Source organism: Pseudomonas sp. LBUM1676 (genome assembly GCF_059695605.1).
In genome coordinates this window covers 6,654,982-6,710,669 of sequence record NZ_CP166777.1, presented here as the reverse complement: position 1 = coordinate 6,710,669, position 55,688 = coordinate 6,654,982, and the positions used below count along the sequence as shown (strand labels likewise).

The window sequence follows — 55,688 nt, the reverse complement described above, 5'->3', positions numbered from 1 at the left end:
CGTCTGGGAATACGGACATTGCACGATCCCGCGGCACCTGCGGGACATTGTGGTGACCGAGTACGGCATTGCCGATTTGCGCGGCAAGACTGATGCGGCGGTGATCGAGGCTTTATTGAACATCAGCGACTCACGCTTCCAGCCGGGACTGATCGAGCAGGCGCAGAACGTTGGTAAATTGCCGAAGAACTTCTGCCTCGATCCGCGGTTTGCGGATAACCATCCTGAGCGTTTGCAGGCGATTCAGGCGCGGCATCCGAATCTGTTTCCGGAGTATCCATTGGGGTGTGATTTCACCGCCGAGGAGCGGGATCTGCTGCGGGCGCTGAACTGGTTGAAGAGCAAGTTCAAGCTCACCGAGGTTCTGGAGTTGGGCAAGGCTGCGCTGGATGCGCCAGAGCCGTCGGCGTTTCCCGGGCATCTGGAGCGGATGCAACTGACGAAGCCGGAAGGGCTGAAAGAGGATTTGTTTCAGCGACTATTGCTCACTGGCCTGAAGGCCACCGCGCAGTAATGCCCAACGCAAAACCAACTGTGGGAGCCAGCCTGCTGGCGATGGCTGTCTGTCAGTCATGAAGATTTTAACTGACACGACGCCATCGCCAGCAGGCTGGCTCCCACAGGGGAAATGCGGTGCTGCTGGTTATTCGATGAAAGTGACCACGCCATCCTTCAGCGACTGCACGCGAGCCAGCGACTCAACCCGATAACCCTGCGCATCCAGCTCCGCACGACCGCCCTGGAACGACTTCTCGATCACGATCCCCAGACCCGCCACGGTGGCACCCGCCTGTTTGATGATCGAAATCAGCGCCTGGGACGCCTTACCGTTGGCCAAGAAGTCATCGATGATCAGCACGCGATCGCTGCTGGTCAGATGGCGCGGGGAGATCGCCACGGTGCTTTCGGTCTGCTTGGTAAACGAGTAGACAGTCGCCGACAGCAGATTTTCAGTGAGGGTCAGGGACTGGTGCTTGCGGGCGAAAATCACCGGCACGCCGAGGTTCAGGCCGGTCATGATCGCAGGGGCGATGCCCGAGGCTTCGATGGTGACGATCTTGGTGATGCCCGCGTCCTTGAACAGCGTGGCGAATTCGTCGCCGATCAGCTTCATCAATGCCGGGTCGATCTGGTGGTTCAGAAAGGCGTCGACTTTCAGGACCTGGTCGGAAAGCACGATGCCTTCTTCGCGGATTTTCTTGTGCAGTGCTTCCACAACAGCTTCCTCAGTTGGCGCAACGGGCGCCTGGCTCGTAAAAAGTGCTTGGTTAAAAAGCAATCAATTCTAGCGCTTTAACATCGCGCGTATATCCGCCAATGCGGTGTTGCCACGAACGGCTTTGACTTCAACGGGTGTATCGTCGGTGCCTTCCCAGGCCAGGTCGTCCGGCGGCAGCTCATCAAGGAAGCGGCTCGGCGCGCAGTCGATGATCTCGCCGTATTGCTTGCGCTTGGCGGCGAAGGTGAAGGCCAGCGTCTGACGTGCACGGGTAATCCCGACGTAGGCCAGGCGGCGTTCTTCCTCGATGGTGTCGGCTTCGATGCTGGAGCGGTGCGGGAGGATTTCCTCTTCCATGCCCATGATGAACACGTAGGGAAATTCCAGGCCCTTGGAGGCGTGCAAGGTCATCATCTGCACACCTTCGGCGCCGTCTTCCTCTTCCTGCTGACGTTCCAGCATGTCGCGCAGGACGAGTTTGCCGATGGCGTCTTCGACGGTCATCTCGCCTTCTTCGTCTTTCTCCAGCGTGTTCTTAAGTGCCTCGATCAGAAACCACACGTTGCCCATGCGGTAATCGGCGGCCTTGTCGCTGGAGCTGTTGGTGCGCAGCCAGTTCTCGTAGTCGATGTCCATGACCATGCTACGCAGCGCCGAGATCGGGTCTTCGCCGGCACACTGCTCGCGAACCTTGTCCATGAAGCGCTTGAAGCGCGACAGGCGATCGGTGAAGCGCGCATCCAGGTGTTCGCCCAGGCCGATTTCGTCGGTGGCGGCGTACATCGAAATTTTTCGCCCGGTGGCGTAGTTGCCCAGCTTTTCCAGGGTAGTCGAACCGATTTCCCGGCGTGGGACGTTGATCACCCGCAGGAAGGCGTTGTCGTCGTCCGGGTTCACGATCAAGCGGAAGTAGGCCATCAGGTCTTTCACTTCCTGACGTCCGAAAAAGCTGTTGCCACCCGAAAGTCGATACGGGATCTGGTGGTGCTGCAGCTTCAGCTCGATCAGCTTTGCCTGATAGTTACCGCGGTACAGAATCGCGAAATCGCTGTACGGCCGATCCGTGCGCAGGTGCAGGGTCAGCAGCTCCACGGCCACGCGCTCGGCTTCGGCGTCTTCGTTGCGGCAGCGGATCACGCGGATCTCGTCGCCGTGGCCCATCTCACTCCACAGCTGCTTTTCGAATTCATGCGGGTTGTTCGAGATCAGCACGTTGGCGCAACGCAGGATGCGGCTGGTGGAGCGATAGTTTTGCTCGAGCATCACCACTTTCAGGGACGGGTAATCGTCCTTGAGCAGCATCAGGTTTTCCGGCCGCGCGCCGCGCCAGGCGTAGATCGACTGGTCGTCGTCGCCCACTACGGTGAACTGGTTGCGCGTGCCGATCAGCAACTTCACCAGCAAATACTGGCTGGCGTTGGTGTCCTGGTATTCGTCCACCAGCAAATAGCGGACTTTGTTCTGCCATTTTTCGAGGATGTCGGCGTGTTCCTGGAACAGCTTCACCGGCAGCAGGATCAGGTCGTCGAAGTCCACCGCGTTGAACGCCTTGAGCGTGCGCTGATAGTGGGTGTAGACGATGGCGGCGGTCTGTTCCTTGGGGTTGCGCGCGTTTTCCAGGGCTTCGGGCGGCAGGATCAGGTCGTTCTTCCACGAGCCGATCATGTTCTTGATCTCGTCGACGCCGTCGTCGCCCGAGTATTCCTTCTGCATGATGTCGGTCATCAAGGCTTTGACGTCGGTCTCGTCAAAGATCGAGAAGCCCGGCTTGTAGCCCAGCCGCACATGTTCCTTGCGGATGATGTTCAGGCCCAGGTTGTGGAAAGTGCACACCGTCAGGCCGCGGCCTTCGCCACCCTTGAGCAGGGTACCGACCCGTTCCTTCATCTCGCGCGCGGCCTTGTTGGTAAAGGTCATGGCGACGATGTACTGGGCGCGGATGCCGCAGTTCTGGATCAAGTGGGCAATTTTGCGGGTGATCACGCTGGTCTTGCCGGAGCCTGCGCCGGCGAGCACCAAAAGAGGGCCGCCGACGTAGCTCACGGCTTCTTGCTGCCGGGGATTGAGTCGGGACATACGAAATCAGGGAGTCGTTTGCGAAATGGGCCGGCATTTTAACAGGCTCAGCGAATTGTGCTGCTCTCTCCGACTTGTGACGTAGCGCGCGTTCTCCAATTGCCGGTTTGTTTACTTTCACGCAGGATGCGCAACGAGTTTGCGACTAATGTTCGAAATTCGAGTTCAAGGCCACGTTTGATAACCGATGTCATTTGGTCATTGGGGACCGGCGCTGCATAATGCCCGCCGCCTACATTTTTGCAGAGTCTAGGAGCTAGCTTGTCTACGCCTGTCGAACCCTTGCGTTTGCTGCTACTGGCCGAAGAGCCGGCGTGGACAGCGTTGTTGCGCGAGTGTCTGGCTCCGATGGGGAGCTCGGCCGTGCTGATCAGTGCGCCGAGCTGGGAGTCGGTCAGCAGCCTGTTCGATGACAACCGCAGCGCGGTGTTGTTGACGATCCCGGCGCTTCAGCCTCTGCCTGGTCGTTGCAAGCTGCCGACAGTGTTGCTGCTCGAACATGAGCCGCTGTCGCCGCCCGACGGTGTGAGCGACTGGCTGGTGCGCGATCTGCTCGATCCGGGCATGTTGCGCCGTTGCCTGCGGCATGTGCGTGAGCGCGGCGTGCTGGAAAACACGCTGCAGCGCCTGGCTGAGCAGGATCCGCTGACCGGCATCGCCAACCGCCAGGGGTTCCAGACCCTGCTGGCGGCAAGGTTGGCGGAAAGCGACGGCCGCGGCCTGGCCCTTGGTCATCTCGATCTCGACAACTTCCGTCACGCCAACGACTCCCTCGGCCATCAGGCCGGTGACCGATTGATCCTGCAAGTGGTCGCGCGGCTCAAAAGCCAGCTCGAAGCCGGCGATCAGCTGGCGCGGTTGGGCAGCGATGAGTTCGCCTTGCTGATCGACACCCGTCGCGCGCCCCAACGGGCCGAGTGGATGGCCGAACGCATCACCGAAGCGCTGGCGGAGCCCTATTGGGTCGACGGCGAAAGCCTGCTGATCGGTTCCAGTCTCGGTATTGCCCACGCCCGGGCCCAGGCCGGTGCTGACCCGCTGATGTGGCACGCGCACATCGCCATGCAGCAGGCCAAGAGTACCCAGGGCTGCACCTTTCATATTTTCAACGAACGCATCAATCGCAATGCCCGCAGCATGGCTGACCTCGAAAGTGAGCTGCGCCGGGCCTTGCGTCGCGATGAGCTGGAGCTGCATTACCAGCCGCGGCTCAACCTCGAGGACGGGCAAATCGTCGGTCTCGAAGCCTTGGTACGCTGGCGTCATGCCGAGCGCGGCTTGCTGCCACCGAGCGAATTCGTGCCGCTGGCCGAGCAAAGCGGTTTGATCGTGCCCTTGGGTTACTGGGTGATTTCCCGCGCCCTGCGGGACATGCAGGCGCTGCGCGAACGGGGCTTGCCGGCGTTGCACATGGCAATCAACCTGTCGTTCCGGCAGTTCCAGGACAGCCAATTGCTGTCGACCCTGAGCCGGCTGATTGCCGAGCGCGGCGTCGAAGCGCAGTGGCTGGAGTTCGAACTGACCGAAACCGCGGTCATGCGCCGCAGCGATCTGGTGAAACAGACCATGGATGCCCTCGGGCGCCTGGGCGTGCGTTTTTCCCTGGACGACTTTGGTACCGGGTTTTCGTCCTTCGTGCACCTCAACAGCCTGCCGATCACCTTGCTGAAAATCGACAAGAGCTTTGTCGGCGGCATGGAGCAACGAGAAGAAAATCGCAAGCTGGTGCACGCGATGATCAACCTGGCCCACAACCTCAACCTTGAAGTGGTCGCCGAAGGGGTGGAGACGCCGGAGCAGCTGCATCTCTTGCGCGGGTTTGGTTGTGATCAGGTGCAGGGGTACCTGATCAGCAAGCCGTTGCCGTTGGTGGAGTTGGTGGAATATCTGGGCTTTGGCAGCGGTCAGCAGCCAGCACTGGAAGGCGTGGTTTAAACACGGACAAAATGTGGGAGCGAGCCTGCTCGCGAAAGCGGTGTGACAGTCGACATCAATGTTGACTGACACGGCCTCTTCGCCGGCAAGCCGGTCTCGCTCCCACAGGGACATCATTCTGTCTGAACGGCTTCGAAACTCTGCGCCGCCGGCTCCCGCCGAATCATCCGCTTCATTTTCCATTCAAACGCCAGCGTCAGGCTCACCGCCGCGCACGCCAGCCCCAGCGCCAATCCCCACCAGACGCCCGTCGGCCCCCAGTTCAAATGGAAGGCCATCCACCAGGCAGCCGGCGCACCAATCAGCCAGTAGCAACCCAGCCCGACCAGGAATGTGGTCTTGGCATCCTTGAGCCCGCGAATACAGCCCATGGCAATGGTTTGCGTGCCGTCGAACAGCTCGAACCACGCCGCTACCGCCAGCAGGCTCACGGCCAGGTTGATGACCTCGCGGAAGGCCGGGTCGTCATGGTCCAGGAACAAACCGATCAACTGGTTTGGCAGCAGCCAGAAGACCATCGCGAAGCCGAGCATGGCCGCCGCACCGAAGGCGATCCCGACCCGTCCGGCCAGCCGCGCCCCCAACAGTTGCCCGGCACCGTAGTGCTGGCCGATGCGCATGGTGATGGCGTAAGAAAGCCCCGCCGGAATCATGAACGCTACGGAGACGATCTGCAGGGCAATCTGATGCGCCGCCAGTTGCGTACTGCCCATGGTGCCCATGCACAGCGCCGCGAAGGCGAACAGTCCGACTTCCACCGCGTAGGTGCCGCCAATTGGCAGGCCGAGGCGCCACAGTTCCTTAAGGTACTGACGGTTGGGCCGTGACAGGCCTTGGCGCAATGGATAAGCGTCATAGGCCCGGTGCCGCCGAATGTGCAGGGCCAATGCCAGCGCCATGAGATTGGCAACGATCGCCGTGACCAGGCCGATGCCCACCAGGCCCATTTTCGGCAGGCCGAACATTCCGGTGATCAATGCATAGTTGAGCAGGAAGTTGGCCACCGTGCCGCCAAGGCTGATGACCATCACCGGCGTCGCCCGGCCGATGGCGCTGGTAAAACCGCGCAGCGCCATGAAGCTCAAGTAACCAGGCAGGGCAAACGGCAGGATCAACAGAAATTGCCCCGCAGCCTGGACGTTGGTTTCGGTTTGGCCGAACAGCAGCAATAGCGGTTTGAGGTTCCACAGCAGCAAGCCCGCCACCAGTGCCATCAGCCATGCCAGCCATAGGCCGGCCTGGGTCAGCCGCGCGGCACCCACGATGTCGCCCGCGCCCTGACGGATCGCCACCAGGGTGCCGACCGCCGCAATCACGCCAATGCAGAAGATCGACACGAACGAATAACTGGCCGCGCCCAGGCCGCCACCGGCCAACGCCTCGGGGCTCAGGCGCGCCATCATCAAGGTATCGGTGAGGACCATCAGCATGTGCGCCAACTGCGAGGCAATCAACGGCCCCGCCAGCCGCAGGATGGCCCGGAGTTCAATACGCGCTGGATGCTGCATGATCATCACGCTCGAAGGTCAAAGTCATCAGGAAAGCGTCGATTCTCGGCGCTCTGCGGGGTTTGCACAAAGGGATAAAAAGGATGGGTTGCATGATTAAAACTCATGCTAGGAAGTTTCTGTTAAGTTGATCTCATTCCGCTGTAGGAGCTTTCCTGATGTCCCGTCGTCTTCCTCCCTTGTATGCCCTTCGCGCATTCGAAGCAGCGGCGCGGCATAGCTCGTTTACCCGCGCCGCCGAAGAGTTGTCGATCACTCAGAGTGCAGTCAGCCGGCACATTCGTACGCTCGAAGAGCACTTCGCCTGTCGGCTGTTCCATCGCAGTGGGCGCAATCTGCAATTGACCGAGTCCGCGCGGCTGATCCTGCCTGGCATCCGCGAAGGTTTCGCGGCACTGGAGCGCGCCTGCCACACCCTGCGTGCCGAAGATGACATCCTGCGCATGAAAGCTCCCTCCACCCTGACCATGCGCTGGTTGCTGGCGCGGCTCAGCCGTTTCCGGCACCTGCAACCAGGCAACGAGGTGCAACTGACCAGCGCCTGGATGGACGTCGACTCGGTGGACTTCAACCATGAACCGTTCGACTGCGCCGTCATCCTCAGTAACGGGAATTTTCCTCCGGACTGGGAGGCCAGCTTCCTGTTTCCGGAAGAGCTGATTCCAGTCGGCGCGCCGAATCTTCTGAACGATCAACCCTGGGACGTCGCGCGCCTGGCCAATGCCGAACTGCTGCACCCGACCCCTGATCGCCGTGACTGGCGCAATTGGCTGGAGCGCATGGGCCTGACCGATCAGGTGTCGCTCAAGGGCGGGCAGGTGTTCGACACGCTGGAACTGGGCATGATTGCCGCCGCCCGGGGGTATGGCGTATCCATGGGGGATCTGCTGATGGTGGCGGAGGACGTGGCCCAGGGACGTCTGAGCCTGCCGTGGCCGACGGCCGTCGCCAGCGGTGAGAAATATTACCTGGTCTGGCCGAAAACCCGTCCTGGTGGCGAGCGTATGCGTCGGCTCAGCGATTTCCTGCAGGGCGAAGTGCGGGCCATGGAGTTGCCGGAGGTCGAGCGTCTGGGCTGAATTGAACTAGCCGGCCCCTGATTCGATGTGGGAGCGAGCCTGCTCGCGAAGGGATCGCTGCAATATCCATGTCTGCCCAAAGCTCCGAATCGAAGATCTCTTGAGTGATCTTTGTTTTTAAGCTTGATGAATCGTTTCAGCAAGTCTATAAAAATGGCACAACTCCAAGAAAGGCTACTGCCATGACCCCGCTCAAACTCTTCGTCAGCCTCGGTGCGCTGACCGCCGCCTCCCACGCCATGGCCTGGGACTACGTCTTGCTCGACACCGACAAGGCCGCGCAAAACTGGCAGATCACCAGCCAGCAACTCGGTGTGAAAACCGACAAACCCTTCTCCGTTACCCTGCGCACCCTGCACGGTGGTCGGCAGGAGGGTGTCAGCATCGTCGACATCGATAACGGCACGATGAAACTCTCGGTGGTGCCGACACGAGGGATGAACGTCTTGCAGGCGACGGTAGGCAGTGTGCGCATGGGATGGGATTCGCCGGTCAAGGAGGTCGTCAATCCGTCCTTCATCGAACTCAACGGTCGTGGAGGGCTGGGCTGGCTGGAAGGCTTCAACGAACTGGTCACCCGCTGCGGCTATGAATGGGTCGGCCACCCCGGCATGGACAATGGCGAATTGCTGACCCTGCACGGTCGCGCCGCCAACATCCCGGCCAACAAAGTTACCCTGCACATCGACGAAAAACCGCCTTACGCCATCAGCCTGCGCGGCGAGTTGAAAGAGCAGGCGTTCAAGAAAGTCGACTTTTCCGTCGCGACCGAACTCGTCACTGAACCTGGCAGTGTGAGCTTCAGCCTCAACGACACCCTGACCAATAACGGCGACTATCCGAAGGAATACCAGGCGCTGTACCACAGCAACTTCAGCACCCCGTTTCTGGAGCAGGGGGCCCGTTTCGCCGCGCCGGTGAAGCAGGTATCACCGTTCAACGACAAAGCCAAAGGCGATCTGCCGGACTGGCAGACCTATCGCGCACCGACCAAGGACTACGACGAGACGGTTTACAACGTGGTGCCCTATGCCGACGCCAAGGGCGATACGCTGACTGTGCTGCATAACAAGGCCGGCAGCTTGGGTGTCTCGGTCGGCTTCAACACTCAAACACTGCCCGTGTTCTCCCTGTGGAAAAACACCGATACCCAAGGGCAGGGTTATGTCACGGGTCTTGAGCCGGGAACGAGTTTTTCCTACAACCGCCGGTATCAGCGGCCACTGGGTCTGGTGCCGACGATTGCAGCGAAGGAGCAGAAGCAGTTCCTGATCAGTTACAGCTTGCTGGCGGATAAAACCGCTGTGGATAAGGCCTTGAAACAGGTGAGCGATATTCAGGGCGGGCGGGAAACCGAAGTGCGGCAGACGCCATTGGTAGATCTCTCCAAGCAATAAAGCCATCAGTTAGTGCTTGGCCGGTACTGCAGCGCCTCAGCCAGATGCTCACGGGTGATGCCATCGACTTGCTCAAGGTCCGCCAAAGTGCGCGCCACCTTGAGCAATCGGTGGGCCGCTCGCAACGACAGCGTCAACCGTTCGCAGGCGGTTTCCAGCCAGTTTTCATCCACTGTGGATAAAGTGCAGTGCCGGCGCAGGCCTGGCAAGTCGAGGAAGGCATTGGCGCAGCCTTGGCGTTTATGTTGTCGCTCCCTGGCCTCGGCAACCAGCACGGCGGCAGTGGCCGTGTCATCGCCGGGCATCGACGAGGGGTTCAGCGCCGTGGCTTCCCGTGCGACGGTCAGGTGCAGGTCGATGCGATCCAGCAGCGGCCCCGACAGTTTGTTGCGATAGCGCTGAACCATGTCCGGCGTACAGGAGCATCGACCGCTCGGCTCACCAAGATATCCACAGGGGCAGGGATTCATCGCTGCGACTAGTTGAAAGCGCGCCGGAAAGCGTACGCGGTCCCTGGCGCGGGAAATCACGATGTGTCCGGATTCCAGTGGCTCCCTTAAAACTTCCAGCACCTTGCGATCAAATTCCGGCAGCTCATCCAGGAAGAGCACGCCGTGGTGGGCGAGGGTGATTTCGCCGGGTTGAGGTTTTGAACCGCCCCCCACCAGCGCCGGGCCGGAAGCGGAGTGATGGGGCTGGCGAAACGGTCGCTGCGGCCAATGGCTCAAGGGCACGCAACTGGCCACCGATTGAATGGCCGCCACTTCCAGCGCCTCGCTTTCTGCCAGCGGCGGCAACAGCCCCGGCAGACGACTCGCCAACAGTGTTTTGCCCGTCCCCGGTGGCCCGCTGAACAGCAGGTTATGCGCGCCCGCCGCTGCAATCAGCAACGCACGCTTGGCCGCGAGTTGGCCCTGCACTTCGTTCAAGTCGGGATAAGGTTTGCTGGCATGCATCAAGCCATCCGAAATGTAAGGCTCGATGGGCGTATGACCATTGAAATGCGCAACGGCTTCCAACAGATGATCCACCGCAATCACCTTCAACCCCGACGCCAGGCACGCCTCTTCGGCATTGGCCCGCGGCACCACCAATGTCCGTCCGGCCTTGCGCGCTGCCAGTGCCGCCGGCAATACACCGCGAACGGCCCGCACTGCACCGGATAGCGCCAATTCTCCAAGGCATTCCACATCGTCCAGCGTCAACGTCGGCACCTGGACACTGGCCGACAAGATCCCCAAGGCAATCGCCAGATCGAACCGCCCGCCGTCCTTTGGCAAATCGGCGGGGGCGAGATTCAACGTAATGCGCCGCGCCGGAAATTGCAGACCCGAATTGATGATCGCGCTGCGCACGCGGTCCTTGCTCTCCCTCACGGCTGTTTCGGGCAATCCGACCATCGTCAGCGAAGGCAAACCGTTGGCCAAATGGACTTCCACGGTGACGGCGGGTGCATCCACGCCAATCTGGGCGCGGCTGTGGACGATGGAGAGGGACATGGTCGTTCCTTGAGCTGACGGAGAACCGCTTCCTGCGGTTTTTGAAGGGTAGTCGAGCTGGAATGCAGTGCTCAAGTAGAGGTTTACAAGACGTATCAATGACTTCTTTGCAGTCCGCCGATTGGCAGTATTTAGTCAATGAATTAGTCAGCTATTCGTTGAATAGGCCCTCTGCAATTGCTAGAATTTAGTCCAGGGCTCTTACAGAGCAGGGGTGTTGAGGTTCACTACGATATTGCCTCAATACTGTGGATGTGCAGGATTCGTGGATCCTGTGGTAGCGGCAACCGGCAACAAATGGTTGGCTTTCGACCCCTTTCGAGAGAGGTTTCTCGGACGTGCTAAGCGAGCGCTGCGACTACCAGCCCTGAATACATTGCAAAAAGGCGCCTATGGCGCCTTTTTTGCTTTCAGAGTGCCCACATTCATTGCACCCCGATTGCGATGGTTCTTGTACGCGGTCACGACGGAATAGAAATCGACACCCTCCGCATTCCGCTGCGGTGACAAAATCGCACACCCTCGCGCCCCCCTAACAATCGTCAGCCGGTATCCATCACGCGTTTGATAACCCTCACACAGCACTTGGGCGCCTTGGGTCAAAATTGCGGCAACAAAAGCCGGAATTTCATCAATCGACTTGCAGCCCCATCCAGGCAGCTCATGATGATGACCTTCCCAAATGTGATTAACCCCAAAGCCCTTGCCAAATCCTAAGTGCCTGCCGACTCGTAAATAAACTTCACCTCCTATCACAGACAAGTTCCGACTCTTGTACGCGGTGACATACGCATAGCTCAGTTCTCCTGATACGGGGTGAGGCACACCGTGATCTTTATCCAGGGTTGCAAAATCGATGACAGACAAAACAGGTAGTGTCGGTGCTGTAAAAAGCGAGTCGTCCATAATCGTCACACAGTAGGGACCAAGACGGATGGGCTCCGGCAATCGGGTTGGCAAATTTCACTGGATGTTGCGGGTACTGAGCCGGCCAATGATGAGGCGCAAAAAATAGCCACTCAGACGGTTTCTTTCATGAAAGGGAATTCAGTTCCGTCAACCGGCCAGTAAACCCCTTGGCTCAAATTCTTTGCCGTGCGCGGCGGCGACTTCAAAAAAGCGGCGTTGATTGGCCGATATATTTCCGGCCAGCCGAAGTGCTTCGGCGTGAAACGCTGCAATTTGTAGCAGTTTTGCCTTTCGTTTTTTTTGGCTCATACGCACCTCGTGCTAGATCTGACCACAGAAGGTAACGGAGAGAGACGGGATTTCGAAATCAGGTGAGAGCGACAGTTTTTGTAGGACTGTTCCGAAATGTATGAAGGCCAATGCCTGAATAGCGGGGGCGCTCTTGTGTGCTCGAGGGGGCTGCTTATGATCACAGCAGATCAAGCCACCCGGAGAAGGGAATATGAACACTAATGGAATGCGCTCGATTCATCCCGGAGAAATCCTTGAGCAGGAGTTTCTTGAGCCATTGGGCGCCACGGTGGCTGATCTTGCTTGCCAGTTTCCTGATTTCGAGATTGAACTGACAAAACTTGTAGCGCAGAGCACAGGAGTCAGTCCGGACCTTGCCAGGAAGCTGGCCACTCACTTCAATACCACGCCCGATTTTTGGTTGAATCTGCAATCGACCTACGAAGTGCGCAGTGACGATATCGAGCGTGGTTAGGTTGTCTATAACGACTGGAATACTCGCGACGCTTTTTTCCACCACGGCACATTGACCGCGTGTTGTGCCGGTTCTTCATTCGGCAGCAGATGCGGCACATCCTGCAGCCGAATCCACGGCTGGTTATTCCAGTGCAGCAAACTCAGCGACATCTCGGGCCAGTTCAGACGGCTCAGGAGCGGGCGTTCGGTTGAGGTGGGTTGTTCTGCGTCTCTTAGGGCTGGCACCACATCGTGGGTCAACCATTCGCGTAAGGCTCGGTATTCCGGGCAGTAGTGGTAGACCAATAATGCGTAAACGCCGGATTCGCTGATCAGCAGCGTGTTTTTGATGCTGCCGTGGCTGAGTATTTTTGCGGTTTGGCGTTGGTCGGGGTCGAGTTTTCGGAGGGTGCGTTCGTCGAGGAAGAGGCGCAGCAGTCGGCCGAGGTCGCGGGCGCTGAACCAGGGTTGGTTTTGCAGGAGAAGGGCGTGGAGGTGGAGTTTGTGGCGGGTGAAGATGTGGGGGACTAGGTAGTTTTCGTCCATCGTGCAGTTCTCGGATTCGAATGAAGAAAACTGCCTCTGATCGTCGCCAAACGAAAAGGGTGGCAGCTATGCGCGGGTTGGCGAACCGGTGAACCCCGAAAAACCGGCAGACCCGAAGGTCTCCCACGCAAAGCCGCCATAATTCGAGATGGGAATAATTCCCTGATTCGAACGTGGTCACGGTGCGTCGGGGCTTTCCAGGTCGCCAAACCCAGTGCTGAACATTCAGCATTGGGTGAGCTTAGGAACCTGGGCTTTGCGGCGCAATCGGACGGCGGTGGTGATGTTTGTAGGACGTTGCTGAGATGTGTGCGGGACTCAAAAGATCGTCCGAACGCGGCCCGAGCCCTCGGCAGCTCCTACAGGGGTGGTCGAGCCAGTGTGGGGTGGCTTGGAAGACCGAGGCGACCCTATTCGCGAGCAGCCTCGCTCCCACAGGGGGCCGCGTTGTCATTTGGGTTATTCGGTTGGTGGGTTGAGCTTCGCTTCCAGCTCGGCGACTTTCGCCTCGAGGCTTTCCAGCCGTGCCCGGGTTCGTGCCAGCACGACCATCTGGCTGTCGAATTCTTCACGGCTCACCAGATCCAGCTTGCTGAAGCCGCTCTGCAACAAAGCCTTGAACTGGCTTTCGATTTCGCTTTTCGGCAGTGGGTTGTCGCCGCTGAAGAGGCGGGAGGCGGTGCCGCTCAGGGCGTCGAGGAAGTCTTTGGGCGCGAGCATGGGAAATGGTCCTGGAAACAATGGCGAGCAGTGTATCACGCAGTGTCTATAGTCAATCCCGACCGCAGGGATGCACGCTTTTCGCGCATGCGCACAGACGGCGGCGCACTGTTGTTGTGCGTAATCCCCGGGCCATTCTGGCGCAGGGGCCGCTGGTTGCGATCAAGTCGTTGAATTCAGTGGTTTTAGTGGAGATGGCAAGCTTTCTGCTTAGTCGGTAGTGACCCATGCACTGATGCAGTCGCTGTGACGAATGCAGTGCGCCAAGCGGAACGGGGAAGTTTCGTGCGGAGTGGTTAGCTGGCGTCGGACGGGCAGGTAAGGCCGACGATGCGTTACAAAGCCAGGCACTGCGCTTAGACTTGAGTCGGGTTTGTTTTCCTGGGGCAAGTCCACCAATTCGGGAGAGAGTTTTCATGAAGCTAGTCACTGCCATCATCAAGCCGTTCAAACTGGACGACGTGCGCGAGTCGCTGTCCGAGATCGGCGTGCAGGGCATTACCGTTACTGAAGTCAAAGGCTTCGGTCGGCAGAAGGGTCACACCGAGCTGTATCGCGGCGCGGAGTACGTGGTCGATTTTCTGCCCAAGGTGAAAATCGATGTCGCTATTGACGACAAGGATCTGGATCGGGTTATCGAGGCGATAACCAAGGCGGCCAACACCGGCAAGATCGGTGACGGCAAGATCTTCGTGGTCAATCTGGAACAGGCGATTCGCATCCGTACCGGCGAAACCGATACCGACGCAATCTAAGCCGCCACAAACCCAACGCCCCAGGAGAAAACAATATGACTCTGCGTAAATTCGCAGGGCTAGGAGCCCTGTTGTCCCTCGTAATGCCCGGCCTGGTCATGGCGGCAGACGAAGTGGCGGCCCCAGTCCTCAATTCGGGTGACACTGCCTGGATGCTGACCTCGACAGCCCTCGTGCTGTTCATGACTATTCCCGGCCTTGCGCTCTTCTACGGCGGCATGGTTCGCTCCAAAAACATTCTTTCCGTGATGATGCAGTGCTTCGCCATTACCGGTCTGATCAGCATTCTGTGGGTCATTTATGGCTACAGCATCGCGTTCGACACCACCGGCATGGAGCAGGGCGTCGTCAACTTCAACTCGTTCTTCGGCGGCATGGGCAAGGCGTTCCTTGCCGGTGTCACGCCATCGAGCCTGACGGGTCCCGCGGCGCTGTTTCCTGAGGCGGTGTTCATCACCTTCCAGATGACCTTCGCCATCATCACCCCGGCGCTGATCGTCGGTGCCTTCGCCGAGCGGATGAAGTTCTCCGCCATGCTGATCTTCATGGGCATCTGGTTCACCCTGGTGTATGCACCGATCGCGCACATGGTCTGGTCCGGCAACGGCGGCCTGATGTGGGACTGGGGCGTGCTCGACTTCGCCGGCGGCACCGTGGTGCACATCAACGCCGGTGTGGCCGGTCTGGTCTGCTGCCTGGTACTGGGCAAGCGCAAAGGCTTCCCGACCACCCCGATGGCTCCGCACAACCTCGGCTACACGCTGATGGGCGCTGCAATGCTGTGGGTCGGCTGGTTCGGTTTCAACGCCGGTTCCGCCGCGGCGGCCAACGGTACTGCCGGTATGGCGATGCTGGTGACCCAGATCGCAACCGCCGCCGCTGCCCTGGGCTGGATGTTCGCCGAGTGGGTCACCCACGGCAAACCAAGCGCACTGGGTATCGCTTCGGGTGTTGTGGCCGGTCTGGTCGCCATCACTCCGGCCGCTGGCACCGTGGGCCCGATGGGCGCGCTGGTGATCGGTCTGGCCGCGGGCGTGGTGTGCTTCTTCTGCGCCACCACCCTGAAACGCAAACTGGGCTATGACGACTCCCTGGACGCCTTCGGCGTGCACGGTATCGGCGGTATCCTCGGCGCGATCCTGACCGGCGTCTTCGCCGCCCCGGCTCTGGGTGGTTTCGGCGCGGTCACCGATATCGGTGCACAGGTATGGATCCAGCTCAAAGGCGTGGGCTTCACGGTGATCTACACCGCGATCGTCACCTACATCATTCTCAAGGTGCTGGACGTGGTCATGGGTCTGCGTATCACCGAAGAAGAAGAGGCTGTCGGCATCGACCTGGCACTTCACAACGAGCGCGGCTACAACTTGTAAGAACGCGCATGAAAATTTGCCCGGCTTGCCGGGCATTTTTTTGTCTGGAGTTTGTCAGTGAAGGAACAGCTGAAAGGTTTTTTCGCACACGTTCAGTGGCATTTACCCGAGGTGTTTTTGTGCGGCCAATGGCTTACATGATTGAAGGAATATTAGGGCCTTTGTTTTTTCCCAGAGCGCGCTAGAATGCGCCCCGAACGTGCGGAGAACTGTATGTGGCAACAGACTCTGATTACCCTGCGGGCGAGGCCCCGGGGCTTTCATCTGGTAACGGACGAGTTACTCGCCGGTCTGCCTGAAATCAAGGCATGTCGGGTCGGTCTGTTGCATTTGTGGCTGCAGCATACCTCGGCGTCGTTGACCATCAACGAGAACGCCGATCCGGCGGTACGTCGCGACTTCGAACGATTTTTCAATCGTCTGATCCCACAAGGAACAGACGGCTATGAGCATAACGACGAAGGCCTGGACGACCTCCCGGCGCACTTCAAGGCCAGTGTGCTTGGCTGTCAGCTCAGTTTGCCGATCAAGGCGGGCCGACTGGCGCTGGGGACCTGGCAGGGCGTTTATCTGGGCGAGCACCGTGATCATGGCGGTGCCCGTAAAGTCCTCGCCACCGTGCATGGTGAAGAGGCATAAGCCGTTGGTCATCAACGGCGGTTGAATTTTTTCCGGCAGCCGTCGACAGACGGCGAAGCTGGGCTATAACTAATCTGCTTTTCGCAAGTCATGAGGTAGAACATGAGCGACGATGATCTGGAAAACGACGACCTCGAAGTAGGCGACGACGACGAAACCGAAGAAGGTCTGGAAGCAGCGACGGACGACGTCGTTGAAGACGACGGCGGTGAAGCGCCCGTTCCGACCGCCAAAGGCAAGGCCAAGGCAGCGGTATCGGTCGATGAGCTGCCGAGCGTCGAAGCCAAGAACAAGGAACGCGACGCCCTGGCCAAGGCCATGGAAGAGTTTCTTGCGCGCGGTGGCAAGGTGCAGGAAGTGGAGGCCAATGTGGTCGCCGATCCTCCCAAGAAGCCTGACAACAAGTATGGCAGCCGGCCTATCTGAGCCTTTGCCTTGCTTGCTGGAAAAGCCCGCCGTCGCTGCGGGCTTTTTCATGGGTCAGACAAAAATCCGGAGCCTTGCGGTGATCCCTTGTGGGAGCGAGCCTGCTCGCGAAGAGGCCGTCACATTCAAAATTGATGTCGGCTGACCCACCGCGTTCGCGAGCAGGCTCGCTCCCACAGGGGTTAAGTGTGAATTCAAGGTCAGTGTTGGGCGTTCCAGCGGGCCAGCAATTCCGGCAGCTCGGTCAGGCTGTTAATCTCCGCATCCGGCGCCTTCTCGGCCTCCCACACCTTGCCCGCCGGGTTGAACCAGATCGCCCGCAACCCTGCCTGCTGGGCGCCCGCAATGTCATCACCCGGATGATCGCCGATATGCACTGCTGTCTCAGCGGTAGCGTCACCGCGTTGCAACGCCTCATGAAACAGTCGCGCATCGGGTTTGGCGATGCCGATGTCTTCAGCGCACAGCGCAAACTTGAAGTAATCCGCCAGCCCTAACCGACGCACATCGGCGTTGCCATTGGTCACCACGCCCAGGGAATAGTGCTTGGCCAAGGTCTCCAGCGTCGGTTCGACTTCAGGGAAAACTTCGATCTGATGCCGCGCATGCAAAAACACTTCAAAGCTCTTGTCGGCCATGTCCGACGCCTGATCATGGTCGTATCCGGCTTCTTCCAGCGCATGGAACAGCACTCGCCGGCGCAGGGCGCTGATGCGGTGCTTGAGGCTCGGCTCGTTGCTCAGAATCCGCTCGCGAATCGTCCACAAATGCTCCACCGGCAGCGCGCCCAGATTGGGTGCATGCTCGGCCAGCCATTCGCGCAATATGGCTTCGGCGCTGACGATCACCGGGGCGGTGTCCCACAGGGTGTCGTCGAGGTCGAAGGTAATCAATTTGATGGTCATGAATCATCGCCTTTAATGCGTTTGGCCCGTGGATGGGCGCTGTCGTAAACCGTGGCCAGGTGCTGGAAATCCAGGTGGGTGTAGATCTGAGTGGTCTTGATGTCCGAATGGCCAAGCAGTTCCTGTACCGCGCGCAAATCCTGCGATGATTCGAGCAGGTGGCTGGCGAAAGAGTGTCGCAACATGTGCGGGTGCAGGTTCTGTCCCAGCTCGCGCTCGCCAGCGGCCTTGACCCGCACCTGGATCGCCCGCGGGCCCAGGCGGCGGCCTTGCTGGCTGACAAACACCGCGTCGTCCGCCGGGTTGGCCATGGCCCGCAAGGGCAGCCACTGCTCCAGCGCTTCGCGCGCTTTCTTGCCGACGGGCAGTAATCGCGTCTTGCTGCCCTTGCCGAGCACTTGGACCATGCCATCGGCCAGGTCCAGCTGATCGAGATTGAGCCCGGTCAGCTCCGAAAGACGCAAGCCCGAGGAATAGAACAACTCCAGGATCGCCTGGTCCCGACGCGCCAGGAAGTCATCTTCCACCGCGCCTTCAAGCAATTGCAGGGCGCGGTCGGTGTCGAGGGTTTTCGGCAGGCGGCGTTCGCCCTTCGGGGGCGCCAGGCCATTGGCCGGATCGTGGTCGCAGAGGCCTTCGCGGTTCAGATAATGATAGAGCCCGCGTACGGCCGACAGCAGCCGCGCCAGGCTGCGCGAAGATTGACCCTGGGAGTGCAGGCGCGCAATCAGGCTGCGCAGGCGCTGGATATCCAGCGCGGCCCAGGTGTCGATGTTCTGTTTGACGCACCAGCCGAGCACTTTGTCGAGGTCGCGGCGGTAGGCATACAGGGTATGAGGCGACACCTGTCGCTCACTGCGCAGGTGTTCGCAGTAAGCGTCCAGTTGCCGTTCCACGATCAGCGTACCGTGCGCAGGGAGCTGTTGACCCGTGGCAGCACTCGGCCCATGACTTCGGCGATGTAGCTCAGGAACAGCGTGCCCACCGAGCTCTTGTAGTGTTGTGGATCGCGGCTGGCGATGGCCAGGACGCCGTGAATGCCTTGATAGCTGATGGCGACGACCGCAGTGGAACCGATCTGCTTGCGCTGTTCTTCACCGAACAGGAAGTCCAGTTCGTGTTCACGCAGGCTGCCGCTGACGCTTTTGTCTTCCGAGAGCAAGCCGCCAATGGCCGTTTGCGCGTCGGCATGGGTTACCCAGCGGCCGACCGGCATCGGGTTGTCGCCCAGCAGGATCAGGCTGACAAAGGGCACCTGGAAGTCCTGGCGCAGGCTGTCTTCGACACTGATCACCACGTCTTCCAGGCTGGTGGCATCCATCAGCGCGAGAATCAGGCGGCGAGTCTTGTCAAAGAGTCGGTCGTTGTCGCGGGCCACGTCCATCAAATGCGAGAGGCGATGACGCAACTCGATATTGCGGTCGCGCAGGATGGTCATCTGGCGTTCCACCAGGGACACGGTGTCGCCGCGCTGGTGGGGAATGCGCAAGGCCGGGAGCAGTTCTTCGTGTTCGACGAAGAAATCCGGATGAGCCTCCAGGTACGCGGCAATCGCCGCCGCCTCAAGGCTTTCGGAAGGGGATTCGTCGGGCTGTAGGGCGGGAACCTGGGGCTTATCGTTCATGGATTCGACTCTCTCAAAGACGCACTTGTCCTTCATAAACGCGAACTGCCGGACCGGTCATCATCACCGGTTGGCCTGGGCCTGCCCATTCAATGGACAGACGCCCGCCGGGCAGGTCGATCAATAGCGGCGAATCCATCCACCCCTGGCTGATCGCGGCCACTGCGGCAGCACAGGCGCCGGTTCCGCAAGCCTGGGTTTCCCCGGCACCGCGTTCCCAGACGCGCAGCTGCGCACGATTGCGGTCGATGACCTGGAGAAAACCGACATTGACCCGCGAAGGAAAGCGCGGATGGTGTTCGATTTTCGGCCCCAGTTCATGCACCGGCGCGTTGTTGATATCGCTGACCCGCAGCACGGCATGGGGGTTGCCCATGGACACGGCGGCCAATTCGATTGCCGTACCGTCTACGTCAACCCGATAGCTCAGGGCCTGTTCCGGCGCGTCGAACGGAATGTCGGCCGGCACCAGGCGCGGTGCGCCCATGTTGACCCCAATCTGGCCGTCGCTGCGGATATCCAGTTCGATGATGCCACTTTTGGTTTCGACGCGGATCTGCCGTTTCGCAGTCAAACGCTTGTCGAGCACGAAGCGGGCGAAACAGCGCGCACCGTTGCCGCACTGTTCCACTTCGGAGCCGTCGGCATTGAAGATCCGATAACGGAAATCCACATCCGGATTGCTCGGCGCTTCAACGATCAACAGCTGGTCGAACCCGATACCGGTGTGCCGATCGCCCCATTGCTTGGCGTGCTTGGGCAAAATATGCGCGTGCTGGCTGACCAGGTCGAGGACCATGAAGTCATTGCCCAGGCCGTGCATCTTGGTAAAACGCAGCAGCATGGTTTTACTCCGGCAGCAGGCTTTCGCCAGCAAACAACTCGGCTACCGTTTCACGGCGACGCACTTCAAATGCCTGATCACCGTCCACCAACACTTCGGCAGCGCGGCCACGGGTGTTGTAGTTGGAACTCATGACAAACCCATAGGCACCGGCCGAATGCACGGCCAGCAGGTCGCCTTCTTCCAGGGCCAGCTGACGATCCTTGGCCAGGAAGTCGCCGGTCTCGCAGATCGGTCCGACGATGTCATAGGCGCGGGCCGCCGTATCGCGAGGGCGCACGGCGGTAACGTCCATCCAGGCCTGGTACAGCGCCGGGCGGATTAGATCGTTCATGGCCGCGTCGACGATGGCGAAGTCCTTGTGTTCGGTGTGCTTGAGGTACTCGACCTGGGTCAGCAACACACCGGCGTTGGCAACGACGAAACGGCCCGGCTCGAACACCAGCGCCAGATCCCGACCGTCGAGACGCTCGCGCACGGCTTTGATGTAGTCGGCAGCCAAGGGCGGCTCTTCATCGCGATAACGCACGCCCAGACCACCACCAAGATCGATGTGGCGCAGGTAGATGCCGCACTCGCCAAGGCGGTCGACCAGGCCCAACAGGCGGTCGAGGGCGTCGATGAAGGGGGGCAGGGTGGTCAGTTGCGAACCGATGTGGCAATCGACACCGACCACTTCCAGGTTGGGCAGCTGCGCGGCGCGGATGTACACGTCTTCGGCGTCGGCGATGGCGATGCCGAACTTGTTCTCTTTGAGACCGGTGGAAATGTACGGATGCGTGCCGGCATCGACGTCCGGGTTCACGCGCAGCGAGATCGGCGCGCGAACGCCCAGTTCGGCGGCGACCACTTGCAGACGTTCCAACTCATCGGTGGATTCGACGTTGAAGCAGTGCACGCCGACTTCCAGGGCACGACGCATGTCGTCACGAGTCTTGCCGACGCCGGAGAACACGATCTTGTCGGCGCTGCCGCCAGCGGCCAATACACGCTCAAGCTCGCCACGGGAGACGATGTCGAAACCGGCGCCAAGGCGCGCCAGGACATTCAGTACGCCCAGGTTGGAGTTGGCCTTGACCGCAAAGCAGACCAGGTGCGGCATGCCGGCCAGCGCATCGGCAAACGCCAGGTACTGGGCTTCGATGTGTGCGCGGGAGTAGACGTAAGTCGGTGTGCCAAAGCGCTCGGCGATGGCGGACAGGGCAACACCTTCCGCGAACAGCTCACCGTCACGGTAGTTAAAAGCGTCCATGATGTTCCCTTATTGGTAGACGTCGTGCTTGTGTGCTTTAGACGCAGGCTGTTGTTGCGACGACTTGGCCTGCTCGACAGGATCCTGGCTGTCATCAGGCAGGTACAACGGGCCTTTTTGACCACAGGCCGACACAAGGCAGGCGACCGCGGCGAGCGCAGCTAGGGAAGAGATCAGGCGCTTCATGGCGAAATCCTTGAAAATACATTAATTGCGCCGGAGTATACCGGCCACCCGGCAGCTTGCCTATGCAACGGGGCTCCCGTCCGGCGGGCCTTCGCCCGAGGCCTGCCAGCCAGATGCAATCCCTGTGGGAGCGAGCCTGCTCGCGAAGGCGGTGTGTCAGCCAGCAACGATGTCGAATGTGCCAGCCTCTTCGCGAGCAGGCTCGCTCCCACAGGTACAGCGCTTGAGGTATCGATATCGGCGCTTGATCGTTATCCTTTGCAATCACCGGGGCTCGCCCGTATCTTGCGGCGCTTGAGCGTGAGTAGACACTTTTTGAGGTTGCCGCAATGAGTTTGACTGAAGCCCGTTTCCACGATCTCGTCGATGCCACCCAGCAATCGCTGGAGGATATTTTTGACGAGAGTGGCCTGGATCTCGATCTCGAAAGTTCGGCCGGTGTGCTGACCGTCAAGTTCGAAAACGGTACCGCGCTGATCTTCAGCCGTCAGGAACCCTTGCGTCAGCTGTGGCTGGCGGCGGTGTCCGGTGGCTTTCACTTCGACTATGACGAAGAAAGCGAGCGCTGGATGTGCGACAAGAGCGAAGAGCAGCTGGGCGAAATGCTCGAGCGCATCGTCAAGCAGCAAGCTGATGTCGAACTCGATTTCGAAGGTCTGTGAGACGGTGACCCAGCCTGCGCCCGTTCGTCCGCCCAAGCCGCTCTACAGCAATGTCAGCCCGGCGGTGCCTTCGCCGTGCAGCGGTGTGTGTCGGCTGGATGAGCAGAAGGTCTGCTTGGGGTGTTTTCGCCATGTCGAAGACATCCGCGAATGGCGTTCGGCCGATGATCAGCGTCGGCGGGTGATTTGCGCCCAGGCCGCTCAACGCAAAACCAGCGCCTGACGCGCCACCTGTGGGAGCGAGCCTGCTTGCGAATGCGGTGGACCAGTCGACATCTGACTGACTGACATATCGCTTTCGCGAGCAGGCTCGCTCCCGCAAGGTCTGCTCCGTGCCAACTTGCAATTTCCCCCTGTCGGGCCCGTGGTCGCGCCTCACTTGTATATTTATTGAGCTGTGATAGTGTCCGGGTACGCCTCAACTCATCGAGGTTCGTGAAAACCCCGCCTTTTTCTGGCGGGGTTTTGCTTTTTTCGTGCAGAAGAAAGGAGTCTGCCCTGATCATGACCGCACCTTCCATCACCCTTACCCGACTGGACGTACAACGTCTGGAGCGCCTGATCGACAGCCTGGATGACACGCTGCCGGGCGTTATCGCGCTGCAAACCGAACTGGATCGCGCCGATACCTTGGTCGGTCACGATGAAGTGCCCGCCGATGTCGTGACCATGAATTCCCGTGTGCATTGCCGTGAAGAAATCAGCGGCAAGGACTATCACCTGACCCTGGTTTACCCCAAGGATGCCAATTCCGACGAAGGCAAGATTTCCATTCTGGCGCCAGTAGGCAGTGCACTGCTCGGCCTCAAGGTCGGTCAGCATATCGACTGGCCGGCTCCGGGCGGCAAGACCCTCAAGCTGACCCTGCTGGAAGTCGAATCGCAGCCTGCCCATGGCGGCGACTTCCCGGAATGACGTCCCCTCAGACCTGCTCGAGCGCCTGGTTCAATGCGCGTTCCAGGTCGGCCTTGTAACGCAAGTACAGATTGCTTGAGTGCTGCCCATCACCGAACAGGCCGGACAGGTCCAGGTCGGTGATGTAACAGCGATAGCGCTCGGTCTCTCGACGCTGACCGACGATTTCCCTGGCGACCACGCTGTACAGCTGGTCGCCATGTTCCAGCTCTGAAAACTCCCGCTGATTGCAATACAACGTCACCTGCACCTGCCCCGGTGCGGCCTTGCCGACGATCGCCTGCACGTCGTAGAACCGCTGGTTGACCGGGGTTTGCGGCGCCGCCCGGGCTTCGACCCGACGCGCCCGCACGGGGCCCGATGGCAGCAGCTGGAAATACAGGGTTTCCAGGCTCAGGGGATGGGCGGTGTCCAACGGCAGCAAGGCGTCTCGCCGGTACTGGATCGATTGCAGGAACCTCTGCAGCGGCACCAGCAGGCTTTGCTCGTCGTGGTAGGGCAAACGCTGATGCCACAGCGCGTTGAATTCATCCAGTACGTACAGATCGGCGTGCAATGCGCTGATCCGATAGAACACCTGAACGCATTCGGGCTGTCCCATGGGCAATACCAGCGCCAGATCCTGGTCTTCAAGCGCCATCGGGTCCAGGTGCAACGGGCTGTAGCTGGCCAGTTCCTGGCCCAGGTATTCGACCAGCGCCGGCAGCGTGGCGAGGGCGACGTGTTTGACATTGCCGGGCACCAGCTCCAGCACGTGGTAATGCTGCTGGACCTGGATCAGGTAGCGCTGATTGAGTTGGCTCAGCAGCAGGTTCTGCGCGGTGTCGAGAATGTCTTCGACCCGTCGGGCGATGAATTGCGCGCGGTTGTGGCAAAAGCAATGCACCCGCAGCCTGGGTTGCTGCAGCCCCTTAGGCAGGTTATTGAGGTAATCACGTACGCAGGTGAGCAACGCATGGGGGCCATCAAAACGGCTGACCAGTACTTCGTTCCAACTGTTGAGCATAACCTGGTCAAGGGTCAGCACCAGATTTTCCCGAACCCCGGCGTAACTCAGGGAGTCGGTGCGCTCGGTTGTCATCAGGATATTCAGGTCGCGGTGATGCTTGAGCGGATCGATGCCGACGTTCACCAGTATCAGCACTTCGCTGGGCACACTCGCGCGCAACAGCGGCTCTTCGGCGACGGTTGTCAGGGGCAGGGCGATGCTCTGTTGCAGACTACCGAGCAGGTTGAACAATTCAGACTCGCTCAGGTCGCTGCTGCCGGGATGCAAGGCCAGGCGCGTGCCGCCGTCGATGACGCCGTTGCGGTGACACCAGGTCAGCAGTTCCAGTAACTGGCGGCTGCGCTTGATTGGCGCAAAATGCTCCCACTCATGGGCGGTCAGGCTGCCGTTATACAAACCCCATTGAGTTTGCCTGGGCTCTTTCTTGTTTGGCACCTGCACCAGCGTCAGGGTGTCTTCGGCCAAATCCGGAGCGATGCCCGGATTGATGAATTCGATTTTGTTCGCCTTGCGCTCGAAAGCCGCATACAGCCGTCGACCCAGCACATTGAGGTCGCGCTTGTTAATCAGGCTGACGGTTTGTTCGTTGCGGGCGAACTGGGTGAGGAAGCGGTAACTGTAATTGAGTTCGTTAACCAAGGCCCGGCGCTCAGAGCCGACCTGACGGACTTTCCACTGGCTGCGGCTATCGAGCAGGGCCAACTGCCGCTGATCCCAATGCCATTCGTGGGCCAGGCGCTCAAGCAGCGAACGTTGCCAGCTCTGGGCACGACTGCTGCTGCCGGTGAGTTTGCGGTTCACCTTCAAATACAGTGCGCGCCGTACCAGCTCCAGCCGCTCCGGCTCGTGACGGGCGTTGAGGTATTCCTCGATGCGTCGGTAGACCACGACATAGGGATCCAGCTCGTCGAGGTCGAGCTGGTTGGCGAATACGGCGTGTTTGAAGCGCAGGCTGAGGCAATGGACTTTGGGGTGTTCGCTGGCGTAGACCTCGATCAGCAGCAGCTTGAGCACCGACTTGTACGGCGACTCGATGCCCTTGAATAACTGCCATAGCCCGGCACCGATGAATTCGCCGGGCGGAATATAGGCCAGATGCCCGAGGTCGAGGGTTTCGTCGGCACGGATGAAGCGCTTGGTCAGCAAGGCGTGGGTATAGCGTTCGTAAGCGGCCTCTTCGTAAACCGGCACCAGCCACCAGATCGGCGTGCGTCCGGCCAGCCAGATCGCCGTGCGGTAGAACTCGTCCAGCAGCAAATAATGCTGGGTGGTGCCGCAGTCTTCGCCGCTCAGTTGATTGTCGCGCTCGCCGAGCACGAAGCGGGCCGGGTCGATCAGGAAAAAATGCGCCTCGGCGCCTTGGCTGGCCGCCCAGGTTTCGAGCAGGTGGCACTTTTTACCCAGCTCGGCCAGTTCGCTTTCACTCAAGTCCGGTGCATGGCAGACCCAGACGTCCATGTCGCTGTTGTCGGCCTGGGCCAGGGTGCCAAGGCTGCCCATCAGGAACAGGCCGTGGATCGGCCGGGGCGGATTGCTGCCGTGGCGCGGTTTGTAGGAAAACGAGCGGGTCAGGCGCTGGGCTTCGACGAGAGCGCTGGCATCCGGCTCGTAGTTCGACAATCCGGCCGGTGTACTGCCCGAAACGTAACCCGGCAGCAGTGGATGATTGACGTGAAAAAACAGCGGCAGCAGGGTCAGTACGCCTTGCTGGCGGGGTGATAGCCCCTCCATGGCGCGCGCCAAGCGGCCCTCGTTGAGCTTCAGAAACCGTGCGCGCAGTTGGCTCAGAACCTTGCGGTCGATGCCTTCTTCCAGGTCGGGGCGGATTTCATGGGGGTGGGTCATGTCAGCTCAAACCGGCGCGATTGGCTCGGACGTGGAAGGCCTCAGGATGAGGGGCAGTTTAGCGCCTCGGCCCCGGGTCTTTTAAGCTGATTTTGTTTTTCTGGCGTCAGATTTCCATCGCGCAGAAACAGGATGCCCGCGGAAATCCCGTAGCAGGGGTTTCCGTGGGCGACGCAGTGAGACTCAGGCTGTTTCCTGGACGCTCAGAATGGTCAGAACAGTTTGTATATTTTGCGCGGCGTCACGGCCCAGGCTGGTCAGGTAACCGCCATCGGGCTGGTCGATCAGTTCTTTCTCGTACAAGCGTTGGGCGGCGGCAATGGCTTTCGGGGCAGCGGTCTGATGAATTTTCAAACCTTCCTGGGAACTGTCCAGGTTGAAGAGTGCGAGGATTTCCAGTTCGGCAACCAACTCAGGGGTAAGCGACATAAGGACTCCAGACTTTCTAGGAATTGGACGACAGCGCCCCTAAGGTGAGCCCAGTTGTGCGGCATGTCCAGTGCCCGCGACAGGGTTTTTTCGCGTTGCGGGCGTCTATTTCTTTTCCGGCGGCAGCTGCGGAAGAGCGCGCAGCGCCGTTTCGTACCATTCGGTGTTGAACGCGCGGTCTTCTTCGAGGATCGCGTCGATTTCCACCGCCAGGACGTGGGCCATCAAATTGAGGATTTCTTCACGCTCGTAACCCACCAGGGTCAGCTTGTTGAAGGTCGCCTTGGCCGCTGGCGGGTTGTCGCTCTCGATCTGGTTTTCGATGGCTTCGATCAGGGTGTTTTCGGCGAACTCTTCTTCGTCGATGTCGATATCTGTTGGCTCGCTCATGGCAGGCTCCTCAAGGAAAGGCGGCCAGTTTACCTGCATTCAGCGCTGTGATGCTGCTGGCGAGAAACGCCCGGGCGTTCTATAACTGGCGCTGCCAACCCCTTGCACAGCCTGGAGGCTATGTAATGCTCAAGCTTTACGGATTTTGCGTCAGCAACTACTACAACATGGTCAAGCTGGCGCTGCTGGAGAAAGGGCTGCCGTTTGAAGAAGTGGCGTTTTATGCCGGTCAAAGCCCTGAAGCGCTGGCCATCAGCCCGCGCGGCAAGGTGCCGGTGTTGGGCGTCGAACAAGGATTCGTCAACGAGACGGCGGTGATTCTCGAGTACATCGAGCAGAGCCAGAAAGGCACGCCATTGCTGCCGAGCGATCCTTTTGAGCGAGCGCAGATACTGGCGTTGGCCAAGGAGATCGAGCTGTACATCGAGCTGCCGGGTCGCGCCTGTTATCCCGAGGCCTTTTTCGGCATGTCAGTGCCGGACGCGATCAAGGACAAGACCAAAGCTGAACTGCTGCTGGGGTTTGCGTCCCTGGGCAGGCACGGCAAGTTTGCCCCGTACGTGGCCGGTGACAGTCTGAGCATTGCGGATTTGTATTTCCTGTACAGCGTGCCGCTGGCCTGTGCGGTGGCGAAGAAGCTGTTTGACCTGGATCTGTTGGCTGATATGCCGGCGGCCAAGGCGTTGCTGGAAAGGCTGGAGCAGAACCCGCATGTGCAGCGGATCGCAAAGGACAGGGAGGCGGCGATGCCAGCGTTTATGGCGATGGTCGCGTCCAAGAGGTAGTTTTGTAGCGTCTTCAAGGCAGCCTTCGCGAGCAGGCTCGCTCCCACTTTAGATTGATGGTGAACACAAAACCTGTGAACACCAAAGATCCAATGTGGGAGCGAGCCGGCTCCGGGCGGCGTTCCGACGAAGCTTTTAGTGGTTAGCGGCTGGCGAGCAGTGCCTGCCCGCGAATAACAGCCTTCTTGACCTGCGCCGGCGCAGTCCCGCCAATATGGTCACGGGCATTCACCGAGCCTTCCAGGGTCAGCACGGCGAACACGTCCTGATCGATCTGGTCGCTGAACTTGCGCAGTTCTTCCAGGCTCATTTCCGCCAGGTCCTTGCCGCTTTCCACGCCGTACTTCACCGCATGGCCTACGATTTCGTGGCAGTCACGGAACGGCAGGCCACGGCGCACCAGGTAGTCGGCCAGGTCGGTGGCGGTGGAGAAACCGCGCAGGGCCGCTTCGCGCATCATCGCGTGCTTGGGTTTGATCGCCGGGATCATGTCGGCAAAGGCCCGCAGCGAATCGCGCAACGTGTCGGCAGCGTCGAACAGCGGCTCCTTGTCTTCCTGGTTGTCCTTGTTGTAGGCAAGGGGCTGGCCTTTCATCAGGGTCAGCAGGCCCATCAGCGCGCCGAATACACGGCCGGTCTTGCCACGCACCAGCTCGGGAACGTCCGGGTTTTTCTTTTGCGGCATGATCGAGCTGCCGGTGCAGAAACGGTCCGGCAGATCGATGAACTGGAACTGAGCGCTGGTCCACAGCACCAGCTCTTCAGAGAAGCGCGACAAGTGCATCATCGCGATGCTCGCCGCCGAGCAGAATTCGATGGCGAAGTCGCGATCGGAAACGTTGTCCAGCGAGTTGCCACCCACTGCGTCGAAGCCCAGCAGCTGAGCCGTGTATTCACGGTCGATCGGGTAAGTCGTGCCGGCCAGCGCAGCGCTGCCCAATGGCATGCGGTTGGTGCGCTTGCGGCAGTCCACCAGGCGCTCATAATCACGGCTGAGCATTTCGAACCAGGCCAGCATATGGTGCCCGAAGGTCACCGGCTGCGCGGTTTGCAGGTGAGTGAAACCCGGCATGATGCTGTCGGCTTCGCGCTCGGCCTGCTCCAGCAAGCCTTTTTGCAGGCGGGTGATTTCACCGAGGATCAGGTCGATCTCGTCACGCAGCCACAAGCGGATATCGGTGGCGACCTGGTCGTTACGGCTGCGGCCGGTGTGCAGCTTTTTACCGGTCACGCCGATGCGGTCGGTCAGTCGCGCCTCGATGTTCATGTGCACGTCTTCGAGGTCGATGCGCCAGTCGAACTGACCGGCCTCGATTTCACCCTGGATGGTCTTCAGGCCATCGATGATGCTGTCGCGCTCGGCATCGGTCAGCACGCCGACCTTCGCCAGCATGGTGGCGTGGGCGATCGAGCCCATGATGTCGTGGCGATACAGGCGCTGGTCGAAAGTGACGGAGGCGGTGAAGCGGGCGACGAAGGCGTCGACGGGTTCACTGAAGCGGCCGCCCCAGGACTGATTGGTCTTGTCAGTGCTCATGAATTCGCTCGTATCGGCTGAAGAAAGATGGCGTTGAAAGCTGTCGCGGATAATAACAGGGTTGCCAATCCTGTCGCTGACACTGGTCGACAGGTTTTTTCCTGAATATGTCGACCCATGCCGGAGCAAGCCACACGGAAAATGCACAACGATATTTTTCAATTGAGCAATATCGTCCCGGCAACCGTCTACAGTTGGACAGTAGGATCAGTGCACTTCTCGGTGCCTTGGCTGACTATAAGAAGAGGGGGTGTTCATATTGTGTATCAGCAAACCCTGTGGCGACGCCTCGCCAGCGCGGGCCCGGGCCGCCAAACGCACGAAAGATGAAAATTTAGCCGTCGGACCGGCGGCACTTTTTGGCCCTCGCGCTAGTCTTAGCGTGGATCGCGGTGACGGACGTCACTTCACCTGTCTACGCTATCCTTGTGCGAGACTCACGCAGGAATACAGCGCAATATGAATGTCCTGATCGTTGATGACGAACCCCTGACCCGCGAGCGCCTGAGCCGAATGGTCGGCGAACTCGAGGGATACAGTGTCCTGGAGCCCAGCGCCACGAACGGCGAAGAGGCGTTGGCACTGATCGACAGCCACAAGCCGGATATCGTGCTGCTCGATATCCGCATGCCTGGCCTTGATGGCTTGCAAGTGGCTGCACGATTGTGCGAACGCGAGACCCCGCCAGCCGTGGTGTTTTGCACAGGGCCCGATGAATTTGCCGTGGAAGCCTTGCAGGCAAGCGCCGTGGGCTATCTGGTGAAACCTGTGCGTACAGAACAGTTACATGAAGCGTTAAAAAAAGCCGAGCGTCCCAACCGTGTCCAGCTCGCCGCCCTGACCCGCCCGGCTGCCGAAACCGGCAGCGGCCCGCGCAGTCATATCAGCGCCCGTACCCGCAAGGGTATCGAACTGATCCCGTTGGGCCAGGTGGTCTACTTTATTGCCGATCACAAATACGTGACCCTGCGCCATGAAGGTGGCGAGGTGCTGCTGGATGAGCCGCTCAAGGCTCTCGAAGATGAATTCGGCGATCGTTTCGTGCGCATCCACCGCAATGCGCTGGTCGCCCGTGAGCGCATCGAGCGCCTGCAGCGCACGCCTCTGGGGCATTTTCAGCTGTTCCTGAAAGGCTTGAACGGTGACGCACTGATCGTCAGCCGCCGCCATGTCGCTGGCGTTCGCAAAATGATGCAACAGCTTTAATTTGCCGGTTCCAGGCGAATTGCACACCCGATTGCCGGATATCCGGGGCCAGGGAGGCCTGGCGTTACCTGATACAAGTCAAAGTGGATCTGGCTGAGCTGTTATTATCCGCCGTATCTATTCAGTACGGATTGATCCATGTCCTCTCGCGAAATCCGCATCGCCACCCGCAAAAGTGCTCTCGCCCTGTGGCAGGCCGAATACGTCAAGACTCGTCTGGAGCAAGCGCATCCCGGACTGCTGGTGACGTTGGTACCCATGGTCAGTCGTGGCGATAAGCTGCTCGACTCACCCCTGTCGAAAATCGGCGGTAAGGGCCTGTTCGTCAAAGAACTGGAAACCGCGTTGCTGGAGAACGAAGCCGACATCGCCGTGCACTCCATGAAAGACGTGCCGATGGACTTTCCCGAAGGCCTCGGTCTGTTCTGCATCTGCGAGCGCGAAGACCCGCGTGATGCATTCGTCTCCAATACCTACGCCAGTCTGGATGAGTTGCCACAAGGCAGCATCGTCGGCACCTCCAGCCTGCGCCGCCAGGCCCAGCTGTTGACCCACCGCCCGGATCTGGAAATCCGCTTCCTGCGTGGCAACGTCAATACCCGACTGGCCAAGCTCGATGCCGGCGAATACGACGCCATCATCCTGGCTGCGGCCGGCCTGATTCGTCTCGGCTTTGAAGATCGCATCACCTCGGCCATCAGCGTCGAGGACAGTCTGCCAGCGGGTGGTCAGGGCGCGGTGGGGATAGAATGCCGCAGCGCGGATAGCGACATCCACGCCTTGCTGGCGCCGCTGCACCACCAGGACACCGCCACCCGCGTCACCGCCGAACGTGCCCTCAACAAACACCTGAATGGCGGCTGCCAGGTGCCGATCGCCTGTTACGCCGTACTGGAAGGCGAGCAGGTCTGGTTGCGTGGCCTGGTGGGTGATCCGAGCGGCGGTCTGTTGCTCAGTGCGCAAGCCCGTGCCCCACGCAATGATGCCGAAGCCCTGGGTGTGCAAGTGGCCGAAGACCTGCTGAGCCAGGGCGCCAATGACATCCTCAAGGCGGTCTACGGCGAGGCAGGTCACGAGTGACTGGCTGGCGCCTGTTATTGACACGTCCCACGGATGAGTCAGCGGCGCTGAGCAATGCGTTGGCGCAACAGGGGATTTTCAGCAGCAGCTTGCCGCTTTTGGAGATCGAGCCGATTCCTGCTTCTGACACAATGCGTGAGGTGATCCAGGACCTGGATCGCTATTGTGCGGTGATCGTGGTCAGCAAGCCTGCCGCCAGAATCGCTGTGGATCTGCTCGGCCAGTATTGGCCGCAACCCCCTTGCCTGCAGTGGTTCAGTGTGGGCGCGGCGACTGCGCAGATCCTCAAGGACCATGGGTTGGACGTCTGCTGCCCGGTGGAGGGTGACGACAGCGAAGCCTTGCTGGAACTTGTGCAGCTGCGCGAGGCTATCGCACGCGTAGATCCGCGGGTGCTGATCATGCGCGGGGAGGGCGGGCGCGAGTTGCTGGCAGAGCGTTTGCGCGAGCTTGGTGCTAGTGTCGACTACCTGGAGTTGTACCGGCGCAACCTGCCGCGCTATTCGCAGGCGACGCTGCCCGGGCGGATCCGGGCGGAACGCTTGAACGGGCTGGTGGTCAGCAGTGGACAGGGTTTCGAGCACCTGCAGCGGTTGGCCGGCGATGCCTGGCCGCAATTGGCGCGGTTGCCGTTGTTTGTTCCAAGCCCCAGGGTCGCCGAGCTGGCACGTGCCGCCGGGGCGGAAAAAGTTGTGGATTGTCGTGGCGCCAGTGCCGCGGCTTTGCTGACGGCGTTACGGGAGCATCCCGAACCCGTTCTCTAATGCAAAGGATGGATACGTGAGCGAAACAGCCTTGCCTAAAGATGATGTCCAGCCAGTGCTCGATGCACCGGTTGAAACTCCACCACCTGCCGCAGTGCAGAGCCGAGGCAATGGGCTGGCGATCGTCGCGCTTTTGCTGGGCGCTGCCGGTGTGGCCGTAGGGGGGTGGGGAGTCTGGCAGGTGCGTCACCTGCAAGCCAATAACCAGCAGCAACTGAATCAGGTGCAGGCCTTGAACGATCAGGCGCAGAGCCTGAAGCTCAATGAGCAACGCCTGACTGCGCGCCTCGAACAAATGCCGGCCGCCGATGAGCTTGAAGCTCGCAGTCGTCTGGTGGCGCAACTGCAGGGTGATCAGCAACGCCTGAATCAACGACTGGAAACCGTCCTTGGCGCCAGCCGCAAGGATTGGCGTCTGGCCGAAGCCGAGCACTTGCTGCGTCTGGCCAGCCTGCGTCTGTCTGCATTGCAGGACATCAGCAGCGCCCAGGCGCTGGTGCAGGGCGCCGACGAAATTCTCCGCGAACAGAACGATCCGGGCTCCTTTGCCGCTCGCGAGCAGGTAGCCAAGACCCTGGTGGCCTTGCGCAGCACTGAACAACCGGACCGCACCGGGCTGTTCCTGCGTCTGGGGGCGCTGCGCGATCAGGTGATCAACCTCACCGAGCTGGCGCCCGAATACAAGGATCGTGGCGAATCCCTGCTGGGTCTGACCGCCGATGGCGACGGCGCCAGTCGCTGGGCGCAATGGTGGGATCAGATCTCGCGCTACATCCGCATCGATTTCAATGCCGACAAAAATGTGCGTCCGTTGCTGGCAGGGCAAAGCCTGAGTCAGGTGCGTCTGGCCCTGAGCCTGGCACTGGAGCAGGCCCAGTGGGCTGCACTCAATGGCCAGGCCGCCGTTTACACCCAGGCCATGGCCGAGGCGCGGGATGTGCTCAAGGGCAACTTCAACCCGGACAACCCTCAGAGCAAAGTCATGCTTGAGCAGGTGGGTGAGTTGAGCAAGCAGCCGGTCACCGTGCTCACGCCGGATCTGACCGGCACGCTGAGCGCGGTCCAGGGTTACCTGGAGCGGCGTAATGTCAACGCCGAGGACTCGGTCAAGCCTATGGCCAAACCTGCCGCGAGCACCGAGCAGGAGAACACGCCATGAAACGCCTTTATGTGATCGTGTTCCTGGTCATCGCCGCCGCCGCCGCGTTGGGGCTGGCGATCGCCGAGCATTCCGGCTACGTGCTGATCGCCTACAAGAGCTTCCGCTTCGAATCGAGCCTGTGGGCGACACTGGCCCTGGTCGCCGTGCTCTGGCTGGTGTTCTGGGGAATCAAGGCGTTGATCGAGTTGGTGACGACCTCCAGCGGCGTGGTCAATCCCTGGTCGCGGCGCAATCGCAGTCGCCGGGTGCAAGTAGCCATCGAGCATGGTCAACTGGATCTGGCCGAGGGGCGTTGGGCCAGTGCCCAGCGTCATCTGCATCGGGCCGCCGAAGCCGAGCGCCAGCCACTGCTGTACTACCTCGGCGCTGCCCGCGCCGCGAACGAACAAGGTCACTATGAGGAATGCGACAACCTGCTGGAGCGCGCCCTCGAGCGACAGCCCCGGGCCGAGCTGGCAATCGCCTTGAGTCACGCTCAACTGCAGACCGACCGCGGCGACACCGACGGTGCCCTGGTGACCCTTCAAGCCATGCACGAGCGTCATCCCCATAATGCCCAGACCTTGCGCCAGTTGCAGCGTCTGCATCAACAGCGCGGCGACTGGTCGGCAGTGATTCGGCTGCTGCCGGAGCTGCGCAAGGACAAAGTTCTGCCACCCGCCGAACTGGCCGAGCTGGAACGCCGGGCGTGGGGGGAAAACCTGTCCCTGGCCGCGCAACGGGAAGAGGACGGCACGGTCGGCTTGCAGTCGCTCGACCGGGCCTGGCAGCAGTTGACTTCGGCTCAACGTCAGGAGCCACCACTGGTGCTTGCCTATGCCGAGCAACTGCGGCAATTGGGTGCCCAGGTCCAGGCCGAAGAGGTGCTGCGCACGGCGCTCAAGCGTAAGTACGACAGCCATCTGGCGCGTCTGTACGGGCTGGTTCGCGGCAGTGATCCAGCACGACAACTGCACACCGCCGAAAGCTGGCTCAAGGACCATCCTGCCGACCCGAGCCTGCTGTTGACGCTGGGGCGCCTGTGTCTGCAAAGCAGTCTGTGGGGTAAGGCTCGGGACTATCTGGAAAGTAGCCTGCGCGTGCAGCGCAACCCGGAGGCTTGCGCGGAACTGGCGCGATTGCTGGCGCAACTGGGCGACACCCAGCGCAGCAACCAGCTGTTCCAGGAAGGCTTGGGCTTGCTGGATGAGCGCCTGTTGGCGGCGCCGTTACCGGTCCCTGTCCACGCCTGATACGTCTGCAACAGGACTGAACGGTTGACGGAAAACCTGTGGTGAGAGCGCTCGCCACAGGAAAATCCTTGTCACAAAGCCTGCATTGCATAGTCGGATATTCACCCTGGTCGTCCGCTTGTGGCGAAATCCTACAAGGGATTACACCTGATCCTCTCGTTTCTGTCGGGATTTCCCTACACTTCTGCTGAACTGTCCCTGTCGGCTTGCCTTGTAAGGCTGGCGCGCTTTCCTCTACCGTAACCTCCTGTCTCCACTAGTTACGGAAAAGCCATGTCTTTGGCCTACTCACGCTCCTTGTTTTTCCTGGCTTTCATTGCAGGCGCCCTGGCCCTGGGTGTTTCCTATTACCTGGAATATGCAGTCGGCCTCAAGCCTTGCGGGTTGTGTCTGTTGCAACGGATTTGCCTGGCGCTGCTCACGGGTATCTGTCTGATGGCTTCGGTACATGGTCCCGGGCGCTTGGGTACCTACCTGTATTGGCTGCTCGGTCTTTGTTGCAGCCTGGCGGGTACGGTCATGGCGTCGCGGCAGGTATTGTTGCAGAGCGATCAGGTGCATCAGCTTTCAAACTGCATACCCAACCTGGCGGACCTTTTCGCAACCACCCCCTGGGTGTCCGTCGTGCAACAGATGTTCGAAGGAGCGGCCGAATGCACGCACATCGCCTGGACACTGTTCGGTCTGAGCATTCCGGAATGGAGCCTGCTGTTCTTCGTCGCGATGACGATCCTGGGTGTTTACCAGCTGTTGCGGCTCGTCTGGGTCGCGTGTCGGCGACCGCTCAGCGGCGAGTCGTCGCACCGGGCTTTGGTGGGCGATTAAACACTTGTATGAACTTTATCTCCTGCGTACCTTGAAGCCATTGTCGCGCGGGCATAATCTGGCCCGCACGTGTCATTGGAATTATGTTGCTCGAATGACGCTCTGCCTGGCCGATATTTGATTTTCAAGTGTGCGACAGGTGTAGGGCAGCATGACCCACAAGGGAAGAGAGACCGCCATGCTCGAAAGTTGTCAGAATGCTCAGGAACGTTGGGGTGGAGTTCATCTGCTGATCGACCGCTGGTTGCAGGAGCGTCACGAATTGGTTCGGGCCTATGATGATCTCGGCGCCAAGCCTGAGGCTCTGGGGGAAAACCGAAAACCGCTGCAGGAGTTCTGCGGAGTGCTGGTCGACTATGTGTCTGCCGGGCACTTCGAGATCTATGAACAGCTGACGGGCGAAGCCAAGGCTTTCAACGACAAGCGCGGCCTGGAACTGGCCGAGACGATCTACCCGCGCATCGACGTCATCACCGAGAAACTGCTCGCGTTCAACGACCTGTGTGATGCAGGCAAATGCGTCGCAGAGAAATTCAAGGAGCTGGGTGGCCTGCTGCACGAGCGCTTCGAACTGGAAGATTGCTTGATCGAAGTGCTGCACACAGCGCACAAGGAAGAGGATCCGGTTCAGGCCTGAACCCTTTTCCTGCAATACGTGGCTTGTGCAAGATGCTCAAAACGGTGCGCCATGCGCGCCGTTTTTCGTTTGTGCCCTTCAGCCCGTAGCGCCATGCAATTCGACTTCGAACACCAGCGGCGTGAACGGCGCTATCAGGTCACCGGCACCGTCGGCGCCATAAGCTTGTGCCGATGGAATCACCAGGCGCCATTTGGCGCCCACCGGCATTTGTTGCAACGCGCTGCGCCATCCGCTGATCACGCTGTCGAGACTGAACCATTGCGGCTGACTGTTCCGGTCGAACACTGAACCGTCGGGAAGGCGACCGATATACACCACCTGGACCTTGCCGTTCGGGCCGGCTTTTGCGCCGGTACCCGGAACCAGTTCCGTCAGCAATATTCCGTCCGCCAATTCGCGTACCCCGGGTTTGGCTTTTTCTTCGTCGAGATAGCGTTGCTCTTTTTCAAGAGCGACTTCGCTCTGCGGCGTGGCGGGGCGCTCGGCGAGCTGGGCTTCGTGCTCGGCAAGAATCTGTTCGATTTGCTCGTCTTTCAGTGCCAGGGGTTTGCCTTGGTAGGCTTGCTGCAAACCTTCGACCAGTGCTTGAAGTTGCAGGTCGGGAACCTCCTGGCGCAAGCGTTCACCGAGGCTCGCACCCAGGCTGTAAGCGAGATCGCGAGCGTCATTTTCCGTGGATTTTTCGGCGGCCTGGGCCACGGAAAAAAACACGCAAAGCGATAAAAAAAGGTAGCGCGGCATGGGCACTCTCCGACCTGAGAAGCGGTGGATTATGCCAGTGTGAATGCGCTTGCCGGTGAACTGGTTTCGCACAAGCGCAGAACATTTTCCATCCGTTGCAACGCAGTGCTTTCGATACTGTCAACATGCCCTAGCGGCGGTAGCAGCAGAGGTCTAGTATGAGCCGCACCCACGTCAGCCAGGAGGTAAACCATGTCGGCCACCAAGAAGCCTGTAAACACCCCGTTGCACTTACTCCAACAACTCTCGGGCAGCCTGCTCGAGCATTTGGAAACCGCTTGTTCCCAAGCCCTGGCTGATGCTGAAAAACTGCTCGCCAAACTGGAAAAGCAACGCGGTAAAGCGCAGGAAAAACTGCACAAGTCCCGTACCAAATTGCAGGACGCGGCGTCGGCCGGCAAGGCCAAGGCGCAGACCAAAGCCAAGGGCGCAGTGAAGGAGCTGGAGGACCTGCTCGATGCCCTCAAGGATCGTCAATCCGAAACCCGCAGCTACATTCTGCAACTCAAGCGCGATGCTCAAGAAAGCCTGAAACTGGCCCAGGGTGTCGGTCGTGTACAAGAGGCTGTCGGCAAGGCGTTGTCCCTGCGTTCAGCCAAGCCTGCCGCGGCACCTGCCAGGCAAGCCGCTGCCAAACCGGCTGCTGCAAAAGCACCGGCCAAGCCTGCTGCGGCTCCTGCTAAAAAAACCGCCGCCAAGGCACCGGTGAAAGCCGCAGCAAAACCAGCCGCTAAACCCGCGGCGAAAAAACCGGTTGCTGCCGGTGCTGCGAAACCGGCTGCTAAAACCACGGCTGCCAAACCTGCCGCCGGGAAAACAGCGGCCGCTAAACCTGCTGCAAAAACCGCTGCCGGGAAACCGGCCGTAGCGAAAACCGCAGCAGCCAAGCCTGCTGCAAAACCTGCTGCTGCGAAACCTGCTGCCAAGTCTGGCGCAAAACCTGTCGCGGCTAAAACCGCTGCCAAGCCGGCGGCCAAACCAGCTGCAAAAACTGCTGCCAAACCGGCTGCTAAAACCGCAGCCGCCAAGCCAGCTACCGCGGCGAAACCTGCCGCAGCAAAACCAGCAGCCAAACCGGCCGTGAAAAAACCGGCCGCCGCTACCAAGCCGACCCCAGCGCCCGCTGCCAAGCCAGCGACTCCTGCGACTCCAGCGTCGTCTGCTTCGGCTTCGCCTGCAGCAACCACCTCGACCACCACGCCTGCGCCAACGCCAGCCGCATCGTCGAGCACCAGCACCACCCCAACCAGCGCTTCCTAAGCGCCGGTTGCCGCGACGCGCAGCTGATGCAGCGCGTCGCGGTCCAGGTGGGCGGCACCCGCCGTCACACCTTCCAGCCAGGCCGCCAGATCGGTCGCCCCACACTGCGGCCAATTTTGCGCCGATCGCTCCAACCGCAATAGCAGATGCCGCTCGGCTTCGAGCTCCAGTGTCTTCACCTGTTCGCGCAACGTGTTGAGTTCGATGTCCTTGGTAGCAGCGGATTTCCACTGCATGCGCAATGCCCGCAGCGGCTGCACGACATCGGTGTCCCATGGTTCGGCCAGGTTGCGAAGCGCCTGCAATCGTTGCTCGTTACAGGCGACTCCCCGCTGTCCCAGCCACAGCCCACATAGCAGCAGGCACACCTTGGCGCCGGTCGACTGCAATTTCAGGCATGCGGTTTCGACGCCGGGACGGGCGTAAGTGTCAAGGGAAAAGCTCCACAGGTCAGAGGACATAGTGCTACTCGCGCCAGTTGCGAGCGAAGCTGGTAGACTCCGCCGCCATTATGATTCGACTTCAGAACCTGACTTTACAGCGTGGCCCGCAACGTCTGCTAGAAGACGCCGAGCTGACCCTGCACGCCGGCCACAAAGCCGGCCTCATCGGTGCCAACGGCGCCGGCAAATCGAGCCTGTTCGCCTTGCTTCTGGGTGACCTGCACCCGGACTCGGGTGATTGCTTCTTGCCAGCGGACTGGCGCATCGCCCACATGCGCCAGGAGATCGACACCCTCGATCGCGTGGCGGTCGACTATGTGCTCGATGGCGACCTGCGCCTGCGCGAGGTGCAACGCGACCTCGCCGCCGCCGAAGCGGCCCATGACGGTGCCGCTCAGGCCCGCCTGCACTCGGAACTCGACAGCGCCGACGGCTACACTGCCGACGCCCGGGCCCGAAAGCTGCTGGCAGGGCTTGGGTTCACCAACGACCAGATGGATCGGCAGGTAGGAGATTTCTCCGGTGGCTGGCGGATGCGTCTGAATCTGGCGCAGGCATTGATGTGTCCCTCGGACCTTCTGCTACTCGACGAGCCGACCAACCACTTGGACCTCGACGCCATCATCTGGCTCGAAGAGTGGCTTAAAAGCTATCCCGGCACCCTGATGCTGATTTCCCACGACCGGGATTTTCTCGATGCCGTGGTCGATCACGTGGCTCACGTCGATCAGCGCAAGATCACTTTGTACCGCGGTGGTTATACCGCGTTCGAACGCGCTCGTGCCGAGCGCCTGGCCCAGCAACAGCAGGCGTATGAGAAGCAGCAGGCGCAACGTGCGCACATGGAAAGCTACATCGCCCGCTTCAAGGCCCAGGCCACCAAGGCCCGCCAGGCCCAGAGCCGGATCAAGGCCCTCGAGCGGATGGAAGAGCTGTCCGCCGCCCACGTCGATTCGCCGTTCGACTTCGTTTTCCGCGAATCGACGAAGATTTCCAGTCCGTTGATCGACCTGTCCGATGCTCGTTTGGGCTACGGCGACAAAACCGTGCTGGAGAAGGTCAGGCTGCAACTGACCCCCGGCGCGCGGATCGGTCTGCTCGGCCCCAACGGTGCAGGCAAATCGACCCTGATCAAGAATCTCTCCGGTGATCTCGAGCCGTTGTCCGGTCGACTGACCCGTGGCGAGAACACCGTGGTCGGTTACTTCGCCCAGCATCAGCTGGACTCGCTCGACTCCAAGGCCAGCCCGTTGCTGCACATGCAGCGCCTGGCGCCGACCGAACGCGAGCAGACCCTGCGCGACTTCCTCGGGGGTTTCGACTTCCGTGGCGCACGGATCGATGAACCGGTGCTGAATTTCTCCGGTGGCGAGAAGGCTCGTCTGGCGCTGGCGTTGATCGCCTGGGGCCGGCCGAACTTGCTGCTGCTCGACGAACCGACCAACCACCTGGACCTGGAAATGCGCCTGGCGCTGACCATGGCGCTTCAGGAATTCAGCGGCGCGGTACTGGTGGTCTCCCACGATCGTCATTTGCTGAAAAGCACCACCGACAATTTCTACCTGGTGGCGGACGGCAAAGTCGAGGAATTCGACGGCGACCTGGAAGACTACACCCGTTGGCTGGTGGAGTACCGTCAGCGCAACGCTCCGGTCAGCAACACCCCGGTCAACCCGGACAAGACCGACAAGAAGGCCCAGCGCCAGGCGGCCGCTGCGTTGCGTCAGCAACTGGCACCGCACAAGCGCGAGGCTGACAAGCTCGAAGCCGAGCTGGGCAAGCTGCACGAAAAACTGGCGAAGATCGATGCCAGTCTTGGCGACAGCGACATCTACGAACCGGCGCGCAAGAACGAATTACGTGATCTGCTGGCCGAACAGGCCAAGTTGAAGGTGCGTGAAGCCGAACTGGAAGAAGCCTGGATGGAAGCCCTGGAGTTGCTCGAAAGCATGCAGGCGGAGCTGGAGGCGCTGTCCTGATGGAAGCCTTCAAACTACCGCTGTCGGCCATGTGGATCGAACCGCTCTGGCTCTTTGGGCAAATCCTGCTGATTCTGTTGGCGGGTTACATCGCCCAACGCTTCGTCGCCAAGTGCCTGACCCGCCTGGGCGAGCGCTATCCATTGCCGCCGCAGCTGCTGATGCCGCTGCGCGGGGGGCTGCGCTGGCTGATCATGGGCAGTGCGCTGATCTTCGTCCTGGAGCGCCTCGGGGTGTCGGCCACGGTGCTCTGGACTGCGTTATCGGGCTTCGTCGCGGTGGCGGCGGTGGCGTTCTTCGCCATGTGGAGCGTGCTCTCCAATCTGCTCTGCGCCATCCTGATCTTTACTGTCGGCCCGTTTCGTATCGGTGACGTGGTCGAGCTGGTGGACACTACCGACAAGCTCGGGGTCAAGGGGCGGGTGGTGGCGATCAATCTGCTCTACACCACATTGATCGAAGCTGAAGAACTCGGCACCGGTAGCGCCATGGTGCAAGTGCCCAACAGCTTGTTCTTCCAGCGTTCGGTTCGGCGCTGGCGGGGTAGCGATGTGTTCTCTTCGAACGGGTTCGAAAAGTAGGCTGTCTGATACACCGCCTTCGCCGGCAAGTCGGGCTTGCTCGCGAAGGGGCCCTATAGCTGCAAACGCTGGTCGCCAGTCACTCAGTACGACGAAAAAATCGATAGTCACCAGCCCAAAGCCGCATTAGCTTAGACATCTGTCACGAGTCTGAGTCGAGGTGTGCAATGGAGCTTCAAACATGGCTGGCGTTTTTTGCCGCCTGCTGGGTGATCAGCCTTTCTCCCGGTGCCGGCGCCATTGCGTCGATGTCCAGCGGTCTGCAATACGGTTTTTGGCGCGGTTACTGGAACGCCTTGGGCCTGCAATTGGGCCTGGCGGTGCAGATCGCGATTGTCGGTGCGGGTGTTGGCGCCATTCTCACCGCTTCGGCGACGGCCTTCTATGCGATCAAGTGGTTCGGCGTGGCCTATCTGGTTTACCTCGCTATCAAGCAATGGCGAGCGCTGCCCAGCGACATGAGCGATGACGCGGCCGTGCGTCAGATCGGCAAGCCGCTGGCCCTGGTGTTCCGTGGCTTCCTGGTGAATATGAGCAATCCCAAGGCGCTGATTTTCATGCTGGCGGTGTTGCCGCAGTTCATCGATCCTCATGCACCGCTTCTGGGTCAGTACCTGATCATTGGGGTGACCATGGTCTTTGTTGACCTGATTGTCATGGCCGGCTACACCGGGTTGGCGTCCAAGGTGCTGCGGATGTTGCGTACACCCAAACAGCAAAGACGTATGAACCGCACGTTTGCCGGGCTGTTCATTGGTGCAGCGGCGTTCATGGCGACGTTGCGCAAAGTCGCGGTGTAAAGCAGTCAGCTGTAAAAAAAGGCGACCCTGGAGGTCGCCTTTTTCATGCTCCGGGTCAGCGCAACAGCTGCATTTCCCTGCGAACAACGCTTGAGTGAAACGCTTTCGAAGTGAACAATATGTTACTTCGTATTTCCAACTGAGATTCATTCATGACTGCCCCGTCCCGTTTCCTGGCCTGGCTGCTGTTGCCGCTGTTTGCCCTGTGCAGTTTCAATCTGCTGGCCGACACCGTGGAGGGCGCCCCGCAAGCGCTGCATTTGCTGGATTATATTGGTGCGGATTACCCGCAGACGGTGCAAGCAGGAAAGATCGTCGACGAATCCGAATACCGCGAGCAGCTGGAATTCATCAAGGTATTGCAAGGGTTAGTGGCGGCAATGCCGGCCAAACCGGAAAAAGCCGGGCTGGAGCAGGGCGTCGGTTCATTGCGCAGCGCCATTGCGGCACGTCAGGACGGCGCGGATGTTGCGCGCCTGGCCCGGCAACTCGGCGCAAAGCTGGCAGTGGCCTATGAAGTCAGCCAGGCCCCGATCATCACCCCGGACCCGACTCGTGGAGCGCCGCTGTACGCCCAGCATTGCTCGGTCTGTCACGGCGACAGCGGTGCCGGCGACGGCCCCGCCGGTGTCGGCCTGACACCGCCCCCGGCCAATCTGCGTGATGCCGCGCGCCTGGATCACCTGAGCCTCTACGCGATCTACAACACCCTCGGCCTCGGTGTCGAAGGCACCGATATGCCGGCCTTCGCCGATCAGCTGGACGATCGCCAGCGTTGGGACCTGGCGACTTACATCGCCAGCTTCAGCACCGATCCGGCTGCCGCTAAAGAGGCGAAGACCTACAACATCGCCGATCTGGCGCGCCAGACTCCGGCAGAAGTGCAGGCCGTCGACGGCCCGCAAGCCGCGGCGACCTTCCGTGCCCAGCGCGCTCAGCCGCCACAGGTCAAGCGTGGCCCGGCGCAATTGCTCGACTACACCGCCGAGACCCTGGACAAGAGCCTCGCGGCTTATCGGGCTGGCGATCATGATCAGGCTTATGACCTGTCGGTGGCGGCATACCTGGAAGGCTTCGAGCTGGTCGAAAGCTCCCTGGACAACGTCGACGCCAACGTGCGCAAAGACACTGAAAAATCCCTGATGGCTTACCGTCAATCGTTGCAGGACGGACTGCCCGTGGCCCAGGCCCAGGCGCGCCTGGACGCGGCCAAGGCCAAGTTGAAGGAGTCCGCCGGCCTGCTGGGCAGCGATGGTTTGAGCTGGTCGCTGAGTTATATCTCCGGCTTGCTGATCCTGCTGCGTGAAGGGCTGGAAGCGATTCTGGTGCTGGCGGCGATCCTCGCGTTCCTGCGCAATACCGGCCAGCAATCGGCGGTGCGCAGCGTCAATGTCGGCTGGGGCCTGGCCCTGTTGGCCGGCCTCGGGACCTGGGCGCTGGCGGCGTACGTGATCGATGTCAGCGGCTCGCAGCGCGAGTTGCTCGAAGGGGCGACGGCGCTGTTTGCCAGTGTCATGGTGCTTTGGCTTGGTGTGTGGATGCACGATCGTCGCCATGCAGCCGCCTGGCAGGATTACATCAAGAGCAGCCTGGTGGGGGGCGGCGGCCGTTTCGGGTTTGCGACCCTGGCTTTCTTCTCGGTCTATCGTGAGCTGTTCGAAGTGATCCTGTTCTATGAAACCCTGTGGCTGCAGGCCGGCCCGGCGGGTCATGACGCGGTGCTGGCCGGTGGTGCGACGGCGCTGGTCCTGTTGGTCGGGCTGGCCTGGGTCATCCTGCGTGGCTCGGCACGACTGCCGTTGTCGTTATTCTTCAGCATCAACGCCGGGCTGCTGTGTGCGCTGTCGGTGGTGTTTGCCGGGCACGGCGTGAAGGCGCTGCAGGAAGCCGGGATCTTCGGCACACGGCCGGTGCCATTCTTTGATTTTGACTGGCTGGGGATCCATGCTGATGCGTATTCGTTGACAGCGCAGGTGGTGGCGATCCTGGCGATCGTCGTGCTGTACAGTCGTAGCTGGATGGCCGAGAAGCGGCGGGTGGTCTCTTAAGAGCATTCGCTTCGCTCACATTCGCGGGCAAGCCTCGCTCCTACAGGGGGATGACACACATATGTGTCACCATATCCTGTAGGAGCGAGGCTTGCCCGCGAAGCTTTTTACGGAGAAAAACACAATGCGTGTCTGGATCGATGCCGACGCCTGCCCCCGGGCAGCCAAGGATCTGGTGGTGAAGTTCGCCCTCAAGCGTCAGTTCGAAGTGGTGCTGGTGGCCGGTCAGCCGCAGATCAAGCCGGGTCTGGCCCTGGTGAAGCTGATCGTGGTGCCCAGTGGCCCTGATGCGGCGGACGACTACCTGGTGGAACACGCAGTGCCGGGTGAATTAGTGATCTGCAGCGATGTGCCGCTGGCGGACCGGTTGGTGAAGAAGGGCGTTGCAGCGCTGGATCCACGAGGCAAGGAGTTCGACGCGCAGAACATGGGGGATCGATTGGCGGTGCGCAACCTGTTCACTGATTTGCGCGAGCAGGGGCAGATGAGCGGCGGGCCGGCACCGTTTGGCGAGCGGGAGAAGCAGGCGTTTGCCAATGCGCTGGATCGAATTCTCACCCGGCTATCGCGCAAGCTGTAGGAGCGAGCTTGCTCGCGAAAGACTCAAGAACGACGCGGGGTGTCAGGCTTTCAGCGTCATCGTTGACGTCCATCGCGAGCAAGCTCGCTCCTACAGGAGGGCGTGTCAGGCGTCGTTTTCGTGGGTCAGTTCGAGCACGCGGTCGACGAGTTTGTTGATGCCGGAGGCTGCTTCGCTGATGCTCTGGGCCAGCATGTACGCCGGGGTGCTCACCAGCTTGCGCGCCTTGTCCTCAACGATTTCAGTCACCGCGCAATCTGTATGGGTGGCCCCCATCTTGTTCATCGCGGCAGCAGTGTCGGCATCATTACCGATGGTGCAGGTCACGCCAGGCCCATAGATTTTCGCCGCCAGCGCAGGCGAGATGCAGATCAGGCCGACCGGTTTGCCCGCTTCGGCAAAGGCTTCAGCCAAGGCCAGGACTTCGGGCTGCACGCTGCAGCCGGCGCCTTCGATGGCGAAGTTGGAAAGGTTCTTGGCCGCTCCGAAACCGCCCGGCACGATCAGCGCATCGAATTCTTCGACGTCCGCTTCGCGAATGTCCTTGATCTTGCCCCGGGCGATTCGCGCCGACTCCACCAGCACATTACGCGACTCGGGCATTTCTTCGCCGGTCAGGTGGTTGATCACGTGCAACTGCGCGATATTCGGTGCGAAACACTGCACCTGGGCGCCACGCTGATCGAGACGCAGCAGGGTGATCACGCTCTCATGGATTTCGGCGCCGTCGTATACGCCACAGCCGGAAAGGATCACTGCAATTTTTTTGCTCATGGGCTTTTCTCCAGATTCATGGCGTTAAATGTCCACTAATTTGTCACTCGTTGCCATAGGGTTAATTCCCGGTTACACCTAATCTTTGCTGAATGACTCTGATCAGGGCGCGTCATGGACTTCATTCTGTATGCGGTGCCATTCTTCTTTGTGCTGATTGCCGTCGAACTGCTGGCCGACCGTTGGCGCGGCGTGCGCAATTACCGGGTGGCCGACGCGATCAACAGCATCAGCACCGGTGTGCTGTCGACCACCACCGGCCTGTTGACCAAGGGCGTGGGGCTGGTGACCTATGCGTTTGCCCTCCAGCATCTGGCACTGTTCGAACTGTCGGCCGAGAGCGTATGGGTCTGGGTGTTCGCCTTCGTCCTTTACGACTTCTGCTACTACTGGCTGCATCGCATGGGGCATGAGCGCAACATCCTCTGGGCGGCGCATTCGGTGCATCACCAGAGCGAGGACTACAACCTCTCCACCGCCCTGCGCCAGACCAGCACCGGGTTCCTGCTGAGCTGGATCTTCTACTTGCCCATGGCCGTGGTCGGCGTGCCGCTGCTGGTGTTTGTCAGCGTAGCGGCGCTGAACCTGCTCTATCAATTCTGGGTGCATACCCGGCACATTCCCAAGCTCGGCTGGTTCGAGTGGTTCTTCGTCACACCGTCCAATCATCGGGCTCACCATGCACAGAACGCTCTCTACATGGATCGCAACTACGGCGGGGTGTTCATTATTTGGGACCGTCTATTTGGCTCGTTCCAGGAAGAGGACGACAACGAGCCGGTGATTTTCGGCGTGACCACGCCGCTGGCGAGCTGGAATCCGTTGTGGGCGAACGTGCAGTTCTACGTACAGTTGTGGGATGACGCACGGCGTGCCGAAAGCGGATGGGACAAGTTGCGGATCTGGTTCATGCGCACCGGTTGGCGGCCGGCGGATGTGGCAGCGAAGTACCCGATGAACAAACCGGACTTGAGCCAGTTCCGCAAATTCGAGGTGCCGCTGGACGCACGCCAACAGCTGTATGTGACGCTGCAGTTCTGCGTCTACATCGCCTTGGGCAGTTATTTGATGAACCTCGAACAAAGCCTGCCGACCGCCGCCCTGGTGCTTGGCTGGAGCGCCGTGGCGCTGGGTCTGTTCGTGCTGGGCGTGGCCCTGGAGAATCGCCCGTGGGCGTTGAAGCTGGAGCTGCTGCGGCTGGCGTCGAACCTGCCGCTGGTGTGGCTGGCGCCGCTGGTCGGGCTGTGGCCGGCCAGCGCAACGGGCTGGGTTGGGCTGCTCAGTTACAGCCTGCTCAGCGGTATCGGTCTCTACTGTTGCCGAAACCGCGTCACTCGACTGGCGTCGTAGGTCCGCCGGCCTTGGCCTGGTCGGCTTTCAGGGCTTGCTCGTCGGCGTAGATCTTTTTCGCCAGGCGGGCATTCTTGAAGCGCCGGCGCAGCCACAGGCAAAAGCCCAGGACCAGCAGCGCGCCCAGCACCCAAAGTTCGTACTTCTTGACGCTGCCGAGCATGCCTTCGAGCACTGCGCCGAAGTGATAGGCGGCAGCAGCCAGCGCAGCGGCCCAGATCGCGGCACCAATCCCGTTCAGCAGCAGATAACGTCCCGGCGGATAACCCGACAGGCCGATCGCCACCGGCATCACCGTGCGCAGGCCATAGACAAAACGGAAGCTCAGTACCCAGATGTCCGGGTGCCTGCGGATATGTTCCAGCGCCCGGTCACCCATCAATTGCCAGCGTGGTTTGCGTGCCAGCAACTTGCGGCCATGCTTGCGTCCCAGGAAATACCACAGCTGATCGCCGGCATAGCTGCCGAGGAACGCCACGATCATCACCACTTTGAGGTCCATGTATCCGCGGAACGCAAGGAAGCCTGCGAGCACCAGAATGGTTTCGCCTTCGAAGAACGTGCCGAGAAAGAGGGCGAAGTAGCCGAATTCCTGAAGAAATTGTTGGAGCATTGTCTGGGTGCTGGCGAAATGAACGCGCAGCCTAACCCTTCGTGCACATTCATGAAAGTGTCCAAATGTGTCTCGACGTGAACATTTCCTACAAGGACAATGGAATGCGACTACCTGTCACAGGGTGCACATAACTGTAATACGTTCGTCATAATGGCCGCTTATAACTGTCACGCTCGCCCGCCTGCGCGGGCTCAGGAGTCTGCCGTGAGCTTTACCCCCGCCAACCGTTTGTTCCCTGCAACCCGCCTGCGTCGCAACCGACGTGATGATTTCTCGCGCCGACTGGTCCGTGAAAACGTGTTGACCGTCGACGACCTGATCCTGCCGGTGTTCGTGCTGGACGGGGAAAACCGTCGCGAAGCGGTGGCCTCGATGCCGGGCGTCGAGCGCCTGACCATCGACCTGTTGCTGGAAGAAGCGGCCAAGTGGGTCGAGCTGGGCATTCCGGCACTGGCGCTGTTTCCGGTGACGCCACCGGAGCTCAAGTCGCTCGACGCCGCCGAAGCCTGGAACCCCAATGGCATCGCCCAGCGCGCTACCCGCGCCCTGCGTGCGCAGTTCCCTGAGCTGGGGGTGATCACCGACGTAGCGCTGGACCCGTTCACCACTCACGGTCAGGACGGTATCCTCAATGAAGAAGGCTACGTGCAGAACGACATTACCGTCGACGCGCTGGTCAAGCAGGCCCTGTCCCACGCGGAAGCCGGCGCTCAGGTCGTCGCGCCGTCGGATATGATGGACGGGCGCATCCAGGCGATCCGCGAAGCCCTCGAGCTGGCCGATCACGTCAACGTACGGATCATGGCCTACTCGGCCAAGTACGCCAGCGCCTATTACGGCCCGTTTCGCGACGCGGTGGGTTCGGCGCTGAACCTGGGCAAGGCCAACAAGGCCTCCTATCAGATGGACCCGGCCAACAGCAACGAAGCCCTGCACGAAGTGGCGGCGGACTTGTCAGAAGGCGCGGATATGGTCATGGTCAAGCCAGGCATGCCGTATCTGGACATCCTCTGCCGGGTCAAAGAAGAATTCAAAGTGCCGACCTTTGTGTATCAAGTCAGCGGCGAATACGCCATGCACATGGCGGCGATCCAGAATGGCTGGTTGAGCGAAGGGGTTATCCTCGAATCCCTGACCGCTTTTAAACGTGCAGGCGCCGATGGCATCCTGACTTACTTTGCCGTCCGTGCCGCTCAATTGTTACGAGAGCAAAAATAGCCCTCCCAGGAACATTCCATGACTACCGAAGGACTCACTGAAGTCGCCGTAAAAGAGGCTCAACCTGTGGTGGAGCAAATCGCTGAAACCCCACCGGAGCTGGAGCCTGCTCCCTCCACGGTGGTGGCCGAGCCTGCTGTGGCGGCACCGGCGATTGCCATTCCCGGCCTGGATGACAGCAGCCTGTACATCCATCGCGAGCTCTCGCAACTGCAGTTCAATATCCGCGTGCTGGAACAGGCGCTGGATGTGTCCTACCCGCTGCTGGAGCGGCTGAAGTTCCTGCTGATCTTCTCCAGCAACCTGGACGAGTTCTTCGAGATTCGTGTGGCCGGCCTGAAGAAGCAGATCACCTTCGCCCGTGAACAGGCCGGCGCCGATGGCCTGCAACCGCATCAGGCCCTGGCCCGCATCAGCGAATTGGTTCACGGTCACGTCGACCGCCAATACGCGATTCTCAACGATATTCTGTTGCCGGAGCTGGAAAAGCATCAGGTCCGCTTCATTCGTCGCCGTCACTGGACCACCAAGCTCAAGACCTGGGTGCGCCGCTATTTCCGCGACGAGATCGCGCCGATCATCACCCCGATCGGCCTCGACCCGACGCACCCGTTTCCGTTGCTGGTGAACAAGAGCCTGAACTTCATCGTCGAACTCGAAGGGATCGACGCCTTCGGTCGCGATTCCGGCCTGGCGATCATCCCGGCCCCGCGTCTGCTGCCCCGGGTCATCAAGGTGCCGGAAGAAGTCGGCGGCCCTGGCGACAATTATGTGTTCCTGTCGTCGATGATCCACGCGCACGCCGATGACCTGTTCCAGGGCATGAAGGTCAAGGGCTGCTACCAGTTCCGCCTGACCCGAAACGCCGACCTGTCCGTCGACACCGAAGATGTAGAAGACCTGGCTCGCGCCCTGCGCGGCGAGTTGTTCTCCCGCCGCTACGGTGACGCGGTGCGTCTGGAAGTGGCCGACACCTGCCCGAAACAGCTGTCCGATTACCTGCTCAAGCAGTTCAACCTGCACGAGACCGAGCTGTATCAGGTCAACGGCCCGGTCAACCTGACCCGGCTGTTCAGCATCACCGGCCTCGACAGCCAGCGCGAGCTGCAATACCTGCCGTTCACGCCGCAGATCCCGAAATTGCTGCAGAACAGCGAGAACATTTTCAGCGTGATCAGCAAGCAGGACATCCTGTTGCTGCACCCGTTCGAGTCGTTCACGCCTGTGGTTGATCTGCTGCGTCAGGCGGCCAAGGACCCGCACGTGTTGGCGGTCCGTCAGACGCTTTACCGCTCCGGCGCCAACTCGGAAATCGTCGATGCACTGGTGGACGCCGCGCGTAACGGCAAGGAAGTCACCGCAGTGATCGAATTGCGTGCGCGCTTCGACGAAGAATCGAACCTGCAACTGGCGAGCCGTCTGCAAGCGGCGGGTGCGGTGGTGATTTACGGCGTGGTCGGTTTCAAGACCCACGCCAAGATGATGCTGATCCTGCGTCGCGAAGCCGGGGAAATTGTCCGTTACGCCCACCTGGGTACCGGCAACTACCACGCGGCCAACGCCCGCCTGTACACCGACTACAGCCTGCTGACTTCCGACGACGCCTTGTGCGAAGACGTCGGCAAACTGTTCAGCCAGCTGATCGGCATGGGTAAGACCTTGCGCATGAAGAAGCTGCTGCACGCGCCGTTCACCCTGAAAAAGGGTATGCTCGACATGATCGCCCGGGAGACTCAGTTCGCCCTCGAAGGCAAACCGGCGCACATCATCGCCAAGTTCAACTCGCTGACCGATCCCAAGATCATTCGCGCGCTGTACAAGGCCAGTCAGTCCGGTGTGCGTATCGACCTGGTGGTGCGCGGCATGTGCTGCCTGCGACCGGGCATCGCCGGGGTCTCGCACAACATCCATGTGCGCTCGATCATCGGCCGGTTCCTGGAGCACACCCGGGTCTTCTACTTCCTCAACGGCGGGGAAGAGCAGATGTTCCTGTCCAGCGCCGACTGGATGGAGCGCAACCTCGACAAGCGTGTCGAGACTTGCTTCCCGGTCGAGGGCAAGAAGCTGATCATGCGGGTGAAGAAGGAGCTGGAACTGTATCTCACCGATAACACCCACAGCTGGAGCCTGCAGGCGGACGGTCGCTACATCCGCAACACGCCGACCGGCAACCAGAATCCGCGCAGTGCGCAGGCCACCTTGCTGGAGCGTTTGGGCAGCCCGATTCTGGCGGTGCGTTAACGCAAACGTCGGGTAATAAAAAATGGCGATCCCTGCGGATCGCCATTTTTGTTTTAGCTACACACCTGTGGAGAGAGGGAGCTTGCTCCCGTTGGACTGCGTAGCAGTCCCCTTATTTTTAGGGATAAGGGGGGCGCTTCGCACCCCAGCGGGAGCAAGCTCCCTCGCCACAGGGATTGTGTTCGCGCCTGGGTTTCAGCGCACGTTCAGGGTGAATCCAACCCGAGCCAGCCAGTCCGCTTCGAGGGCGAAGTCGGCCTGGGTCAGCTGGTTTTCATCCAGCCAGTTTTCCGGGAACAGCACATCGAGGCTGTCGCCGTTGGCGTGCAGCACCACCTGAGGCATCTGCTGGGTGCCGCGGATGTGATGGAACAGGATCGCAAAGCGCAGCAGCACGCACAGGCGAATCAGCTTGATGCCTTCATCGCCGAAATCGGCAAACTTGTCCCGGGGAATGTTGCGGCGGTGGCCACGCACCAGCAGCGCGAGCATCAGCTGGTCTTCGCGGGAAAATCCGGCCAGGTCTGAGTGCTCGATCAGGTAGGCGCCGTGCTTGTGGTAATGATAGTGAGCGATGTCCAGGCCCACCTCATGAACCTTGGCCGCCCAGCCCAGCAGTTCGCGCCAGACGCCGTCATCCAGGTCCCAATCCTCGGCCACCTGATCGAACGCGTGCAGCGCCTTGCGCTCGACCCGCGCCGCTTGTTCCAGATCGACGTGATAACGCTCCATCAGCGAGCTGAGGGTGCGCTCACGGACGTCTTCGTGATGATGGCGACCCAACAGATCATAGAGCACGCCTTCACGCAGGGCGCCTTCACAGTGGTCCATGCGTTGCAGTTCAAGGGCGTCGAAGATGGCTTCGAGAATTGCCAGGCCGGCCGGGAAGATCGCCCGACGGTCAGGCTTGATGCCTTCGAAGTCGATCTTCTCGACGTCACCGAGCTTGAACAGCTTGCGCTTGAGCCAGGCCAGGCCTTCGGCGTTCACTTCGCCGGCGCCGTGCCCACCGGCCTTCAGCGCCAGACCGATCGCCCGAATGGTGCCCGAGGAGCCGATGGCTTCATCCCAGGTCAGGCGGTGCAGGGCGTGTTCGATGCTCATGATCTCCAGCCGCGCTGCCGTGTACGCCTGGGCATAGCGGGCCGGGGTGATCTTGCCGTCCTTGAAATAGCGCTGGGTGTAGCTGACGCAGCCCATTTGCAGGCTTTCGCGCAGCAACGGTTCGAAGCGCTGGCCGATGATGAATTCGGTACTGCCGCCACCGATGTCGGCCACCAGGCGCTTGCCCGGGGTGTCGGCGAGGGTGTGGGACACGCCGAGGTAGATCAGGCGTGCTTCTTCGCGACCGGAGATGACTTCCACCGGGTGGCCGAGGATTTCTTCGGCGCGACGGATGAATTCGACGCGGTTACGGGCCTCGCGCAAGGCGTTGGTGCCAACGATCCGCACGGCGCCCAGCGGCATACCGTTGATCAGTTGGGCGAAACGCTTCAGGCAGTCGAGCCCGCGCTGCATGGATTCTTCGCTGAGTTGGCGCTCTTCATTGATGCCGGCGGCCAGCTGAACCTTCTCCCCGAGACGTTCGAGAATACGGATTTCGCTGTTCTGGGCCTTGGCCACGACCATGTGAAAGCTGTTGGAGCCCAGGTCGATTGCGGCGATCAGGGACAGATTCTTGGCTTGGGATTGCGGCATGGTCAGGGGGTCTCGGTCGATAACCCCGACATCGTGCCACGATCAAACGCTGCCGCCAACGCGTTCGGTGCAAAGCCTTGATCCTGAGCACTAATGCCAGTGGCCGCTGCGCGACCATTCGCGAGCAGGCTCTCTCCCACAGGTTGTGAGTTGCCCTCAATGTCGCGGCCGACACAGAAATAATGTGGGAGCGGGCTTGCTCGCGAAGACGGCCTTCCACTCAAAAAAGATCCATCAGCCCGCCGCTTCAACGGTCCCGATGAAATTCGCCAGCTCCGTCGTCTGCGGATTGGCAAACAGAATTTTCGGATCCCCCACCTCATGCACCTTGCCCTTATGCATGAACACCAACTTGTCCCCAACCTCCCGGGCGAACCGCATTTCATGGGTGACCATGATCAACGTCATGCCTTCCCTGGCCAGTTGCCGAACCACGCTCAGCACTTCATTGACCAGTTCCGGGTCCAGCGCCGAGGTGATTTCGTCACACAACAGAACCTTGGGCGACATCGCCAGCGCCCGGGCAATCGCCACCCGCTGTTGTTGCCCGCCGGACAGCCGATCCGGGAACGCGTCGAATTTCTCACCCAGGCCGACCCGTTCCAGCATCTCCCGCGCCAACTCCCTGGCCCTGTCCCTGGGTACTTTCTGCACCACCTGCGGCGCGAGCATCACGTTCTCGCCCACGGTCAGGTGCGGGAACAGGTTGAACTGCTGGAACACCATCCCGACTTTCTGCCGCAGGCTGCGCAGATCGGCACGGGCGGCGTCGAGGTATTCGCCGTCGACTTCGATCACACCGTCGTTGATCGATTCCAGACCGTTCAATGTTCGCAACAATGTGGACTTGCCCGAGCCACTTCGACCGATGATCGCCACTACCTGGCCTTCCTCGACGCTCAAGTCGATGCCCTTGAGTACATGGTGATCGCCGTAATATTTATGCAGGGCAGAAATTCTAAGCAGAGGCATGCAGTCTCCTTTCCAGATAGCGCGCACTGAGGGACAAGGGGTAGCACAGCAAGAAGTAACCCAGCGCTACCAGGCCGTAGACCATGAAGGGTTCGAAGGTCGCGTTGGCGAGCATGCCGCCGGTCTTGGTCAGTTCGGTGAAGCCGATGATCGAGGTGACGGCGGTGCCTTTGACGACTTGCACCGAAAAGCCCACGGTCGGCGCCACGGCGATGCGTAGCGCTTGCGGCAAAATGACGTAGCGCAATTGTTCCAGCGGGTTGAGTGCCAGGCTTGAAGAGGCTTCCCACTGGCCGTTGGGAATCGACTCGACGCAACCGCGCCAGATCTCCGCCAGGTAGGCGCTAGTGAACAGCGTCAGGGCAGTCGCCGCCGCCATCCACGGCGAAATTTCCAAGCCGGCCAACGCCACGCCGAAAAACACCAGAAACAACTGCATCAACAGCGGCGTGCCCTGGAATAACTCGATGTAGGTGCGGGCAATGTTGCGCGGCAAAGGCTTTTTCGAGATGCGCAGGACCATGATCAGCAAGCCGATCAGTCCACCGCCGATAAACGCCACCAGCGACAGTGCCAGCGTCCATTGCAGACCGGTGAGCAGGTTGCGCACGACGTCCCAGAAGGTGAAATCGCTCATAGGCTGCTCCTTGCTATGAAGCGGCGGCCGATCCAGTTCAGCAACTGGCGGATCAGCAGCGCCATGCACAGGTAGAGCAGGGTGGTCAGGGCATAGGTTTCAAAGGCGCGGAAGTTGCGTGACTGAATGAAGTTGGCGGCAAAGCTCAGCTCTTCGGTGGCGATCTGCGAACAGACCGCCGAGCCCAGCATGACGATGATGATCTGGCTGCTCAGGGCCGGCCAGACCTTGCCCAGCGCCGGCAGCAGGACCACATGGCGAAAGGCCTCGAAGCGAGTCATTGCCAATGCAGCGGCGGCTTCCAGCTGGCCGCGGGGGATCGCTTGAATGCCGGCGCGGATGATCTCGGTCGAATAGGCCCCGAGGTTGATCACCATCGCCAGCACCGCCGCCTGCCATTCGGAAATCTGCACGCCCAGCGATGGCAAACCGAAGAAGATGAAAAACAACTGCACCAGAAACGGCGTGTTGCGGATCAACTCGACGTAGACGCCGAAGATCGCGGAAAACGGGCGGATGTTCCACGCCCGCACCAGCGCCCCGACGATGCCCAGGCCCACCCCGAGCACGGTACCGATGGCTGTCAGCTCAAGGGTGAACAGCGCGCCGCGCAACAGCAGGTCGGTGTTTTGCACCACGGGTATGAAGTCGAACTGATAGGACATGGCGAGTCTCCCCGGCAGCGATCAGAGATCGGCCGGCAGCGGCTCTTTGAGCCAGGTCCGGGAGTTTTTCTCCAGGGCGCCGTCGGACTTGGCGGTGGCCAGGATCTGGTTGACCTTGCCCAGCAGCGCCGGCTCGTTTTTGTTCACACCGACGTAGACCGGCGAATCCTTGAGTTTTACTTTCAGCGCCGGCACGCGTTTGGGATTGCGCTCGCTGATCGCCACCATCACCACGTTGCCGCTGGCGATCAGGTCGACCTGCCCGGCGAGGTAGGCGGCGATGGTCGAGTTGTTGTCTTCGAAGCGCTTGATGGTCACGCCTTCGGGCGCGACTTTGGTCAGTTCGATGTCTTCGATGGCGCCACGGGTGACACTGATGGTTTTGCCCTTGAGGTCGTCCAGGCCACTGATGCTGGCGTCTGGCGGGCCGAACACTGCCAGGTAGAAGGGTGCGTAGGCGCTGGAGAAGTCGATGACTTTCTCCCGCTCGGGGTTCTTGCCGAGGCTGGAGATCACCAGATCCACCTTGCCGGTGGTCAGGAACGGGATGCGATTGGTGCTGTTGACCGGCGTCAGTTCGAGTTTGACCTTGAGTTGGTCGGCCAGCAGTTTGGCGGTGTCGACATCGAGGCCGCGGGGCTTCATGTCCGGGCCGACCGAGCCGAATGGCGGAAAGTCCTGGGGCACGGCCACCTTGAGGATGCCGCGCTTGACCACATCCTCAAGTCCATCGGCGTGGGCAGGGGCCTGACTCAATATCAGGCTGGCAAATAAGGCGGCGAGGAGTGCGCTGTAACGCCGGGTCATGGCAAATCTCCGAATCGGCAGGGAAAGAATTCTTCCGATCGACAGAGCACGGGCCATGCCAAGATTCGTTTCGGGAGGGCAGGCCGTGGTTTTGCTGGATTTGCTGGGTGTCACGGCCCGAAATGCCGGACTGCGACGTGCACCGCGATAGTGCGTCC

General features: G+C 60.5%; 56 protein-coding genes and 1 pseudogene (1 of these 57 running past the window's edge). 30 read left to right on the top strand and 27 right to left on the bottom strand.

What is annotated here, in order from left to right:
- Positions 1–514, top strand: partial view of an acetyl-CoA hydrolase/transferase C-terminal domain-containing protein gene (locus ACA041_RS31090; protein ID WP_497439232.1) — the 3' portion only. The gene continues 1,409 nt to the left of window position 1, outside the view; 514 of the gene's 1,923 nt are visible here — the last part of the coding sequence; its start codon lies off the left edge, out of view; its stop codon occupies positions 512–514.
- A gap of 129 nt (positions 515–643) precedes the next feature.
- Here ACA041_RS31090 and ACA041_RS31085 read toward each other — a convergent pair whose 3' ends face one another.
- Positions 644–1,216: a xanthine phosphoribosyltransferase gene (locus ACA041_RS31085; protein ID WP_497439231.1), complete on the bottom strand. Its 573-nt coding sequence runs from the start codon at positions 1,214–1,216 to the stop codon at positions 644–646.
- 69 nt (positions 1,217–1,285) lie between these two features.
- Positions 1,286–3,295 (bottom strand): DNA helicase Rep, encoded by a 2,010-nt coding sequence (gene rep, locus ACA041_RS31080; RefSeq protein ID WP_497439230.1) that lies wholly within the window; start codon positions 3,293–3,295, stop codon positions 1,286–1,288.
- 261 nt (positions 3,296–3,556) lie between these two features.
- Here rep and ACA041_RS31075 point away from each other — a divergent pair, with 261 nt between their 5' ends.
- On the top strand, positions 3,557–5,230 hold the full coding sequence (locus ACA041_RS31075; RefSeq protein ID WP_497439229.1) for a putative bifunctional diguanylate cyclase/phosphodiesterase: 1,674 nt from the start codon (positions 3,557–3,559) through the stop codon (positions 5,228–5,230).
- Positions 5,231–5,343: 113 nt separating this feature from the next.
- On the opposite strand, the gene ACA041_RS31070 is transcribed toward ACA041_RS31075, so the two are convergent.
- Positions 5,344–6,738, bottom strand: a complete 1,395-nt coding sequence (locus tag ACA041_RS31070) for a NorM family multidrug efflux MATE transporter (protein WP_497439228.1) — start codon at positions 6,736–6,738, stop codon at positions 5,344–5,346.
- A 158-nt stretch (positions 6,739–6,896) separates the two neighbouring features.
- Here ACA041_RS31070 and ACA041_RS31065 point away from each other — a divergent pair, with 158 nt between their 5' ends.
- Both ACA041_RS31065 and ACA041_RS31060 read left to right on the top strand, forming a co-directional pair.
- A complete protein-coding gene (locus ACA041_RS31065; RefSeq protein WP_497439227.1) occupies positions 6,897–7,817 on the top strand; it encodes a LysR substrate-binding domain-containing protein in 921 nt (306 codons plus the stop codon).
- A gap of 182 nt (positions 7,818–7,999) precedes the next feature.
- Positions 8,000–9,214 carry an aldose 1-epimerase family protein gene (locus tag ACA041_RS31060; RefSeq protein WP_497439226.1) on the top strand — a complete coding sequence of 405 codons (1,215 nt, stop codon included), beginning with the start codon at positions 8,000–8,002 and terminating at the stop codon, positions 9,212–9,214.
- A gap of 5 nt (positions 9,215–9,219) precedes the next feature.
- On the opposite strand, the gene ACA041_RS31055 is transcribed toward ACA041_RS31060, so the two are convergent.
- The 3 genes from ACA041_RS31055 to ACA041_RS31045 all read right to left on the bottom strand — a co-directional run bounded on the left by ACA041_RS31055 (position 9,220) and on the right by ACA041_RS31045 (position 11,931).
- Positions 9,220–10,713 (bottom strand): YifB family Mg chelatase-like AAA ATPase, encoded by a 1,494-nt coding sequence (locus tag ACA041_RS31055; protein WP_497439225.1) that lies wholly within the window; start codon positions 10,711–10,713, stop codon positions 9,220–9,222.
- A gap of 390 nt (positions 10,714–11,103) precedes the next feature.
- Entirely contained in the window at positions 11,104–11,619 is a 516-nt protein-coding gene (locus tag ACA041_RS31050; RefSeq protein WP_497439224.1) for a hypothetical protein, read from the bottom strand.
- 150 nt (positions 11,620–11,769) lie between these two features.
- A complete protein-coding gene (locus ACA041_RS31045) occupies positions 11,770–11,931 on the bottom strand; it encodes a hypothetical protein (RefSeq protein ID WP_497439223.1) in 162 nt (53 codons plus the stop codon).
- Between the two features lie 193 nt (positions 11,932–12,124).
- Between ACA041_RS31045 and ACA041_RS31040 the strand changes: the two genes are divergently transcribed.
- Positions 12,125–12,388: a HigA family addiction module antitoxin gene (locus tag ACA041_RS31040; RefSeq protein WP_497439222.1), complete on the top strand. Its 264-nt coding sequence runs from the start codon at positions 12,125–12,127 to the stop codon at positions 12,386–12,388.
- 5 nt (positions 12,389–12,393) lie between these two features.
- Here ACA041_RS31040 and ACA041_RS31035 read toward each other — a convergent pair whose 3' ends face one another.
- Together ACA041_RS31035 and ACA041_RS31030 are read right to left on the bottom strand one after the other, a co-directional pair.
- Entirely contained in the window at positions 12,394–12,915 is a 522-nt protein-coding gene (locus tag ACA041_RS31035; RefSeq protein WP_497439221.1) for a BRO-N domain-containing protein, read from the bottom strand.
- Positions 12,916–13,374: 459 nt separating this feature from the next.
- Complete coding sequence (locus ACA041_RS31030; protein WP_121733396.1) at positions 13,375–13,635, bottom strand: accessory factor UbiK family protein; 261 nt, start codon at positions 13,633–13,635, stop codon at positions 13,375–13,377.
- Positions 13,636–14,051: 416 nt separating this feature from the next.
- Between ACA041_RS31030 and glnK the strand changes: the two genes are divergently transcribed.
- From glnK to sutA, 4 genes are all read left to right on the top strand, one after another.
- On the top strand, positions 14,052–14,390 hold the full coding sequence (glnK, locus tag ACA041_RS31025) for a P-II family nitrogen regulator (protein ID WP_002555808.1): 339 nt from the start codon (positions 14,052–14,054) through the stop codon (positions 14,388–14,390).
- A 35-nt stretch (positions 14,391–14,425) separates the two neighbouring features.
- A complete protein-coding gene (locus tag ACA041_RS31020) occupies positions 14,426–15,763 on the top strand; it encodes an ammonium transporter (RefSeq protein ID WP_497439220.1) in 1,338 nt (445 codons plus the stop codon).
- Between the two features lie 213 nt (positions 15,764–15,976).
- Entirely contained in the window at positions 15,977–16,402 is a 426-nt protein-coding gene (locus ACA041_RS31015; protein ID WP_497439219.1) for a secondary thiamine-phosphate synthase enzyme YjbQ, read from the top strand.
- 102 nt (positions 16,403–16,504) lie between these two features.
- Positions 16,505–16,828 carry a dormancy-specific transcriptional regulator SutA gene (sutA, locus tag ACA041_RS31010; RefSeq protein WP_497439218.1) on the top strand — a complete coding sequence of 108 codons (324 nt, stop codon included), beginning with the start codon at positions 16,505–16,507 and terminating at the stop codon, positions 16,826–16,828.
- A 200-nt stretch (positions 16,829–17,028) separates the two neighbouring features.
- Here the strand turns inward: sutA and ACA041_RS31005 are convergent, their stop codons facing one another.
- From ACA041_RS31005 to lptM, 6 genes are read right to left on the bottom strand one after another with little or no spacing between them, the layout of a single operon-like run.
- On the bottom strand, positions 17,029–17,733 hold the full coding sequence (locus tag ACA041_RS31005) for an HAD family hydrolase (RefSeq protein ID WP_497439217.1): 705 nt from the start codon (positions 17,731–17,733) through the stop codon (positions 17,029–17,031).
- Positions 17,730–18,629 carry a tyrosine recombinase XerC gene (gene xerC, locus ACA041_RS31000; RefSeq protein ID WP_497439216.1) on the bottom strand — a complete coding sequence of 300 codons (900 nt, stop codon included), beginning with the start codon at positions 18,627–18,629 and terminating at the stop codon, positions 17,730–17,732. The genes ACA041_RS31005 and xerC overlap by 4 nt, the downstream gene beginning before the upstream one ends.
- Positions 18,630–18,631: 2 nt before the next feature.
- Positions 18,632–19,357: a DUF484 family protein gene (locus ACA041_RS30995; protein WP_497439215.1), complete on the bottom strand. Its 726-nt coding sequence runs from the start codon at positions 19,355–19,357 to the stop codon at positions 18,632–18,634.
- Between the two features lie 13 nt (positions 19,358–19,370).
- Positions 19,371–20,201 carry a diaminopimelate epimerase gene (dapF, locus tag ACA041_RS30990; protein WP_497439214.1) on the bottom strand — a complete coding sequence of 277 codons (831 nt, stop codon included), beginning with the start codon at positions 20,199–20,201 and terminating at the stop codon, positions 19,371–19,373.
- A 4-nt stretch (positions 20,202–20,205) separates the two neighbouring features.
- Positions 20,206–21,453: a diaminopimelate decarboxylase gene (gene lysA, locus ACA041_RS30985; RefSeq protein ID WP_497439213.1), complete on the bottom strand. Its 1,248-nt coding sequence runs from the start codon at positions 21,451–21,453 to the stop codon at positions 20,206–20,208.
- Between the two features lie 9 nt (positions 21,454–21,462).
- Positions 21,463–21,639 (bottom strand): LPS translocon maturation chaperone LptM, encoded by a 177-nt coding sequence (lptM, locus tag ACA041_RS30980; RefSeq protein WP_497439212.1) that lies wholly within the window; start codon positions 21,637–21,639, stop codon positions 21,463–21,465.
- 329 nt (positions 21,640–21,968) lie between these two features.
- Between lptM and cyaY the strand changes: the two genes are divergently transcribed.
- The 3 genes from cyaY to rnk all read left to right on the top strand — a co-directional run bounded on the left by cyaY (position 21,969) and on the right by rnk (position 23,216).
- The gene (gene cyaY / locus ACA041_RS30975) at positions 21,969–22,301 is read left to right on the top strand and encodes an iron donor protein CyaY (protein WP_497439211.1); all 333 of its coding nucleotides are present in this window, start codon (positions 21,969–21,971) and stop codon (positions 22,299–22,301) included.
- 4 nt (positions 22,302–22,305) lie between these two features.
- On the top strand, positions 22,306–22,524 hold the full coding sequence (locus ACA041_RS30970; RefSeq protein WP_497442203.1) for a DUF1289 domain-containing protein: 219 nt from the start codon (positions 22,306–22,308) through the stop codon (positions 22,522–22,524).
- Positions 22,525–22,805: 281 nt separating this feature from the next.
- Positions 22,806–23,216, top strand: a complete 411-nt coding sequence (gene rnk / locus ACA041_RS30965; protein ID WP_497439210.1) for a nucleoside diphosphate kinase regulator — start codon at positions 22,806–22,808, stop codon at positions 23,214–23,216.
- A 7-nt stretch (positions 23,217–23,223) separates the two neighbouring features.
- On the opposite strand, the gene ACA041_RS30960 is transcribed toward rnk, so the two are convergent.
- The 3 genes from ACA041_RS30960 to ACA041_RS30950 all read right to left on the bottom strand — a co-directional run bounded on the left by ACA041_RS30960 (position 23,224) and on the right by ACA041_RS30950 (position 26,889).
- A complete protein-coding gene (locus ACA041_RS30960) occupies positions 23,224–26,070 on the bottom strand; it encodes a class I adenylate cyclase (protein WP_497439209.1) in 2,847 nt (948 codons plus the stop codon).
- A gap of 183 nt (positions 26,071–26,253) precedes the next feature.
- Positions 26,254–26,499, bottom strand: coding sequence for a TIGR02647 family protein (locus ACA041_RS30955; RefSeq protein ID WP_210641984.1), 246 nt, complete (start codon positions 26,497–26,499; stop codon positions 26,254–26,256).
- A gap of 105 nt (positions 26,500–26,604) precedes the next feature.
- Positions 26,605–26,889, bottom strand: coding sequence for a hypothetical protein (locus ACA041_RS30950; protein WP_497439208.1), 285 nt, complete (start codon positions 26,887–26,889; stop codon positions 26,605–26,607).
- A gap of 125 nt (positions 26,890–27,014) precedes the next feature.
- Between ACA041_RS30950 and ACA041_RS30945 the strand changes: the two genes are divergently transcribed.
- Complete coding sequence (locus ACA041_RS30945; protein WP_497439207.1) at positions 27,015–27,674, top strand: glutathione S-transferase family protein; 660 nt, start codon at positions 27,015–27,017, stop codon at positions 27,672–27,674.
- A gap of 142 nt (positions 27,675–27,816) precedes the next feature.
- On the opposite strand, the gene argH is transcribed toward ACA041_RS30945, so the two are convergent.
- On the bottom strand, positions 27,817–29,211 hold the full coding sequence (gene argH / locus ACA041_RS30940; RefSeq protein ID WP_497439206.1) for an argininosuccinate lyase: 1,395 nt from the start codon (positions 29,209–29,211) through the stop codon (positions 27,817–27,819).
- A gap of 349 nt (positions 29,212–29,560) precedes the next feature.
- On the opposite strand from argH, the pseudogene ACA041_RS30935 reads away from it, so the two are divergent.
- The 8 genes and pseudogenes from ACA041_RS30935 to rsd form a co-directional block, all read left to right on the top strand.
- Positions 29,561–29,674: pseudogene (locus ACA041_RS30935) on the top strand (sensor histidine kinase); the annotation flags it as partial.
- Positions 29,671–30,417: a LytR/AlgR family response regulator transcription factor gene (locus ACA041_RS30930; RefSeq protein WP_497439205.1), complete on the top strand. Its 747-nt coding sequence runs from the start codon at positions 29,671–29,673 to the stop codon at positions 30,415–30,417. The pseudogene ACA041_RS30935 and the gene ACA041_RS30930, both read left to right, overlap by 4 nt.
- Positions 30,418–30,555: 138 nt before the next feature.
- Positions 30,556–31,497 (top strand): hydroxymethylbilane synthase, encoded by a 942-nt coding sequence (gene hemC / locus ACA041_RS30925; RefSeq protein ID WP_497439204.1) that lies wholly within the window; start codon positions 30,556–30,558, stop codon positions 31,495–31,497.
- Positions 31,494–32,261 carry a uroporphyrinogen-III synthase gene (locus ACA041_RS30920; RefSeq protein WP_497439203.1) on the top strand — a complete coding sequence of 256 codons (768 nt, stop codon included), beginning with the start codon at positions 31,494–31,496 and terminating at the stop codon, positions 32,259–32,261. The genes hemC and ACA041_RS30920 overlap by 4 nt, the downstream gene beginning before the upstream one ends.
- A gap of 16 nt (positions 32,262–32,277) precedes the next feature.
- A complete protein-coding gene (locus ACA041_RS30915) occupies positions 32,278–33,420 on the top strand; it encodes a uroporphyrinogen-III C-methyltransferase (protein WP_497439202.1) in 1,143 nt (380 codons plus the stop codon).
- Positions 33,417–34,655, top strand: coding sequence for a heme biosynthesis protein HemY (locus ACA041_RS30910; protein ID WP_497439201.1), 1,239 nt, complete (start codon positions 33,417–33,419; stop codon positions 34,653–34,655). Before ACA041_RS30915 ends, ACA041_RS30910 begins: the two co-directional genes overlap by 4 nt.
- A gap of 273 nt (positions 34,656–34,928) precedes the next feature.
- Positions 34,929–35,480 carry a disulfide bond formation protein B gene (locus tag ACA041_RS30905; RefSeq protein ID WP_497439200.1) on the top strand — a complete coding sequence of 184 codons (552 nt, stop codon included), beginning with the start codon at positions 34,929–34,931 and terminating at the stop codon, positions 35,478–35,480.
- A gap of 178 nt (positions 35,481–35,658) precedes the next feature.
- Entirely contained in the window at positions 35,659–36,117 is a 459-nt protein-coding gene (rsd, locus tag ACA041_RS30900; RefSeq protein ID WP_150798684.1) for a sigma D regulator, read from the top strand.
- 78 nt (positions 36,118–36,195) lie between these two features.
- On the opposite strand, the gene ACA041_RS30895 is transcribed toward rsd, so the two are convergent.
- Positions 36,196–36,861, bottom strand: a complete 666-nt coding sequence (locus ACA041_RS30895) for an FKBP-type peptidyl-prolyl cis-trans isomerase (RefSeq protein WP_497439199.1) — start codon at positions 36,859–36,861, stop codon at positions 36,196–36,198.
- Positions 36,862–37,053: 192 nt separating this feature from the next.
- Here ACA041_RS30895 and ACA041_RS30890 point away from each other — a divergent pair, with 192 nt between their 5' ends.
- Entirely contained in the window at positions 37,054–38,121 is a 1,068-nt protein-coding gene (locus tag ACA041_RS30890) for an AlgP family protein (protein WP_497439198.1), read from the top strand.
- Here ACA041_RS30890 and ACA041_RS30885 read toward each other — a convergent pair.
- Positions 38,118–38,582 carry a TIGR02444 family protein gene (locus tag ACA041_RS30885; RefSeq protein WP_497439197.1) on the bottom strand — a complete coding sequence of 155 codons (465 nt, stop codon included), beginning with the start codon at positions 38,580–38,582 and terminating at the stop codon, positions 38,118–38,120. The two genes, ACA041_RS30890 and ACA041_RS30885, sit on opposite strands and share 4 nt — an antisense overlap.
- A gap of 50 nt (positions 38,583–38,632) precedes the next feature.
- On the opposite strand from ACA041_RS30885, the gene ACA041_RS30880 reads away from it, so the two are divergent.
- The 5 genes from ACA041_RS30880 to ACA041_RS30860 all read left to right on the top strand — a co-directional run bounded on the left by ACA041_RS30880 (position 38,633) and on the right by ACA041_RS30860 (position 44,552).
- Positions 38,633–40,543: an ATP-binding cassette domain-containing protein gene (locus ACA041_RS30880; protein ID WP_497439196.1), complete on the top strand. Its 1,911-nt coding sequence runs from the start codon at positions 38,633–38,635 to the stop codon at positions 40,541–40,543.
- Positions 40,543–41,124 (top strand): mechanosensitive ion channel domain-containing protein, encoded by a 582-nt coding sequence (locus tag ACA041_RS30875; protein ID WP_497439195.1) that lies wholly within the window; start codon positions 40,543–40,545, stop codon positions 41,122–41,124. The genes ACA041_RS30880 and ACA041_RS30875 overlap by 1 nt, the downstream gene beginning before the upstream one ends.
- 167 nt (positions 41,125–41,291) lie before the next feature.
- Positions 41,292–41,924: a LysE family transporter gene (locus tag ACA041_RS30870; RefSeq protein WP_497439194.1), complete on the top strand. Its 633-nt coding sequence runs from the start codon at positions 41,292–41,294 to the stop codon at positions 41,922–41,924.
- A 152-nt stretch (positions 41,925–42,076) separates the two neighbouring features.
- On the top strand, positions 42,077–43,972 hold the full coding sequence (locus ACA041_RS30865) for an FTR1 family protein (protein WP_497439193.1): 1,896 nt from the start codon (positions 42,077–42,079) through the stop codon (positions 43,970–43,972).
- A gap of 124 nt (positions 43,973–44,096) precedes the next feature.
- Positions 44,097–44,552: a YaiI/YqxD family protein gene (locus ACA041_RS30860; protein WP_201115736.1), complete on the top strand. Its 456-nt coding sequence runs from the start codon at positions 44,097–44,099 to the stop codon at positions 44,550–44,552.
- A gap of 105 nt (positions 44,553–44,657) precedes the next feature.
- Here the strand turns inward: ACA041_RS30860 and elbB are convergent, their stop codons facing one another.
- Entirely contained in the window at positions 44,658–45,326 is a 669-nt protein-coding gene (gene elbB / locus ACA041_RS30855) for an isoprenoid biosynthesis glyoxalase ElbB (protein ID WP_497439192.1), read from the bottom strand.
- A 114-nt stretch (positions 45,327–45,440) separates the two neighbouring features.
- On the opposite strand from elbB, the gene ACA041_RS30850 reads away from it, so the two are divergent.
- The gene (locus tag ACA041_RS30850) at positions 45,441–46,676 is read left to right on the top strand and encodes a sterol desaturase family protein (protein WP_497439191.1); all 1,236 of its coding nucleotides are present in this window, start codon (positions 45,441–45,443) and stop codon (positions 46,674–46,676) included.
- Here the strand turns inward: ACA041_RS30850 and ACA041_RS30845 are convergent.
- Complete coding sequence (locus ACA041_RS30845; RefSeq protein ID WP_497439190.1) at positions 46,657–47,289, bottom strand: DedA family protein; 633 nt, start codon at positions 47,287–47,289, stop codon at positions 46,657–46,659. The genes ACA041_RS30850 and ACA041_RS30845 overlap by 20 nt on opposite strands.
- A 207-nt stretch (positions 47,290–47,496) precedes the next feature.
- Between ACA041_RS30845 and hemB the strand changes: the two genes are divergently transcribed.
- A complete protein-coding gene (hemB, locus tag ACA041_RS30840; RefSeq protein WP_497439189.1) occupies positions 47,497–48,510 on the top strand; it encodes a porphobilinogen synthase in 1,014 nt (337 codons plus the stop codon).
- Positions 48,511–48,528: 18 nt separating this feature from the next.
- On the top strand, positions 48,529–50,751 hold the full coding sequence (ppk1, locus tag ACA041_RS30835) for a polyphosphate kinase 1 (RefSeq protein ID WP_497439188.1): 2,223 nt from the start codon (positions 48,529–48,531) through the stop codon (positions 50,749–50,751).
- Between the two features lie 195 nt (positions 50,752–50,946).
- Here ppk1 and ppx read toward each other — a convergent pair whose 3' ends face one another.
- The 5 genes from ppx to ACA041_RS30810 all read right to left on the bottom strand — a co-directional run bounded on the left by ppx (position 50,947) and on the right by ACA041_RS30810 (position 55,530).
- On the bottom strand, positions 50,947–52,449 hold the full coding sequence (ppx, locus tag ACA041_RS30830; RefSeq protein ID WP_497439187.1) for an exopolyphosphatase: 1,503 nt from the start codon (positions 52,447–52,449) through the stop codon (positions 50,947–50,949).
- Between the two features lie 234 nt (positions 52,450–52,683).
- Positions 52,684–53,421, bottom strand: coding sequence for an amino acid ABC transporter ATP-binding protein (locus tag ACA041_RS30825; protein WP_497439186.1), 738 nt, complete (start codon positions 53,419–53,421; stop codon positions 52,684–52,686).
- Positions 53,408–54,058 carry an amino acid ABC transporter permease gene (locus tag ACA041_RS30820; RefSeq protein ID WP_497439185.1) on the bottom strand — a complete coding sequence of 217 codons (651 nt, stop codon included), beginning with the start codon at positions 54,056–54,058 and terminating at the stop codon, positions 53,408–53,410. The genes ACA041_RS30825 and ACA041_RS30820 overlap by 14 nt, the downstream gene beginning before the upstream one ends.
- Entirely contained in the window at positions 54,055–54,723 is a 669-nt protein-coding gene (locus tag ACA041_RS30815) for an amino acid ABC transporter permease (RefSeq protein WP_497439184.1), read from the bottom strand. The genes ACA041_RS30820 and ACA041_RS30815 overlap by 4 nt, the downstream gene beginning before the upstream one ends.
- A gap of 21 nt (positions 54,724–54,744) precedes the next feature.
- The gene (locus ACA041_RS30810) at positions 54,745–55,530 is read right to left on the bottom strand and encodes a transporter substrate-binding domain-containing protein (protein ID WP_497439183.1); all 786 of its coding nucleotides are present in this window, start codon (positions 55,528–55,530) and stop codon (positions 54,745–54,747) included.
- Between the last annotated feature and the right edge of the window lie 158 nt (positions 55,531–55,688).

Bases quoted from the DNA above. Each gene is read 5' to 3' on its own strand.
- rep (WP_497439230.1), bottom strand. From the start codon at position 3,295: ATGTCCCGACTCAATCCCCGGCAGCAAGAAGCCGTGAGCTACGTCGGC.
- ACA041_RS31070 (WP_497439228.1), bottom strand. From the start codon at position 6,738: ATGCAGCATCCAGCGCGTATTGAACTCCGGGCCATCCTGCGGCTGGCG.
- ACA041_RS31065 (WP_497439227.1), top strand. From the start codon at position 6,897: ATGTCCCGTCGTCTTCCTCCCTTGTATGCCCTTCGCGCATTCGAAGCA.
- ACA041_RS31060 (WP_497439226.1), top strand. From the start codon at position 8,000: ATGACCCCGCTCAAACTCTTCGTCAGCCTCGGTGCGCTGACCGCCGCC.
- ACA041_RS31055 (WP_497439225.1), bottom strand. From the start codon at position 10,713: ATGTCCCTCTCCATCGTCCACAGCCGCGCCCAGATTGGCGTGGATGCA.
- ACA041_RS31050 (WP_497439224.1), bottom strand. From the start codon at position 11,619: ATGGACGACTCGCTTTTTACAGCACCGACACTACCTGTTTTGTCTGTC.
- ACA041_RS31045 (WP_497439223.1), bottom strand. From the start codon at position 11,931: ATGAGCCAAAAAAAACGAAAGGCAAAACTGCTACAAATTGCAGCGTTT.
- ACA041_RS31040 (WP_497439222.1), top strand. From the start codon at position 12,125: ATGAACACTAATGGAATGCGCTCGATTCATCCCGGAGAAATCCTTGAG.
- ACA041_RS31035 (WP_497439221.1), bottom strand. From the start codon at position 12,915: ATGGACGAAAACTACCTAGTCCCCCACATCTTCACCCGCCACAAACTC.
- ACA041_RS31030 (WP_121733396.1), bottom strand. From the start codon at position 13,635: ATGCTCGCGCCCAAAGACTTCCTCGACGCCCTGAGCGGCACCGCCTCC.
- glnK (WP_002555808.1), top strand. From the start codon at position 14,052: ATGAAGCTAGTCACTGCCATCATCAAGCCGTTCAAACTGGACGACGTG.
- ACA041_RS31020 (WP_497439220.1), top strand. From the start codon at position 14,426: ATGACTCTGCGTAAATTCGCAGGGCTAGGAGCCCTGTTGTCCCTCGTA.
- ACA041_RS31015 (WP_497439219.1), top strand. From the start codon at position 15,977: ATGTGGCAACAGACTCTGATTACCCTGCGGGCGAGGCCCCGGGGCTTT.
- sutA (WP_497439218.1), top strand. From the start codon at position 16,505: ATGAGCGACGATGATCTGGAAAACGACGACCTCGAAGTAGGCGACGAC.
- ACA041_RS31005 (WP_497439217.1), bottom strand. From the start codon at position 17,733: ATGACCATCAAATTGATTACCTTCGACCTCGACGACACCCTGTGGGAC.
- ACA041_RS30995 (WP_497439215.1), bottom strand. From the start codon at position 19,357: ATGAACGATAAGCCCCAGGTTCCCGCCCTACAGCCCGACGAATCCCCT.
- dapF (WP_497439214.1), bottom strand. From the start codon at position 20,201: ATGCTGCTGCGTTTTACCAAGATGCACGGCCTGGGCAATGACTTCATG.
- lysA (WP_497439213.1), bottom strand. From the start codon at position 21,453: ATGGACGCTTTTAACTACCGTGACGGTGAGCTGTTCGCGGAAGGTGTT.
- lptM (WP_497439212.1), bottom strand. From the start codon at position 21,639: ATGAAGCGCCTGATCTCTTCCCTAGCTGCGCTCGCCGCGGTCGCCTGC.
- cyaY (WP_497439211.1), top strand. From the start codon at position 21,969: ATGAGTTTGACTGAAGCCCGTTTCCACGATCTCGTCGATGCCACCCAG.
- rnk (WP_497439210.1), top strand. From the start codon at position 22,806: ATGACCGCACCTTCCATCACCCTTACCCGACTGGACGTACAACGTCTG.
- ACA041_RS30960 (WP_497439209.1), bottom strand. From the start codon at position 26,070: ATGACCCACCCCCATGAAATCCGCCCCGACCTGGAAGAAGGCATCGAC.
- ACA041_RS30955 (WP_210641984.1), bottom strand. From the start codon at position 26,499: ATGTCGCTTACCCCTGAGTTGGTTGCCGAACTGGAAATCCTCGCACTC.
- ACA041_RS30950 (WP_497439208.1), bottom strand. From the start codon at position 26,889: ATGAGCGAGCCAACAGATATCGACATCGACGAAGAAGAGTTCGCCGAA.
- ACA041_RS30945 (WP_497439207.1), top strand. From the start codon at position 27,015: ATGCTCAAGCTTTACGGATTTTGCGTCAGCAACTACTACAACATGGTC.
- argH (WP_497439206.1), bottom strand. From the start codon at position 29,211: ATGAGCACTGACAAGACCAATCAGTCCTGGGGCGGCCGCTTCAGTGAA.
- ACA041_RS30930 (WP_497439205.1), top strand. From the start codon at position 29,671: ATGAATGTCCTGATCGTTGATGACGAACCCCTGACCCGCGAGCGCCTG.
- hemC (WP_497439204.1), top strand. From the start codon at position 30,556: ATGTCCTCTCGCGAAATCCGCATCGCCACCCGCAAAAGTGCTCTCGCC.
- ACA041_RS30910 (WP_497439201.1), top strand. From the start codon at position 33,417: ATGAAACGCCTTTATGTGATCGTGTTCCTGGTCATCGCCGCCGCCGCC.
- ACA041_RS30905 (WP_497439200.1), top strand. From the start codon at position 34,929: ATGTCTTTGGCCTACTCACGCTCCTTGTTTTTCCTGGCTTTCATTGCA.
- rsd (WP_150798684.1), top strand. From the start codon at position 35,659: ATGCTCGAAAGTTGTCAGAATGCTCAGGAACGTTGGGGTGGAGTTCAT.
- ACA041_RS30895 (WP_497439199.1), bottom strand. From the start codon at position 36,861: ATGCCGCGCTACCTTTTTTTATCGCTTTGCGTGTTTTTTTCCGTGGCC.
- ACA041_RS30890 (WP_497439198.1), top strand. From the start codon at position 37,054: ATGTCGGCCACCAAGAAGCCTGTAAACACCCCGTTGCACTTACTCCAA.
- ACA041_RS30885 (WP_497439197.1), bottom strand. From the start codon at position 38,582: ATGTCCTCTGACCTGTGGAGCTTTTCCCTTGACACTTACGCCCGTCCC.
- ACA041_RS30880 (WP_497439196.1), top strand. From the start codon at position 38,633: ATGATTCGACTTCAGAACCTGACTTTACAGCGTGGCCCGCAACGTCTG.
- ACA041_RS30875 (WP_497439195.1), top strand. From the start codon at position 40,543: ATGGAAGCCTTCAAACTACCGCTGTCGGCCATGTGGATCGAACCGCTC.
- ACA041_RS30870 (WP_497439194.1), top strand. From the start codon at position 41,292: ATGGAGCTTCAAACATGGCTGGCGTTTTTTGCCGCCTGCTGGGTGATC.
- ACA041_RS30865 (WP_497439193.1), top strand. From the start codon at position 42,077: ATGACTGCCCCGTCCCGTTTCCTGGCCTGGCTGCTGTTGCCGCTGTTT.
- ACA041_RS30860 (WP_201115736.1), top strand. From the start codon at position 44,097: ATGCGTGTCTGGATCGATGCCGACGCCTGCCCCCGGGCAGCCAAGGAT.
- elbB (WP_497439192.1), bottom strand. From the start codon at position 45,326: ATGAGCAAAAAAATTGCAGTGATCCTTTCCGGCTGTGGCGTATACGAC.
- ACA041_RS30850 (WP_497439191.1), top strand. From the start codon at position 45,441: ATGGACTTCATTCTGTATGCGGTGCCATTCTTCTTTGTGCTGATTGCC.
- ACA041_RS30845 (WP_497439190.1), bottom strand. From the start codon at position 47,289: ATGCTCCAACAATTTCTTCAGGAATTCGGCTACTTCGCCCTCTTTCTC.
- ppk1 (WP_497439188.1), top strand. From the start codon at position 48,529: ATGACTACCGAAGGACTCACTGAAGTCGCCGTAAAAGAGGCTCAACCT.
- ppx (WP_497439187.1), bottom strand. From the start codon at position 52,449: ATGCCGCAATCCCAAGCCAAGAATCTGTCCCTGATCGCCGCAATCGAC.
- ACA041_RS30825 (WP_497439186.1), bottom strand. From the start codon at position 53,421: ATGCCTCTGCTTAGAATTTCTGCCCTGCATAAATATTACGGCGATCAC.
- ACA041_RS30820 (WP_497439185.1), bottom strand. From the start codon at position 54,058: ATGAGCGATTTCACCTTCTGGGACGTCGTGCGCAACCTGCTCACCGGT.
- ACA041_RS30815 (WP_497439184.1), bottom strand. From the start codon at position 54,723: ATGTCCTATCAGTTCGACTTCATACCCGTGGTGCAAAACACCGACCTG.
- ACA041_RS30810 (WP_497439183.1), bottom strand. From the start codon at position 55,530: ATGACCCGGCGTTACAGCGCACTCCTCGCCGCCTTATTTGCCAGCCTG.